Consider the following 57,671-nt stretch of genomic DNA (forward strand, 5'->3'; position numbering starts at 1 on the left):
ATCAGCACGAATGCGAACCGCTTCTCGGAGAACGTTACGGGTTATGACAAGAACGGTAACATCAAGAGTTTGCAACGTTATGGCCAGACTGGTGCCAGTGCCTACGGCCTGCTTGATAACCTGACTTACACATTGACCGGTAATCAGTTGAGCTGTGTGGAGGATGCGGTGAGTACCGCTGCATACGGTACAAACACTGCCTTTGTGAACGGTGCAAGCGCCGCAGGGGAGTATGCCTACGATGTCAATGGTAATTTAACGAAAGATTTGAATAAGGGAATTGCCGATATTCAATATAATGTATTAAATTTGCCCAGTACGGTATCGTTCAGTGATGGTAGCACGATTACCTATACTTATGGTGCTGACGGCACGAAACTGAGAACAGTCCATAAGATAGGCAGTACAACCACAACGACTGACTATTGCGGTAATGTGATCTATGAAAACGGTACTCAGAAGTTGTTACTCACAGAAGAGGGTTACATCAACCTGGCCGGTACCCAGCAGTATCATTACTATCTGAAGGACCATCAGGGTAACAACCGTGTAGTGATCAACCAGTCTGGCACTGTGGAGGAAACTAACCATTACTACCCTTTCGGTGGTGTATTTGCCACTGCAGGCAATACCCAGCCTTACAAGTATAACGGCAAGGAGTTTGATACGAAGAAGGGTTTGAATTGGTATGATTATGGGGCGAGACATTATGATACGGCGTTAGGAAGGTTTACGACTAATGACAGATTTGCCGAGAAGTATTATTCGATGTCTCCGTATCAGTACGGGGCGAATAGTCCGGTTGTTAATATTGATGTGAATGGAGATAGTATTAGAATTTGCACTGAAACTCAGTCCTTTGGTCACACATGGATTAGTGTTGGTGAAGGATCTAATATGACTGTTTATAGCTACGGACGATACAATGGAACTAATAAAGGGCCAGATAGAAGCTCTAATTCTTTAGGAAATGGTTCCGGTGTTCTTTTAAAGTTAATGGGGGATGAAGCAAAAGCTTACAATGACAAAAAAAGCAGCTGGTGGAATGTCTGTATTTGTAGTAACAGATGTGGCAGATGAAAAAGTTGCTAATATTTTAGACGAAAAGTTTAATTAATATGTCAACTACAATGCCAGATAATCCTAAAAGTGATTATTATAACAGTTCTTCTGCTCGTATTATTGATGAATATAAGCTGACAAGTAATAATTGTACAACAATGGTATCTGACGTGTTGAATAAAAGTGGGTCAAATGCTCTGAAAGGGACAAGGCTACAACAAACAAGTAATTTGGGAACATGGACTACTATTCCTATTGTCAACAGATTTGTTCTTCCAATATCAATGCAGAATCATTTAGTGAGAATATCCAAACCAGGAGGTGTAGTTTATAAAACAAGATAGATTATGAAATGGCTTAGAATTGTGTTTGTTGCCACATCAATAATTCTTTCATTATTAATTATATACGCAATTATTAATTGTGAAATTAGTTATAAATATGAGATTGAAAATCGATGTGGGGATAAGATTGATATCTTATGGGTTGAGGAGTGGCTAAAAGAAACGATTAAAGTGTGGAAGTTTTTTCTATGCTATGTAATCATTAATATCTTTTATTTAGTAGCTTCTCTTGTCAATAGCCGTAAATCTTCAAAAGAAAAATGCAGTTTATCATAAACAAACGCAGTCTCTTTTGTATTGATAATTAGGCCGTCTTGCCTTGATATGAATTGACTATTTTTATCGTTATCCTAACATCAGATATCCCATATCTTGCATGTTAGGATATTTTTTTGTCATATAACAGTCATACCATTTCTAATGTTGTAACTATCCTCCGTGCCGGGCTACACCCTTTTTTGCAGATGGCTATACCATCGCATAGAAAGGGTGTAGCCATCCGGAGTAAAAGGTGTAGCCTCGTGAAATGTGTCCTACGAATGCTTTTGGCGGGGATAATAGCGGCTTGCATAGAATCTGTGTTCCTTTGTCCGCGTCTTGTTTTTATACTGCTTCATCCGAAGAAGAAAAGGAAGCGCAAGAATCTACGGTGGCAGATAACATTACCCCGACAGTATAACATATCATATCCGACCATAAAAATCCATGCCCGAAGACCAATGCTCCGAGCGTGGTGTTTCGTATGGCATTCGCCCAATCGACCTGGTATAATTGGCTGATTTCTATGCAATAAGAAAACAGTAAGGAGATTGCGGCCACTTTGAGTATGGATGCCGAAGGGAAGAGAAAGCGTAATCCCCAATAGACCATAGCTGCCCAAAGTGTATCGCCAATATACTCTGCAATAAATTTAGGCAATGCATTGCCATATTTCCGGGAAGCAAGTCCTGCCAATATGATGACGAAAGTGACGGTTAAGTAAATCCAACGTTTGTATTTCACATCATGATGTTTTAGGTCCATTGCAAATTTATGGAAAATTGACAGATATGAGTGAGAAGGAAGAGCTTTTTCGTATTTTTTCCTATCGAACGGTCTGTGTAAGGCTATAAACAGAAAAGCAAATGAAGGGCAATACTATGACACGTATATGGCCAAAAATAACTATTGGTACAGCATGCATGAACTGAGCCGCATGGACGATGAAACAGGCGACCCCTTGCCGGGTGACCGGAGACTTGCACCTATTCCCGTCGGATTTACCGTTCGGAGCGGTGGCACCCAATGGCTGTTCGAGAACAGCGTCCGCACCACAAATCCGGAAGAACTTTGGAAATAAGACTCTCTTGTTTCAAATCTCCCCGAAATCATGTACCTTTGTGGCGATACCTAAAAAAGGGTGTGGCAAGATGATGAACAAGATAAATTCCGTATGCGTATATTGTGCTTCGAGCACAAAGATAGATTCCGTTTATTTCGATGCAGCCCGTGAGCTGGGCGCTTTGCTGGGGCAGCGGCAAATTCGCCTGATTAATGGTGCGGGAAATATGGGACTGATGTCCGCTGTGTCCGATGCGGCACTCCGGGCAGGGGGAGAGGTGACGGGCGTCATTCCCCACTTCATGGTGGAGCAGGGATGGCATCACACCGGACTTACCCAACTCGTGGAAGTGGAAAGCATGCACCAGCGGAAAAAGACAATGGCCGACCTGAGCGATGCCGTCATCGCCCTGCCCGGTGGTTGCGGCACCCTGGAAGAACTGCTGGAAATCATCACTTGGAAGCAACTCGGACTGTATCTGAACCCGATTGTGATACTGAATGTCAAGAACTATTTCGACCCTCTGCTCGATATGCTCCGGCAGGCAGTGGACGAAAACTTCATGCGCGTGCAGCACGGTGCCATCTGGCATGTGGCTCAGACGCCGCAGGAAGCCGTGGAACTGATACATACCACTCCCTTGTGGGACGCCTCCATCCGTAAATTCGCTGCAATATGATAGGACTGTTGATGGCTTGTGCAGTAGTGGGGACGGAGGGGATTCCTATCCCATATTCTCCGAGAATGGACGATGGCATCACCGTGGTTCTTTTGTGCTGTTTCTTTCTGTCGGCCTATGTTTTGTCACGCAGCCGCAAGTTCCTGCTGCAGCTGGTGAAGGATTTCCTGCTTCATCGCGAACGTACCAGCATATTTGCCACTTCCACAGCCGCCGATATGCGCTATCTGCTGTTGCTCATCCTGCAAACCTGCATCCTTGTGGGTGTCTGTATCTTCAGCTACTTCAATGATATACAGCCGGAATTGGTACACCATGTGCCGCCGGGATTTCTGCTGGGGATTTACATCGGTGTGTGTCTCCTCTATTTGTGCTTGAAGTGGATGCTCTACTCTTTTCTGGGTTGGATTTTTTTTGACGAAAGTGTTACAACACTATGGCTTGAGTCCTATTCTACGCTACTTTATTACTTGGGATTCGCCCTTTTCCCGTTTGCTCTGTTCATAGTCTATTTTGATTTGAGTTTGCAGCTGACGATAATAATAGGATTGATTTTAGCCTTTTTTGCTAAAATATTGATGTTATACAAGTGGTTAAAGCTTTTTTGTAACAATTTATATGGCGGTTTGCTTTTAATTGTGTACTTTTGTGCCCTTGAAATCATGCCTTGTTTTGTGTTATATCAAGGTGTGATGCAGCTAAACAGTTATTTGATAATAAAATTTTAGGACGTTGAAAATTAAGAAAGTACTTGTGTCGCAGCCGAAACCGGCATCAGAGAAATCTCCTTACTACGACATCGCCGAGAAGTATGGTGTGAAAATAGATTTTCGCCCATTTATCAAAGTGGAGAGCCTTTCAGCGAAAGAGTTCAGACAACAGAAAATTTCGGTATTGGATCATACTGCCGTTATTTTTACTTCGCGTCATGCTATTGATCATTTCTTCCACTTGTGTACAGAATTGCGTGTGACAATTCCCGAAACAATGAAGTATTTCTGCGTGACGGAGGCCGTTGCTCTGTATATCCAAAAGTATGTGCAGTATCGTAAGCGTAAGATTTTCTTCGGAAACACCGGGAAGATTGACGATTTGATACCTTCCATTGTTAAGCATAAGACTGAAAAGTACTTGGTACCAATGTCGGATGTACACAATGATGACGTGAAGAATCTGCTGGATAAGAATAAGATTCAGCACACGGAAGCTGTCATGTACCGTACTGTCAGCAATGACTTTGCTGCAGATGAGGCTTTTGATTATGACATGCTGGTGTTCTTCAGTCCGGCAGGCATCAGTGCCTTGAAGAAGAATTTCCCTGATTTTGACCAGAAGGAAATCAAGATCGGAACATTCGGCTCTACCACTGCCCAGGCAGTCCGTGATGCCGGGCTTCGTCTTGACCTGGAAGCTCCCAGCGTGCAGGCACCCTCAATGACGGCGGCGCTTGACATGTTTATCAAGGAAAATAATAAAGGAAAGTAAAAAGAGTTATGAGTTATAAGTTATGAGTGATTTGCTTATAGCTTGTAGGCATAACAATGGATTTATAAAATTGAGCTACAAGTGGTTGTGCTTTTATGTCGCCAGGTACTTGTAGCTCGTTTTTGTATCGCCCCATAACTTATCACTCATAACTCATCACTCATAACTTATAACTCATCACCCCATGCCAAATACCTTGCGTAAGTCCGAACGGTTGGACAAGAAGAAAGTGATAGAGAAGATGTTTGCGGGCGGCTCACGTTCGTTTTCGGTTTTCCCTTTGCGTGTGGTGTATCTGCCGGTGGAGGAGCTGGAGGCACCCGTTTCCATTCTTGTAAGTGTCTCGAAACGCCGTTTCAAGCGGGCGGTGAAGCGCAACCGCGTGAAACGCCAGATACGTGAAACCTACCGCATGAACAAACACGGACTGCTGGCAGTGTTGACGGAAAAAAAGTGCCGTCTGGCCGTGGCCTTCATCTATCTTTCGGACCAGTTGGTAGACTCTTCTGTCATCGAGGACCGTATGAAGACAGCTTTGGCACGCATTGCCGAGAAGGTAGCGGCAAATGCTGAAACCGAGCAAACTCCGCAGGTGTCATGAAGCGTCTGCTTTCATATCTGCTGCTGCTTCCCATCTATTTCTATCAGAAGTGCATATCGCCCATGATAGGGCCTTCATGCCGTTTTACCCCCACTTGTTCGCAATATGCGGTGGAGGCCATCAAGAAACACGGACCTTTCAAGGGGTTTTGTCTGGCAGTCAGGCGCATTCTGCGCTGCCATCCCTGGGGAGGTTCCGGATATGATCCCGTTCCATGAATATTCCAGTTGACATACATACACACCGGCTTCCGCAAGTACCCGGAACTGCCATTGCAAATTGCTATCCCGAAACGTTCTCTCCACAGAGCGGCGGATGGTATTCGGTGGGGATACATCCCTGGCATATAGGTCGGAGTGGAGGTGAACACTCAGGAGCCGAAGGTGCTGTGGCTAGCAGGGTGTGCGGCCTGGAGGAGTTAGTGCGCCATCCCCAAGTACTTGCCGTGGGCGAAGCCGGGCTGGACAAGCTGGCAGATGCTCCGATGGATTTGCAGGTGGAAGTGTTCAGGTGCCAGGCATGTTTGGCAGAGGAAGTGGGAAAGCCGCTGGTGATTCATCTGGTGAAGGCGGTTGATGAACTGCTGAAGGTGAAGCGGGACTTGCGCCCGTCGAATCCGTGGATAATACATGGTTTCCGTGGCAAGGCGGCGCTGGTGGAGGAATATCTGAAACATGGCTTTTACCTTTCATTCGGGGAGAAATACCAGGAAGCAGCCTTGTGCCGGGTACCTGCCGACCGGCTGTTCATCGAAACGGATGAAAGCGAAGTTTCCATCGGGGAATTGTATGCACGCGCTGCCGAAGTGCGCGGCATCTCTCCCGAGGAGCTTGGAGAAACACTCCGGAGAAATGTCTGCAAAGTCTTTTTTAAACCCTAAGAGTTGTTTCTTCGAATAAAGAGTCGTATTTTTGCGCAGATTAAAATAGGAATCAAACAATTCATAGATAATCACTTAAATAATTAATCAGATAACTTAATCATTCGATGAATTTTGTAGAAGAATTAAGATGGCGTGGCATGCTCCACGATATGATGCCGGGTACGGAAGAACTTCTGGCTAAGGAACAAGTGACTGCATACATTGGTTTCGACCCTACTGCGGACTCTTTGCACATCGGGCACCTTTGCAGTGTGATGATTTTGCGTCACTTCCAGCGTTGCGGACACAAGCCGTTGGCACTGATTGGCGGTGCTACGGGTATGATTGGTGACCCTTCCGGAAAGTCTGCCGAACGCAATCTGCTTACGGAAGAGACGTTGCAGCGCAACCTGGCCGGTATGAAGGCCCAGCTCTCCAAGTTCCTGGATTTTGATTCGGATGCCCCCAACCGTGCCGAGTTGGTGAACAACTACGATTGGATGAAGAACTTCACTTTCCTCGATTTTGCCCGTGAAGTGGGTAAGCACATCACCGTGAACTATATGATGGCGAAAGATTCTGTAAAGAAGCGTCTGAACGGTGAGGCACGTGACGGTCTTTCCTTCACGGAATTCACCTACCAGCTGTTGCAGGGGTACGACTTCCTTCATCTGTATGAAACCAAAGGCTGCAAGCTCCAGATGGGTGGCAGCGACCAGTGGGGTAACATCACCACTGGTGCCGAACTGATTCGCCGTACGAACGGTGGGGAGGTATTTGCACTGACCAGCCCGCTGATTACGAAGGCCGACGGTGGCAAGTTCGGCAAGACAGAGTCCGGAAACATCTGGCTCGACCCGCGCTACACTTCTCCATATAAGTTCTACCAGTTCTGGCTGAACGTGAGCGACGAGGATGCCAAACGCTACATAAAGATATTCACTGCACTGTCCAAGGAGGAGATTGACGCTCTGACGGCCGAGCACGAGGCTGCTCCCCATTTGCGCGTCCTTCAGAAGTGCCTGGCCAAGGAAGTGACTATCATGGTTCATTCCGAAGAGGACTATAACGCTGCTGTGGATGCATCCAACATCTTGTTTGGCAATGCAACTTCCGATGCACTGAAGAAGTTGGACGAAGATACGCTGCTGGCTGTGTTCGAGGGTGTTCCCCAGTTCGAAATATCCCGTGATGCACTGGCTGCCGGTGTGAAGGCGGTGGATTTGTTCGTGGATAATGCTGCTGTATTCGCTTCCAAGGGCGAGATGCGTAAGCTGGTGCAAGGCGGTGGCGTTTCTCTGAATAAGGAGAAACTGGCTGCTTTCGACCAGGTGATTACGACAGCCGACCTGCTGGACGAAAAATACCTGCTGGTACAGCGCGGCAAGAAGAATTACTATCTGATTATCGCCAAATAACGGTAGCCTAAAGAGAAGTAATTAAGGAAATGATGCTTCGGCAGTAAAAATAGCCCCGAAATATTTGGATATTTCGGGGCTTCCTTTTATCTTTGCACCGCTTTTTAACAGAAAGCCCTATGTTTGGACTATGGTGTAATGGTAGCACAACAGGTTTTGGTTCTGTTTGTCCAGGTTCGAATCCTGGTAGTCCAACTACGATACAGCTAATTGCAGCTAAAAACCCACTAAAATCGCAAGTTTTAGTGGGTTTTTTTGTTATTCTTTCCCCCTCTTGTTGGCACTATAGGTATAGATTTTTTCTTTTTACGAATCTTTGAACGATATTGCTATATAATTGACACAAATTTATACGGTTTCTCCATTTTCTTTTGTTACATTTGCATCGTGTACGCAAACGATGTGTATTTGATGGCTGAAGTTATAACCTATTAAATGTAGTGCAATCATGAAAACGAACTATGAAATTCGCTATGCTGAGCATCCCGATGATGTGAAAAGCTACGATACGAAAAGCATTCGCTGCGATTTCCTTATAGGGAAGGCATTCTCCCAAAATAAAGTTTCCATTGAGTATAAACTACTTGCAAATCGTACATAAATAGAATATCACTTATTTAAACTTAATAATTTAACGTTATGAATCCGTATTTGAATTTTTCTTTGGAAGGTAAAGTAGCCCTTGTTACAGGTGCTTCTTATGGTATCGGTTTTGCTATCGCTTCAGCTTTTGCAGAGCAAGGAGCAACTATCTGTTTCAACGATATCAACCAGGAGTTGGTAGACAAAGGCTTGGCTGCCTATACTGAAAAGGGTATCAAGGCACGCGGTTATGTATGTGATGTGACAGACGAACCTGCTGTTCAGGCCATGGTAGCCCAGATTGAAAAGGAAGTAGGCTCTGTTGATATCCTCGTAAACAATGCCGGCATCATCCGCCGTGTTCCTATGCACGAGATGGAGGCTGCTGACTTCCGTCGTGTAATCGATATCGACCTCAATGCTCCGTTCATCGTATCAAAGGCTGTTCTGCCTGCCATGATGAAGAAGGGCCACGGTAAAATTATCAATATCTGCTCTATGATGTCCGAACTGGGTCGTGAGACTGTGTCGGCCTATGCCGCTGCCAAGGGTGGCTTGAAGATGCTGACTCGCAACATCTGCTCTGAATATGGTGAATATAACATCCAATGTAACGGTATCGGTCCGGGTTACATCGCTACCCCGCAGACTGCTCCGCTGCGTGAAAAGCAGGCCGACGGTAGCCGTCACCCGTTCGACTCGTTCATCTGCGCCAAGACTCCGGCAGGCCGCTGGCTGGCTCCGGAAGAACTTACCGGTCCGGCAGTGTTCCTGGCATCGGAAGCCTCTAATGCGGTAAACGGTCACATCCTCTATGTAGACGGAGGTATCTTGGCTTATATCGGAAAGCAACCGAAATAAATTTAAGGATAATTGAGAAGGTGATAAAGTGGCAGGATAATGTCACTTGTCACCTTTTTCTTTTGGGCGCGGATTACGCGGATTTCGCGGAAAGGATAAGGAAAATCCGTATAATCCGCGAAATCCGCGCCTAAAAGAAAGTTATACAACTGATTAGGAAAAAGCAATGATTATATGAGAAACTTTCTTTTATTATGTATGGCGGCCCTCTGCTGTCTTGCTTGCAACGATAGCAAGATAGTGACTGTTACGGTAACCAATCCGTTAGCGATGGACCGTTCCGATGAGATGGTAGAGGTGTCCATGACCGAAATCTCAAACCTTCTGAATCTGGCAGACACCGCACAGATTGTGGTTCTGAATGTCGAAGGGGAGCAGGTGCCTTACCAAGTGACCTACGATGACAAATTAATCTTCCCTGCGACGGTAGCTGCCAATGCATCGGCTGCATATACCGTCCAGGCCGGTACTCCCGTCGATGTGGAGGTAAGGGCTTGTGGGCGGCAGTATCCCGAACGTCTGGACGACATGGCCTGGGAGAACGACTTGGTAGGCTTCCGTGCCTACGGTCCTGCATTGCAGGCAAGGGGTGAACGCGGTTTCGGCTACGACTTGTTTACGAAGCGAGGCACTGCTGCACCGGTACTGGAAGACATGTATGCCAAGGAACTGGATGCAGACTCCTGGAAGCAGGTTAATGAATTGCGCAAGACAGACCCGAAGGCAGCCGATGAGCTGGTACGCACATTCTCCTATCATATAGACCACGGTTATGGCATGGACTGCTATGCAGTAGGTCCAACATTGGGAGCCGGAGTGTCTGCATTGATGGTGAATGATACCATTATCTATCCGTGGTGCTACAAGACGCAGGAGGTGCTGGACAACGGTCCGTTGCGCTTCACCGTGAAGCTGGAGTTCAATCCGTTGGCTGTGAAAGGGGATACTGCGGTGGTGGAAACACGTCTGATTACGCTGGATGCCGGTTCTCATCTGAACCGTACTGCCGTTTCGTATAGCAATCTAAAGGAATCTTTGCCCATTGTTACCGGTATTGTGCTGCACGAACCGGACGGTGCTGTGGTGGCTGATGCCGCCGGTGGCTATATGACGTATGTAGACCCCACTACCGGACCGGATAATGGCAAGATATTTATGGGGGCCGCTTTCCCTGCCGTTGTGAAGGAAGCCAAAACCGTGCTTTTCCCCATAGAGGAGAAGAAGATACGTAACAATGCGGACGGTCATGTACTGGTTGTCAGCGACTATGAGCCGGGCGCTGACTACGTGTATTACTGGGGCTTTGCCTGGGACCGCGCGGACATCAAGACTGCTGAAGCCTGGAACCGATACATGGCTGATTTTGCACAGAAGGTGCGCAATCCGATGACGGTGAGTATCCGCTAAGTTGATTTTCTTCCTTTTCAGACGGAGAAGATTGAGAAGTTGGAGGTTTGTAACTGTCCGGACGAATGACAAATGTTCTCAGAATAAGCTCTTCCCCTTGTAGACAAGTTCTGCAACGTTTTTGGCCTCCAGTTTTTCCATCAGGCGCTTCCGGTAAGTCTGTATTGTATTGATGCTGAGAAATAGTAATTGGGATATTTCAGAAGTGCTCAGTCCTTGCGAGAGATAGGCGAGCACTTCTTTTTCACGTCTCGACAATTCGGGAAGTGCATGTGGTAGGGTGTTTTGTTTTTCCTTGTCCAGTTCGCTGAAAACATTGCTGAAGTATCTGGTTCCGTTTTTCAGTGTACTGATGGCGTCTCTCAATTCGCTGGTGCTGGCATTTTTTGAAACAGCTCCGTTGATGTTTAGGGTGGATAATTTGGCTATGATCCAAGGTTCTTCATGCATGGTATAGATTAAAATGCCGCATTCGGGTATCCGGCTGTGAAGGTGGGATATGAGTTGGAATCCATTCATATCCGGTAGTTCAAGGTCAATGATACAAAGGTCGAATCTCTCTTTGAGGGTCAGTTGTTCCACGTCTTTTGCACAAGTGGCTCCTTTGCACGTCACTTCTTCGAGTTGCGAGGCCAATGCGATGATGCCTTCAGCAACAATCGGGTGGTCATCTATTACCAGTATTCTGTATGTTTCTTTGTTTGGTTTCATTCGTTTATGTTAAGCAGTAGGGTGAAAACGTTGTTTTCTGTTGACGAGCATACATTGGCGGTAGCGTTGATGGCTCTGATACGGTCGTTTACGGTGCGCAATCCTATGCCGTCATTGTTGTTTGTTGCTGTTTGTTGCTTGTTTGCATTCTTACCGTTGTCTGTAATTTGCAGGGTATATTTATTTTCATTGTCGGCACGGAGACTGATGACTATATGACTGGCTGAGGCATGTTTCACGATGTTCATGGTGAGCTCTTGTACGATGCGGTACAGCTCATAAGCGGTTTCATTGGGAAGATGGCGTGATGCGTTGTTCTCCGTTGGATGATAGCTGACCTCTATGCCGGTGTTCTCGGTCAGTTTGGCAGCATAACGGTCGAGTATCTGGTCTAGACTGAGATGCTCGAATTCGGGAGGCATCAGTTCGTGTGAGATATTCCGCACGTTGTTTCTCAGTTTGCTGACGAGTGAGGCCAGTTCCTGCTCATTCCCTTTGCCGGCAGAAGTTTCTATCTTCATTTGCAGCCCCAGCAGGTCGTTGGCTATACCGTCATGCAGTTCCTTGGCAAAATATTTGCATTCCTCTTCCAACCCTTCAATGTAGCGGCGTGCCGAGTTCAGTTCGTTTTCTTGCTTTAGCAGTTCAATCTTCTTTTCGGCCATTCGTTTCTTGTGGCGGAGCGTCAACAAAGTAATGAGAGCAAGACCAGACAGAAGGGCTACAGCAATGGAGGCTTTTAGCAGGAAGGCTTGGTGTTCCAGTTGTTCTTGTTGCAGGTGGGCTATCTCCAATTCCTTTTCTTGTGTGTGATATTTCACGTTGAATTCTGCCATTTGTTGCGTCAGATTGTGCTGTGCCAGCGTATCAGTCCACATGCGGGCACTATCCATATAGGTGTAGGCCAGTTTGGGGTTTCCCAAGGCATCGTAGCATCGTGCCATTTGTGTAAATAATGTTTTGGGCTCGGTACCGGTTTTCCGGTTACGCAGCCAGTGGAAGTCCTTCAAGGCGCGGGCATAGTTTTTGCGGTTTGTTTCGGTGGCTGCCCTCGATTGTATGAATCCTATGGCAGCGATGGAGTTGGATGGTACCCGTTGTAGTAGTTTGTTCCCCAATTTCAAGTAGTGGTCTATGGAATCGGGTTGTTCTTTTCGTTCAAAGAGTCTCAGCATGCCGGGCAGGCAGCGTATCTTCCATAGGTCTTCGTTTCCCTCTCCGTGGCAGGCAATGTTCCAGGCTTTGCGGTTGGATTTTTCAGCATCATCCAGCTTGTTCAGTTCAGCCTTTATGGTTGCCCTGATTTGCCAGGTGGTGAAGGCTACGAATGGGTCTTCGGTTCTGGCGGCATGTTCGGCGGCCATGTCGGTATACTTTTCGGCTTCGTCCAGCTGCCTGATATTGAAGTATAGGATGGACACATTGTTGCAGATGTGGGCTATCCAGCTTTCGTCCCCATATTGCAAGGCACTGTCCAGTGCTTTATTGTAATAGTAGAGTGTAGAGTCATTCATTTGGTGCTGACGGTAGAGGAGGCCCAAATCGTTGTATACGCTGATGTGCTTTTCCAAATCATCTATCTGCGGCAGGTAGGGGAGCACATTTTTTTTCATGGCAAAGGCTTCTTCTGTCTTTCCCACATAGACCAGCAGTGTGGCTTGTTCGTTCAGCAAGATGGGATACATGAAGGAGTGCTTTACGTTCCGGGTGGCAAAGGCGCTGTCGAAGCTACGTTGCGCTTCATCGTAGTGTCCTTCTTCCATGAGATTGGCTGCCCGGTTGTAGAAGTGTGCCAACAGAGTGTCTGTTGGTATTTCTCCGGCGTGAAGCAGGATAGTGGTTAAAGAAAAGAGGAGTGATAATAGCTTAGTATGGCGTACCCTCATATCGGTATATTTTAGTGGAATTCAATCTGTGCTTAGTTGTTGCAAATATACGTCTTATTCATTTTGCTTTTTATTGGAGATGCTGAATTTTTTCTGTATGTGGCTGAAAAATCACCTTTTTCAGTGACAAGGAGTGAAAGGAAAAGTTTATTACTTTGCAAAAAATATTAAGCTTTGTCTGGGAATGATAAATGGCCAAAAGTATCTGTCCGGGTTTGAATGGCAGAGTCTTGTTGTCGTGAGATACGGACGGCATTCCTTATACTTTTGTTATTATGGATTTTCCTTAGAGGGATGGGGATAAAACAAGATTTGTAACTTATGAAAATGTTTAAAATGATGGCTGCCTCCATGTTGGGTGTGGCGTTGTGCTTGGGATTCACTGCTTGCAGTGACGATGACGAAAATGAGAATGGTGAGGGTGGCGAAAACACCGCCACTGTGGTCAATCCTTCGCAAGTGTTTACGGGAGGGCTTCCGAAGTCGGTTTCGGGCATGGCGATTTCTCACAATGAAGAAGGGCTGGTGACGAACATTACAACTGAGGATGGGGATAAAGCCGTCTTTGAGTACTTTCCCGCTACTACAAAGGCAGATGTTGCAAAGGACCGAGCAAGAATCACCGTGACGGATGAAGAGGGCGATGTTACAGAACTGAACTTGCAGCTCAACAGCGATGGTTATGTGGAATTTTGCAACTCAATAGACCACGCTGGTACTCCCGATGCCGATGAGTTTACTTGGGAGATGGAATACGACACTGAAGGCCATCTGGTTGTAATGAAACGCTCTGAAAGCGATGGTGAAATAACGAACATCACCTATAAGGATGGAGATGTGGTGAAGACTTCCACACGTTATGTAGCTAGTGGGGATCTCAATGGTGACGGAATTATCGACAGCAATGACGAGTGGGAGTATAGTGCTGCCATAGACTATACGACGGATAATATAACAGCTCCTATCGAGAATAAGGGCTGCCTGATGTTGTTTGATGAAATACTGGATGTGGATATGGACGAGATGATATATGCCTATTATGGAGGTATGCTTGGTAAGGCTACGAAACATCTGCCGCTTGTAGGGCATTATACATACAATGGCGAGGACTCTGTGTCCGATATGTATTTTACATGGACATTGAATTCCGACAGTTATCCTACGGAACTGGTTGTAAAAGACCAGTGGGATGAATACAGATGTACATTTACTTGGTAATTATAAAACATCTGTTTATTCTTGTGGAACAGGACATGAGCCTATAAAATGTAAGGGGTTGCCTTTTGCCGAGACAACCCCTTCTTATTTTATGTGGAATTTATTGTGACAGCAGATGTTGGTAACTTTCTGCTGTTTCAAGTTTATAATACTTTGAATTCATATCCCTCTTCCTTCAGGAAGTCAATGGCGCGCGGCAATGCGTACTGCAGGTTTCCGTTGCACCAGGATTTCAGGGAATCGTGGAAGGTGATGATGGAGCCGTTGCGGGCGTAGCGCATCACGTTGGCAAGCACTTGCGGACCGCGCAGCTTCTTGCTGTAGTCGCGGGTCACGAGGTCCCACATCACAATCTTGTAGGTTCGTTTCAGCGTGAGATACTGGTTGGCGAACATATGGCCGTGGGGAGGGCGGAACAAGAGAGGGTAGAGAACCTTCTCCACATTGCAATTGATGTCCCCACCCATTTCCATGAAAATCTTCGCCTGTTCGGTATTTCCCAGATAATTCTTGGCCGTGTATTCAAATCCACGGATATGGTTGAAGGTGTGGTTACCGATGCGGTGCCCACGCTCAACGACCATCCGGAATTCGTCCGGATGCTTCCGTATGTTGTCACCTACCATGAAGAAGGTGGCTTTGATGTTGTGCTTATCCAGCAGGTCGAGCACCCAGGGAGTTACTTCGGGGATAGGGCCATCGTCGAAAGTCAGATAAACGGCTTTTTCATTGGGGTCCATCCTCCAGACTGCACCGGGATATAGTTTGCGAAAAAACTCAGGAGGTTGTTCTATAAACACGTGATTAAGGATTAAGGGATTAGGGATTAAGGATTAGGGGTTAAGGATTAAGGATTAGGGGTTAAGGATTAGTTATTAATGATTAGTGATGAACTGCACAGGCTAATCCCTAATCCTTTAATCCTTAATCCCTAATCCTTATTCTCACTCCTTCATTCTGTCCACATACATATTATACAGTTCTTCCACCTTCGGCTCGTAGATTTCGGCGAGCTTGGAGTTGTACTTCTTCATGGCCTTCACCTCGGCATCGAGTACAGCCCAGTGGTATTCAAATTCACGGGTAGAAATCATGAAGCGGTTGTCGTCCAGGCTCAGATACCAGGTCAGGTACTCTACAGCCTTGTCAGCAAGGGCTTTCATCATCTCGTCCGCCTTGGCGGTTTCGCCCAGTTGGTAGTAGGCTTCCGCCATCTGTACGGCACCGTTCTGCCAGTCGTAAGGCACGTTGTAGGCGGGAATCATCTTTTCGGCATAGTCCAGGGCGGCTTTTGCCTTGTCTTTCTTGCCCTCACGCATCAGCTGCTGCACGAGTTGGGAGAAGATGCGACGGTGAGAGTGACACATGCGCATGGCGTTCTCGTCGATATAGATGCCCGGCTTGTCGATGCCACCGAACTTGAACTTGTTCATCAGGTTGTCGTACATCTTTTCGGAGTCTATTGTCACGCCCGTCTTACTGGTGTCGAACGGAGTGAAACGATAGGCAAGACCTTCCTGAACGAAGTGGTTCTCCATGTTCAGCTGGTTCTCCCTGCCTACGCTGACAGCGATATAGATGGGGCGTTCCCAGTTGGCCTCGCTCAGCATTTCGAGCATCATCAACTCGCTCTTGTAGAGGGCGCGTTTGCCTTTCAGCGAAATGTGCATGTAGTCGGGGATTGAGTCGCCCGGTATCATCATGCCGCTGCGGCGCACGGCTTCCTTGTCTACCTTGATGACAATGCTGTCGGTAGGAATCACCTTCAAGTCCTGATTCTTGTTGCGCACCCAGTTCTTGAGGATATTCTTTAGCTCATACGGGTTGTCACCGAATTCTTTCTTTACATTGACTAGTGCTTCGGGATTACCGTCCAGTGCCTGCTTCTCGGCTTCGGCATAGAGCTGGTCGATGCTTTTCTTGTACTCAGGCTGGATGGGGACGTATTCGTTGGTGCCTTCTACGTACTCCATACGGTCCCAGGTGATGGGGAGAGAAGGACTGTCGTAGGCGGGGCGCTTCATCTGGTCGATGTACCAATCGGTCTGCAGGTACGAGAGGTTGCAGGTACGGGCGTCGGTACGGAAACCTTCGGTCTCCTGGTTGTACCAGAGGGGGAAGGTATCGTTGTCACCATTGGTATAGATAATCGGGTTGCCGCTTTCTTGCAGGGACATCAGGTAGTTCTGGCCGAAGTCGCGTGCCATGTAGCGGTCGCTGCGGTCGTGGTCGTCCCAAGTCTGGCTTGCCATCTGCACGGGGACAAAGAGGCAGGCTACGGAAACGATGGCGGCAGCAGGCAGTTCCTTCATCTTGGCATAGTCTTGAAGCAGACGGACGAGTCCTGCCACACCCATACCAATCCAGATGGCGAAGGCGTAGAACGAACCGGCGTAGGCATAGTCACGTTCGCGCGGTTGGCTCGGAGTCTGGTTCAGGTAGAGCACGATGGCAATACCGGTCATGAAGAAGAGGAAGAAGACCACCCAGAATTGCTGGATGCCTTTCTGCCCACGGTAGGCTTGCCATAGCAGGCCGATGATACCCAGCAGCAGGGGTAGGCAGTAGAATACGTTGTGTCCCTTGTTGTCTTTCAGTTCCTGAGGCAAGAGGCTCTGGTCGCCCACCAGCCAGTTGTCGATGAACGGGATACCGGTAATCCAGTTGCCGTGTTCAATTTCTCCGCTGCCTTGTATGTCGTTCTGGCGTCCGGCGAAGTTCCACATGAAGTAGCGCCAGTACATCCAGTTGAGCTGGTAGGAGAAGAAGAACTTGATGTTTTCCCACTGTGTGGGCATGTTTACCATAATCATGTTGCCGCATTTGTCATAGGGCACATCGTAACCCTTGATGTCCTGCCAGGCATGGTATTGTTGTGTATGGGCACTGCTGTACATACGCGGGAACAGCATGTTCTGGGCGTATTCGTACTCAATGCGTCCGGGGATTTCGATGTACGAATCCTTTTCGTCGGGCGTAGCTTTCTCCTTGCGGATGAACTTCGTGCCGTTGTACTTGATGCGCGGTTCGCAGTAACCGTCTTTCACGTCCAGTGCCACTTGCGAGGAGAAGGCAGGGCCATAGAACAGCGGGCGTGTGCCATACTGCTCGCGTCCCAGGTATTCGCCCAGTGTGAAGATGTCTTCCGGAGAGTTCTGGTCCATCGGCGTGTTGGCGGTGGAGCGGATGACGATAAGTGCATACGAGGAATATCCGATGACAATCATCATGGTGCAGAGCAGCGAGGTGTTCAGCGTGCGTGCCGATACGCGGAATTTCTCTTTGACGGCTGCCTGCGTCTTCGGACGGAGGTAGAGCCACAATGCGGCAATGACAATGACACCGATAACTACCGAGCTGGTACCGTGTCCGTAGAACGGGATACCCAGCATGGCGATGGTGAGTATGAACGAGAGTGCCATACGTGCCTTGTTGCGTTCGGTATAGCTTTCGTAGATACCCCAGATGAGGCAGGCTGCCAACAGGATGATATATACGATGACACCCGTGTTGAAGGACATGCCCAGCGTGTTGACGAAGAGCAGTTCGAACCAGCCGCCCACTTTCACGATACCCGGCACGATGCCGTAGAGTACGGCTGCTACCAGTATGCCCGAAGCGAGCAATGCCAGCAGGGAGCCTCGGGCATTGGCGTTGGGTACTTTCTTGTAGTAGTATACCAGTACGATGGCGGGCAGGCAGAGCAGGTTCAGCAAGTGCACGCCGATACTCAGACCGGTCAGGTAGGCAATGAGAATCAGCCAGCGATCACTGTGAGGCTCGTTGGCAACGTCCTCCCATTTCAGTATGAGCCAGAATACGACGGCAGTGAACAGTGAGGAGAAGGCATACACCTCGCCTTCCACAGCGCTGAACCAGAAGGTATCGCTGAACGTGTAGGCAAGTGCGCCCACCAGACCGCTACCCATGATGGTGACCATCTGTCCGCGTGTGATATTGTTTTCGTCTGTCACCACAAGTTTGCGTACCAGGTGCGTGATGCTCCAGAAAAGGAACAGGATACATGCGCCGCTCATCAGCGCGCTCATGTAGTTCACCATCTTGGCAACGGTGGAGGCATCGGAAGCAAATTGTGAGAATAGGTTGGCTACCAGCATGAAGAACGGTGCGCCGGGCGGGTGTCCTACTTCCAGCTTATAGCCGGTGGTGATGAACTCCGGGCAGTCCCAAAAGCTTGCAGTAGGTTCGATGGTCATGCAGTAGACCGTCGCTGCAATGAGGAAGGTAATCCAGCCTACAAGGTTGTTTACGGTTTTGTACTGTTTCATTCGGATGAAATTCGTTATTATTCAGTTTTGTTTTTTACAAGCTGTTTTGCCATCGCTTAGTCAACGTATTGGCATATATGGGCGCAAATATAATGATTTCGCTTCTAAATAGGTGACAATAAGCAGCATTATTAGGATAGGTTAAGGGATTTGCTGCATCTATAGATGCAGCACGGTGGAAGTATAGATGCAATAATGATGATTCTATAGAGGGAATATCCGGCCGATAAAGGGGGATGCGGAAAGGAAGTATCCTCCTTGCTTGTCTAAATGAATCTTTCGTTTATAATCGAAATTCTTGCCTTTTTTGCAAACTTTTTAGGTTATGGACGAAAGAATTGATGGAAATGTCCGTTTATAACCGAAAATTGTTATCTTTGCAACTAAAGTTTAGGTTATGGACGAAAGAATGGATATACTTAGGAAGTACAATCTCTGGACAGAAGGAGATTTTGACTTCGGTTTCATGCGGGTAGCTTATACCGGCAGAATCATGGACTACGTAGGTAATCGTCTTGTAAAGGTGCTTATCGGTCAGCGGCGTACCGGAAAAAGTTATGTGTTGAGACAGATAGCAAGGGAACTGATAAGAAACGGTGTCCCTCCGCAGAACACCTTGTTCATCAACCGGGAACTGAGCGACTTTGCTTTCTTGAAGATTCACAAGGATTTGGAAGAGTTGGTGGCGCTTTATAAAAGCGAACTGCACCCTCAGGGAAGGATATATATTTTCATCGACGAAGTGCAGCTCATCGAAGAATGGGAAAAGTCGGTCAATTCTTATTCGCAGGACTATACCGAGGAGTACGAGCTCTTTATCAGTGGCTCCAACTCACGGATGCTGTCCGGTGAGCTTGCCACGCTGCTTTCCGGGCGATACGTCCAATTTCCGATATATCCCTTCAGCTATCAGGAGTATACAGAGATAAGGCATCTGGAACAGAACCGTGAGAGCTATATGGGCTATATGAATACGGGCGGAATCCCGGAACTTTTTGTCTTGCCCGAAAAGCAGGAGGTGCAGCGCAATTACTTGTCTGCCTTGAAGGACACCATCTTGCTGAAGGACATCATCCAACGCTACAGCATACGTGACCCCCGACTGCTTGAGGACCTTTTTGCGTTTCTTGTAGGCAATGCCTCTAATTTAGTGTCCATCGGCAACATCGTGAACTATTTCAAGAGCCAGGGCCGGAAGACGAGCTATGATGCTGTGGCTGCCTACATAGGCTATATCGAAGACTCGTTCTTGGCGTATCGTTGTGAACGCTTTGACTTGCGCGGAAAGGAAATACTGTCCGGTACGGCGAAATATTACATCAACGACCTTGCCTTTAAGAATTTCCTCTATCCCGGAACAGCCTATGGTGTGGGTTATAAACTGGAGAATCTTGTCTATCTGGAGTTACTCAGGGCAGGCTATGATGTCTATACCGGATGTGCCAAAGAGAAGGAAGTGGATTTCGTGGCACGGAAAGGCGACCGCACGGTTTATCTGCAATCCACTTATATGTTGGTTGACGAGCAGACGATGCGTCGTGAGTATGCTTCGTTGGAGTCGATACAAGATAATTATGAGAAACTGGTTGTTTCGCTTGATGATTTCTGTCTGCCATCCAATGAAGGAATACGGCATGTGTGGGCGTGGGAACTGCATGGGTTGTTATAAAAGGTGCTGAAAGGCAGTAATATCCTTATATTTTTGACAAAAAGTAATGTTTCTGTAGATTTCTCTGCCGCACATGGTTGGGCAGAAGGACGAATTTAGGATATATTGTGGATATTGGGGTCATAAAGATGCGTTCTTCTTGCATATTCTTCCGCTTTTGTAGGGCTTTTATGCAGAAATTGGCTACACCTTTAAGCTAAAAGGGTGATTGCTTTTTACTAAAAGGGGTATTGCGTTTTAGTAAAACGGTTACTCTGTTTTAGTAAAACGTTCTTTTGCTTTTGCATTTTCGGTGTATCAGGGCTTTCGGAGGTGTGATTTCGATTTATTGGAAGGACGTTCGTTTTGGTATAATGCTTATAACTTGACACTTATGGATTTTCGCTCTCGTATTTCTTTCTGTGTGGATAATCGGTCGGAAATACGGGATTCTCGTGCGATAGAAAATACAAAGTGTCAGAATGACAAAATCATATTTATCTTCTGTAGGTATCAGCCTTAAAAATACTTTCCAATCTTTTTCTTGTTTTCATTCTTTATCGTTAAATTTGCCATCGAAGCAAGGAAGTGTCCTTAGCTTCAATGTTTTGTGAAATGATATTGTAAGAAGCGTTGTGCTTCATTCTTGTCTTTGAGAACCTAGGAAATTTTCAAGATACACAAGAATGGTACAGAGGATTCCTACGCTGGTTTCGGCGTGGGTCTGCTGTTTGTTCATTTGTGTATCGGGTTTTCCTAGGACCTTCAAAGACGATGAATAGCACGCAGTTCCACGCTGTCTTTTTTTATATTCTCGGAGGAACGCGAGGACTAATACTATCTGGTTATGATTCTATTTAAAGTGAATTCTAAAAGTTCCATCTATGTGCGTTTGTTGTACTCAATGGCAGTCTTGTGCCTGTTGACCGCTTTGAGCAGTTGTTCGGATGATGATGCTCCGGCAGAGATTATCCCTAACCCTGATAGTGAGATTTACTTTACTAAAAGCTTGGATTTCACTTCGGATAGTGGCGAAGCGATTCTTTCTTTTACAACCAATAAAGATTGGTCGATAAATGTTTCACAGTCAGGCGGTGATGTCAGCTGGTGTACGGTGTTCCCCAATAAGGGAAAAGCCGGAGAAAACCAAGTCTTAGTTAAAGTAATAAGAAATGAAGGAGTCGATGACCGTAACGTGGTATTGAACTTGGCAGCCGGTGATTTGACTAAGAGTATCGTAGTAACGCAGAAACAGAAAGATGCCATCACTCTGACTACTGCAAAGTTTGAAGTAGATAAGAACGGAGGAGAAATCCAGGTGGAGGTAAAGGCAAATGTTACTTATGAAGTTGTTATTCCAGAGCAATATCAAAGCTGGATACGTGAAGGTTCTGGCTCCGGGCAAATAATTATGGGCGACAAAGGATATAATCAAATGCACGAATCTGCTACAAGAACTGACATGGATAGAACTATGCGGAAGTTTTACATCAGCAAGAGCGAGGAATATGACAAGCGCGAAGGAGAAATCATCTTCCGAAGCGGTGAATTGGAGGAAGTCTTGAAGGTGTATCAGACAGGAGGAGGCATTTTATTGTTGACTAAGAATGAATATACCGTTTCTGATAAAGGAGAACAAATTACCGTAGAACTGAACAGCAATTTTGACTTTGATGTGAAAATGCCGCAGGTAGATTGGATTACCACAACCGTAACGAGAAGTGTTTCCAGCCATACGCTTTATTATACGATTGCCTCGAATGAAACTTATGACAAGAGGGAGGCCGAAATTATCTATTATGATAGGAATGATAAATCTGTGGCAGATACGTTGAAGATTGTCCAGGTGCAGAAAGATGCGATATTGTTGTCGCAAAAGGAATACGATATTACAGCAAAAGGAGAGACTATAGAAATATCAGTAGAAACTAATGTCAATTATAATATACATATTGATGAAGAAAACTCTCAATGGATAAAGTTAGTGCAAAATGTAGTAACTAAAAGTTTTAAACAAGATAGGCTCTTTTTTCATATTGAAGAAAATTCAGAAGTAAAATCTAGAGTTGGGAACATTGTTTTTACTTCTATAGAGAGTACTTTAGCTGATACTATTCGGATTATTCAAGAAGCAAAACAAATAGAAGAAAAACATGTTAAGGTGTATGTTGAAAAAGCAGGTACACTAAAGAAATTATTAAATGTGGAGGCGAACTTAATAACTCATCTGGAGATAAGTGGTTTTATAAATGGTACTGATTTGCGTCTTATTCGCGAGATGGCTGGAATAGATTATTACGGAAATCCAACATTAGGGCAATTAAGAGAATTGGATATTGCTCAAGCTACTATCTGTTCGGGTGGAACAAATTATTCTCAATATGGTAGTAGTGTAAATATAGATAATATAATTCCTGGAGGTTGTTTTTCTCACACTAATCTCATTTCTATATATTTACCTTTTAATACAAAGAAAATAGAAGCTCAAGCATTTTTCTTTTCAGAAAAATTAGAAAATATTTCCATTCCAGATGACTGTAGAAGTATTGGTTGGGAATCTTTTAGCGCATGCGGTTTGATTTCTGTAAATATACCTAGGAACGTTTCTTTTATTGATAAATTGGCATTCAATCGCTGTTATAAATTGGTTTCAATCAATGTTGATTCAGAGAATCGTTGGTATGCTTCGATAGATGGTATGCTGTGTGATAAAAAGCAGGAAACCTTAATCTATTATCCTGCCGCAGGAAAGAAAATTATTAATATACCTAATACAGTAAAAGAAATAAATGAATATGCTTTTTATGATTGTATTTATCAAGAGAAATTAAATATTCCATCAGAAACAGTCACTATACCGTATGGGATATTTAAATTTCTATCTGGATTATCATTTATTGATGTAGATGTAAATAGTGCTTGTTTTACGTCAATAGATGGTGTGCTATATGATAAAAGTGTGTCTGAATTAATAGCATGTCCAAGATTAAAAGATGAAATAACTATACCTGATGGTATTCAGACTATAAGTCCATTTGCTTTTTATTCTTGTCAAAATTTGAGGGTTATTAATATGCCGAATTCCATTACAATGTTAGGAGAGGCAGGATTTTGGGGATGTAATAGTTTGACTGATATTAATTTTTCAGATAATATTACTTTTATAGATGATAATGCATTTTGGGAATGTACTAGTTTGACTTCTATGCTTTTGCCCAAAAGTATTGCTGGTATTGGCGACAATGCTTTTACCGGTTGTACAAATCTTACGAAAATATATATAAATAGAGAGGAGCCTCCTTTTATTGAAAAGAGAACTTTTTATAGGACAAATGGTGAACTTGTTATATATGTACCTAAAGGATGTAAAGAACGTTATAAGAATAGTGAAACATGGAGAACTTTAAATATTATAGAAATGGAATGAAGAATTAGAAAAAGAATTTGTATGGAAATAGCATCTTTAGTAATTTCTATTTTGTCTATAGTCATATCAGCAATTGTTGCTGGAATCCCATTTTATCGTAAATATATAGAAAAGAAAACAAAAATAGCATTGATTGCTTGTGATGGAATAATCAGGGATGATATGATACGTATTGTGGTTACCTATGTAAATAAGAACTGGCAAAATGCAGTAATAATCAATAGCCATATTAATCTTTACCATCCTAAGTTACTAAATGAGTTTACGAAAGTGAATCATGCATATAGTTGTAAGTCATTTAATCCGGTTGTGATAACGGAGAAAATGCATGCCTCTATTGAACTTGAATATTCTTTATCAGAGTTGAAAGAAGTGGATTTGGAGAATGCAGATGTATATGTATATGTACATACTGAATATATAGATTCTCAAGGCCAGAGGCTGTTTGATAATCATAGGATAGAAACCTGTGCATGAGTGGAATAAGTACTAAGATGGTCTTAATAGAGTCTACTATGTATGAGTTACAAGGAAGAAGCATTTTAATGTCTATGAAACTTTAGTTGTTGGCGTGAGCAGGAAGCATCACTTCCTGCTCACGCCCTTTCTCGCATTTAGCAATACTCCCTTCTGAACCAAAGCTCGAATATAGGGTCGGAGAAAGCATACTTGTTTCCTTCTTTCTCAATGAAATCACGTTCTGTCAGCATACGCTTGTTGCGTGTGATGGTCTGTGCACTGCCCAATTCATATTTCCGCACTACGGGGATGGAGTTGAAGCGGTATTCACCATCGGCTACAGCACGAAGCATGGCAGTTTGGGCAGCAGTCAGGTTCTCGGTGTCGTTCATGAACATAGGCATGTTGGTGTCTATCAGTTGGCGGGTACGGATTTCGATAATCTCATCTGTCACTTTTTCAGACGTACCGCTCCAGATGAAATAGCACAACTGTTGCAAATACCACGAATGGCATTTCACGATGTCGCACAGTTGTTCTGCTTGCTGTTCGCTGATTTCTTTGTTCGTCCGGTGGAAGGCATTGACGATGAAGGGCACCCATTCCTCTTTCTTTATCTTTTGCAGGAACAGTACTTGTCCGAAGCGGTAGAAGGGGTTAGAAGAATTGTTGAAGATGTCCATCATCATATGCCGCTTGCTTCCGTAAAAGCAATAGGAAACTTGTTGCTGCTTCTGCCAGGCAGAGCGCATTTTTCCCTCCATACTTTTGTAGCCGGGTAGTAGTGCCAGTTGTTGGAACTCGTCGATGCAGACAATCAGGTGTATGCCTTTGGCAGCTGCTATCTTTTCGGGTAGTTCCAGTATCTCCATGACACTTTTTTCTTCCAGTTCCAATTTCAGGTCAAAGGAGAGGGTATCGGTTGGGTCGCTCTTCAATGTGATACTGGGAGAAACGGCTTTAAGAAACTGTTTCACATCTTCAAGCCTCTTTTCAAGGGTGGAGGCGGCGCAAGAAATGACTTCTCGCGCAAAGATGCGGTAGAATTCAGCTTCCGTCTTGATGCTGAATGCATCAATGAAGCAGACACGGATATGCTTGTCTTCTTGTGTCAGTTCGTCCATAGCTACTTTTACAAGCGACGATTTTCCCCATCGGCGCGGTGAAATAAGCATTACGTTGATGCCCGATCCAAGCAATTCTTTCAGTTGCTTTCGTTCTTCTACCCGATTGACGAAACTTTCTTTATCAACCAGTGTGCCGTATTGAAAAGGTGATTTCATAAGCTTTCTGTTCTTGATTTAATGACAAATATACAAATTATACATCAATGTATAATACATCAATGTATAATTTTGTTTGAGCACATGTGCAAAAACACCCACTTTTTGCACATGAAACGGAGAACGTGAGCAAAAAAGCCTTATTTTTGCTCACGTTATTGATTCCGAGTATAGTATTAAACACAAATATACCATGAAAAGTAAGACTCTTGCATTGATTCTATTATGCTGCGCCGCCTCGCTGGGCGCTAAAGTAAAACTGCCTGCACTGGTAGGCGACAACATGATACTGCAGCAGCAGACTGAAGTGAAACTGTGGGGAACGGCTGCTCCGGAAGCCGAAGTACGCGTCACGCCTTCGTGGAACGGACAGACAATGACTTGCCGTGCCGATAAGGATGGCCGTTGGCTGCTTGCCGTGGAGACTCCGGCAGCAGGATACACGCCTTATGAGATAACTTTTGATGACGGAGAAAAAACTACGTTGAAGAATATCCTAATCGGTGAAGTATGGCTTGCTTCCGGCCAGAGCAATATGGAAATGCCCCTGAAAGGTTTTGCCGGCTGTTGCATCATGAACGGAGCGGATGACATCATAGCTTCTGCCGAGAACAAGGGGGTGCGTATGTTCACCGTTCCCAAGCACCAGACTTATGAACCGCAAACCGACTGCAAAGGTAGCTGGAACATATCTTCCATAGAAACCGCACCCGATTTCAGTGCGACGGCCTACTATTTTGCCACTTCGTTGAGCCGTGCCCTCCGGATTCCGGTCGGCATCATCTGTAGCGCTTACGGTGGATCCACTGTAGAAGGTTGGATAAGCCGTGAACTGCTGGAAAACTATCCAGACATATCTCTCAACCCCGATTCCATCGAACGCCTGCATCCCATGCTCCGCCCCATGCTGATGTACAATGCCATGCTGAAGCCGCTTCAGAACTATACCATAAAGGGATTCATCTGGTATCAGGGCGAGTCTAACGTAGGCCGTCATGAAACATACGCCGAGCGTCTGGCCGATATGGTGCAGCTGTGGCGCAAAGAATGGGGACTGGGCGAATTGCCTTTCTACTTTGCCGAAATAGCGCCGTACGCCTATGGAGGTACCCAGCAAGAGAAAGCTGCTTACCTACGTGAAGCGCAATTCCGTGCCCAAAGCCTGATTCCGAACAGTGGTATGATTTCGACAAACGACCTTGTAGAGCCTTATGAGATATACAATATCCATCCCCGCAACAAGACAAAGGTAGGTCAACGCTTGAGCTATCTGGCATTGAACCTTACCTATGGATTGAAGCAGATACACTGTTTCGGCCCACAATATAAGTCATGGACTGCTAAAGGCAGTGAAGCATGGGTTTCCTTCGACCATTTGGAAATGGGTATCTGTCGCAACTATGACCTTCGCGGTTTCGAAGTGGCGGGTGAGGACCGTGTGTTCCATCCTGCCGACAAAGTATGGCTGCACTGGCAGACGAATGAGGTCGTGATTTCTTCGGAAAAGGTGCCCAATCCCGTTGCCGTGCGCTATTGTTTCCGTGATTTCCAGGTCGGTACAATGATTGGCGGGAACGAACTACCCACTATTCCGTTCCGTACGGATAATTGGTGAAAGAACGAAAAGTGTATAAACACTTTCATTATACTATAATATTAGGCGCGGGTTACGCGGAATCACACGGATGCAGTAAACTAAATCCGTGAAATCCGTGTAATCCGCGCCTAAAAGAAAACATCCAGAGGGTTTTGTTCCCCCCTCTGTCTTTCTTATTGTTTCAGCAACTGTTCTGCTGCAAGTACCAGGAACATATAGTGGGATGAACCTCCTCCCAGCACATACTCAGTTTGCTGCCAGAGGAACGGGAACGTGAGGAGTTCCGGGAAGTCGGGACGGATAAGCGCCGTGCCGGAAATGACCCCACCGGGAATGTACGACCAGTCTGCGCGGTTCAGTCCGTAGCCCACAGTGGCCGATTGTGCGCCGACACCCGAGGCGAAGGAAGCCTGGTTGGAGCCCGGGTGGCATCCGAGGATGAAGTTGAGGGCATTGAATACCGGTGCTTTCGGGAATATTTCCGGATAGGCGGTTGTCAGGAAGTAGTGCTGGAAGCCGAAACGCTGTATATCCCAGCCTGCACCCCAGATGTTCGGACGGTAGGGAACGCCATAGGGAGTCTCCTGCACTTGTTTGTTCAGTTCTTGTTCATATCCGGTCAAAGCTTTGCGGAAAGCTGCTGAAAAGGCTTTGGCTTTCTTGTTCTTCATCTGTGCGAACAGTTTTTCCACACGTGCCGTGTACCAGCCGATGCGGCCTATCTGCTTGATGATGAGCTCCTGGTTGTCCAGAATGAAGTCCATATAGGGTTGTTCGCCGGTGGTGAGGTACAGCTCTACGGCTGCCTGCACTTTGGGGAACAAGGCTCTGTTGTTGCCGCTTCCGGTAGAAGCATATACTTTGCGGGCAATGTCGAGGCAATGCACACTCAATGTATCATTGAAACCTTTCAATACACGTGATACGGCAGCCAGCTGGGCAGCTGTCGACAGTTCCCGTCCGGGGTTATCCTCCGTAAATATCCAGCGGTCGTCTTCATTACCGATTTTCCCGTCGGTCATGGCGGCGGCATCACCCAGAAGTACGTACTGGCGCAGGTCGTTGCAGATGATTCCTCGGTAGAGACGTCCCAGTGCCAAGTAGCCATTGACTACCGTAAGGGCGCCGTTCTCTACTTGTTGCAGCAGGTCATTCTTGCCGTCGGGCTGGTGAATTTCCGTCACGCGGTTGATTTGGTCGATGGAAGTCACGTCGAGATTCGGACGGAAAGCTTCGTAGGCCAGTGCCAGGATATAGGATTCTCCGGCTTGGGATTCGATGCGGAGGTCAAAGTCTCCGGCATCGTGCCAGCCGCCTATGTTCACTCCGGGAACCACTTCACCCGGTTTGAACTTGGAAAGGCCCTCTTTCTGGTCGTAGCCGTCGATATGATTGTGTGCCGGTGCCATCTGGGCATCGTCCATGTGGCAGCAGTCGTGCCATACGCGATATTTCTCGTTGACGCGCATGTGGCACATCTGTACGGGAAGGAAGTATTCCAGTACGGGTTGCCATACGCCACGGGCATATACGTCATTGTCGATGCGGAAGATGGGAGACACGGAGGTATTGTATTTAATCTTATAAAGCCCCGGTTCCTTTACATCTGTGAAGTTTACTTTCAGATAGTTATACCTCAAGAATTTACCCCAGTTGGCAGGAGTGACGTTCTTGACAACCTTTTCGCCGTCGGCATCAATGCGGATGATTTGTGCCGTTTCCTTTCTGTTGTCACGTATATCCATTTCGATGACGGCTTCCTTGTCCTGAGTGGGATGATAACCTATCTGTGAAGTCTGGATAACCGGCTGATACATCCAGTCGGCCACTACGTTCGGAGTGATAATCCATTTGACGGCACCTTTGGTGACACCCGGTTTTATGTTGCTGCGCAGTACGAACCAGCCGTTGTTGTGGTTCATACGCCCGTCAAACAGTTGCAGGTCACCGCTCAATGATTCGATGGTAACTTTGTTGTAAGGGTCATCGGGCCGGGAGGTGAACTTGGTTCCTTTGGCATAAGGTTCGCTGATGATGTCGTCTGCCACAATCGGGCTGTAACCTTTTCCTATCAGTTTGTCCATGTCTGCCAGCGATTTTTTGCCGTCATGGTAGTTTCCTGTATGCAGATAGTTGGGCTGGGTTGTCATCAGGGGGGAGTTGGGCTGTTGCGGGAAGATGCCGCTCTGACCGTCCATAATCCAGGGCTTGCCGAAGAGGGAACCCGGGAAGAATTCAAGGTTGAAGCCCACTTTTCCGATGAATTCCTGGGGAATGGGGCGGTCAAGATCTACGGTCACCTCTATGTTTTTACCTTTGCTTTCCACGTTTACCGTATATATAAGGTGGAGGTCCGGGTAAATCATCGGGTTGAATCCGGTGAGATGGCGTGAGGAGTCGGGATAGCACAGCGTGGCGGTGATGCTGTTGTCACCGAGCTTCCGGTCGAGCTGTTTCGGTACGGGTTGCCATTGTCCGGGTGTGGCTTCCAGACGGATATCTCCATTCGTCGCCACACGGTGTCCGTTCATGATGATACATACCCCTCCTTGGTGTCCTTCGGGATAGATATCATCAAAAGCCATGACGTCGACTCCCTGGTTCTTGAAATAACCGGAGGATGTCAGCTTGAAGTCTTGCGCATGCAGCGTACTGCTGCCGCAAAGCAGTGCCAAGACTGATGCAAATAGGAAATGTTTCTTTCTCATAGTATCTATTTTTGAGTTACGAAATTTTCTACTAATATACGGACTAAAAAGGAAACGGATGGCTTTTGTTTGTAGCCAATAACGTTATGAAATGTGTCTTTTTCCTCTATTTTTATGATATTCATTGTTATATTTGTCATACAATGGTGTTTGAACTGCCAGATACCAACGTTTGAGCTAATAAAAGCTGATGTCTGGTAAAACAAGGACTCAGTACCCAAAAACAGCCTTTATCGGAACCAATTGTATCCATTGAAAAAGGATGGTAGTGAGTAGTGGCAACTTGTTTTTTTGTACATTTGCAATGTAACTATGATTAATTCCTTAAATCGCTATATTATGAAACGTATGTTTTCCGTTTTTTTGCTGATTACAGTATGGTTGCTGGTTACACCTTTCCTGCAAGCACAGTCACACGTAGACAAGGTTTTAAAAGATGAAATAACCTCGGACTTGAAAGAGAATATCCTCTCTTTTTGGGAAAGATACAGCGTAGATTCTTCCGGAGGCTTTTATGGTTCATTGGGACGTGACGGTGCCCCGATAGCGGATGCTCCCAAAGGTGGTGTACTGAATGCCCGCATCCTTTGGACTTTTTCAACCGCCTACCGGATGTATGGCGATACTGCCTACCGTAAATTGGCTGACAGGGCGCAACGGTATTTCATAGACCACTTCATTGATTCGCAGTATGGAGGCGTATATTGGCTGATAAAAGCGGACGGTACCCCATTGGATACGAACAAGCAGACTTACGGCTGCTCTTATGCTATCTATGGGTTGTCCGAGCATTTCAGGGCAACGGGCAACAATGAAAGCCTGCAAAGAGCCATAGAGCTTTACCGGATAATGGAGAGCAAAGTCAAAGATCCCGTAAACGACGGTTATATAGAATCCTTTACCCGCGAATGGGGAACTCCCCAAAAGCTGGGGTATGACGGAGACGGCGTTGCTGCCAAAACAATGAATACCCATATCCACGTATTGGAGGCATACACAGCGTTATATAAAGTATGGAAAGATGACGGCCTTCGCGAGCGCCTTGCAAAAGTGATAAACTTGATAACAACCAAACTGTATAACTCACAAACACATCACCTGATATTATACTGTGATTCGAACTGGAACAATCTGGATGACATCGACTCTTACGGGCATGATATCGAAACTTCTTGGCTGCTGACGGAAGCTGCAGAGGCTCTGGGTGACCCGGAGGTTATCGGGAGGTGCAGGAAGGTAGCATTGGAACTTGCAGATGCTTCCTTGAAGGAGGGCATCAACCCGATGGGAGCTATGATGTATGAACGACATAAGGACAAAATCAGGAAGGACGCTTCCTGGTGGTGCCAAGCGGAAACTGTGGTCGGCTGTATCAATGCCTGGCAACTGACTGGTGAACAATCTTATCTGGACAGTGCCGTCCGCACCTGGAATTTCATCAAGTCCCGGATGATAGACAAGGAGTATGGCGAATGGTTCAGAACCGTGCTGGAAGATGGGACTCCCCGCTACAAGGAACCTAAAGCAAGTATGTGGAACTGTCCCTATCATAACAGCCGTATGGGGTTTGAGATTGATACCAGACTGAAATGACAACCTTTTATAGATTTGATATTATGAAGAATTTACGAATTTTCCAGTTTGGAATAGTTGTATTGCTGTGTGGTATATTATCTCTGCCGCTTTCTGCCCAGACGGAAGTGATGGCATGGAGCAATATCACGGGTGTCCGTGTAGACGGTGAATTGATAGACTTTGAGTCATCCCTGCGTGTCGGAACCTTGAAAGGAGATATGGAGATTACTGGAAAGGAGAAGCAGGTCCGTCCCGTTTTCCATCGTGAAGGGGACATGCAGGAAGTGACGACTACTCTGCGAGGTATAAAGTTCCATCAGAAAGTGACGGACAAGGGAAAAGGTCTGGTGGAGATTTCTATTGATGCGCTGTCGGACACTACTCTGAACCAGTCAGCCTATTACTGTATCGCCCTGAGTCCGGAAAACTACGCTGATGTCAAAGTAAGGACAAGTGGCAGGAAGCTGACCGCTACTTCGGCCAATAGGAAGTTGGAATTCAAGTTCAATAAGTCTGTAAAGGCCACGGTTGAAAAAGAATCCACCGGTACCGTAGTTTATATCTCGCTGATGCCGACTCTGAAAAAGGCCGGGAGAACTGCATTGTCCATGGAACTGCATGCTTCCGGAGTGATAGATCATAGTGACGCGGAAATTACATTGGATATGCAGAATCCGGGCAGTCTGTTCGCAGGCTTTGGGGGGAATTTCCGCCTGCAGAATCCTGCTGCCGACCCTAAAGTAATAGATTACTGTCTGGAAAACTTGCGTGTAGCCTATGGACGTGTGGAATTTCCGTGGAGATTGTGGCAACCGGAAGAGGAAGCCGACCCTATTGCCACCGCACAGAATGGGGGACTGAACAAGCGGGTGGAGGAAAGTCTCCTCATGGCAAAGCGCTTGAAGGCGATGGGAATGCCGGTAATACTAAGCTGCTGGTTTCCGCCTGCATGGGCCATTGACGGAGGTCCTGCAAGTTATGCTCGTCAAGGTGGTGTCATTGCTTATCGTCTGGATAACCGGAAAAAGGAGAAGATTTATAAATCCATGGCAGATTATCTGTTGTATGCCAAACGGTATTATGGTATTGAGTTCTCCATGTTCTCGTTCAATGAATCGGATTTGGGTATTGATGTCCTTCACACGCCGCAGGAGCATGCCGATTTCATTAAGGAGTTTGGAGCTTATCTGGCAGAGTTGAATCTTCCTACCCGTATGCTGCTTGGCGACAATTCGGATGCTACGACTTTTGATTTTATCCTTCCTGCTTTGAACAATCCTGAGACTCATAAGTATATTGGTGCAGTTTCTTTCCATTCATGGCGTGGTTGTGATGATGTTACGTTAAAGAAGTGGGCGGATGCTGCCAAAGCGATCAATGTACCACTCTTGGTTGGTGAGGGTAGTACGGATGCCGCTGCTCATGGTTATGCCGAGATATTCAATGAGTCGACGTTTGCACTTTATGAAATCAATCTGTATACGCGTATTTGTGCCATTTGCCAGCCATTGTCCATCTTGCAGTGGCAGCTTACTTCAGACTATTCGTTGTTGTGGGGAGACGGCATTTATGGTTCCAAAGGCCCTTTGCGTCCTACGCAACGTTTCTGGAATATCAAGCAACTGGCCTCCACTCCGGCCGATGCTTTGGCCATTCCGGTCAGAAGTGGCAAGAAAAACGTAAACTGTGCGGCTTTCGGAAATATGGTGCGCGGAGAATATGCTGTCCATATGGTCAATAATGGGGCGGAGTGCGAGGCTGTCATCTCCGGTATCCCCGCAGAAGTGAAGGAACTGAAAGTCTATGTGACCAATACAAAAGACTGCATGAAGGAAACTGCAGTGAAAGTGGAGAATGGGCAGGTACGGGTACACTTGCCGGCCATCAGTTTCATTACCTTATTGTCTGATAAATAATTTTAATATATAAAGAATAGTGATATGAATATAACTGCATGTCTGTTTACGGTTCTGGGAGGGATGGTCACTTTAGGTCATCCTTCAGAAACTGTACGTTTGAATCAGTTAGGGTACTATCCCCGGCAGGAGAAAGTAGCAGTGGTGAATACCGGTGAGGTACGTGAATTTACCATAGTAGATGCAGCCACGGGCAATCGGGTATTTTCCGGCAAACCCGGATATACCGCTTCATCCGCTTGGTCGGATAAGAACAGGACGATATTGGATTTCAGTGACATCACGGCACCGGGAAACTATTTTCTGATGGTTAACGGAGATTCAGTGGCATTCGAAATAAAAGAAAGAGTACTGTCCCCTTTGGCCGATGCTGCTTTGAAATCTTTCTATTACCAACGTACGGGCATGCCCATCGAAGCGACTTATGCGGGTCGGTGGAGCCGTCCGGCAGGCCATCCCGATGACAAGGTACTGATACATCCCAATGCCGCCGGGCCGGAACGTAAGGCGGGAACGGTGATTTCTTCTCCGGGAGGATGGTATGATGCCGGAGACTATAACAAGTATATTGTGAACTCCGCCTATTCCATCGGATTGATGCAGGCGATTTATGCCCGCTTTCCTGACTATTTTATCCGTCAACGGGTCAACATCCCGGAAAGTGGAAACCACACGCCCGATTTGCTGGACGAGATGTACTATAACCTGAAATGGATGCTGACCATGCAAGACCCTGCCGACGGAGGAGTCTACCACAAGCTGACTACCCCTTCGTTCGAGGGATTCATCAAGCCTACGGAGTGCAAGCAGCCCCGTTATGTGGTTCAGAAATCAGTAACGGCTGCATTGGACTATGCTGCGGCTTTGGCGCAGGCTTCTGCCTTGTTTGCTCCTTACGAAGAGGATTATCCGGGCTTTTCGGAAGTGGCTTTGCAGGCTGCCGAACGTGCTTACGCCTGGGCAGAAGCGCATCCGCAGGCGCTCTATCATCAGGACCTCCTCAACAAGCAATATCAACCTGCCGTGGTTACGGGAGCTTACGGTGATCGTAGTGCCGATGACGAATTCTTCTGGGCGGCTTCCGAGCTCTATCTTGCTACGGGAAAGCCCGCTTATCGGGAACAAGTGAAGAAGCATCTCCCCACTGCATATAAGACTCCTTCTTGGGGCAATACCACTGCGTTGGGCGTGTTTGCCTGGCTGCAACCGGGCAGGGAATATCAGGGTGAAGACGTGGAGTTGGCAAATGCCATGAAAGACCTGTTACTGGACTATGCTGCCGAGGCTGTGCGGGGTGCTGACCGCTCTCCTTTCCATGCTCCTTACGGCAACGATGCCAAAGATTTCTTCTGGGGATGCCTTGCCGAAGGGTGTGCTAACCAAGCCACTTCACTGGTTTGCGCCTATTTGCTTACAGGCGAGAAGTCGTACTTGACGAACGCCTACCGCAATATGGACTACATTTTAGGAAAGAATGCCACGGGATATTGTTATGTCACCGGTTTCGGGATGAAGAGTCCTCTGTATCCGCACCATCGTCTCTCTGCATCGGATGATATAGAGGCACCTCTTCCCGGTTTCCTGGTTGGCGGTCCCAATCCTGGGCAGCAGGATGGCGTTGCTTATGCTTCCAACCTGCCGGATGAGTCTTATGCAGATGTGGAAGGTTCGTATGCTTCCAATGAGATAGCCATTAATTGGAGTGCCGCTTTGGTGGCATTGGTGTCTTCGTTGGATGCTTTGATGTCAAAATGATGTTCCTATTCAGCTTGCTGCCTTATAAATTCGGACGGGCTGATGTTGAATTCATCTTTAAAATGCTTGGAGAATACCTTGGGGGAGTTATACCCCAAGGTATATGCAATTTCCGAAACTTGCATTTGGCTTTCTGTCAGGAGTTGCTGTGCCCGTTTCATGCGGATGGTTCTGATGAACTCGATGGGTTTCTTTCCCGTTATCTTAATCATTTTCTTGTAGAAATAGCTGCGTGATATATTCAGGCTGCTGGCAAGCTCTTCGACGGAAAACTCGGTTTCGCTGATATTGTCCTCTACAATCTGGATGGCTTTTTCCACCAGCTGTCGGTCAAGAGGAGTGATGGTGATACGGCTTGGCTCGATTTTAATTTCCTGATTGAATATTTCCTGCCGTTTGACGTTCATCTCGATAATCTTGTTGATACGCAGTTTGAGGACTTCCATATTGAAAGGCTTGGTGATGTAGTCGTCTGCACCGACGTTGAGTCCTTCCAATTGGTGCTCCTCGCTTGCTTTGGCTGTCAGCAGGATGATGGGGATATGTGAATAGCGTATATCGTTCTTGATGGTTGAACATAGTTCCAGACCATCCATTTCGGGCATCATGATGTCACTGACCACTAAATCTATATCCTCCTTTTCCAAAACATTCAGTGCTTGTTTCCCATTAGTGGCTTTCAATACGTGATATTTTCTGGCAAGACTTTCAGAGAGAAATTTAAGAAAGTCGTAGTTGTCATCTACAAGCAGGATAGTGAACGGATGGGTTTCTTCTTTTGTTTCCGATGCTTCGACCAGCTCTCCGTTTCCGGTTTCATTACTGTTCTGGTGCAGAGGGAGTGTAATCAGGAATACGGAACCGCAAGGCTGGTTATCCTTGACGCAGACAGTGCCTTGGTGCATTTTTACATATTCGGAAACAATGTGTAGGCCGATGCCGCTGCCTCCGTTGCTCGATTGGTTTTTTCCCGACTGATAGAATCTTTGGAATATTTTTTCCTTGGATTCATCCTCTATGCCGCAACCGGTATCGGTAAAGGTCAGTTCCAGATTTTTTCCCTTTATGGCAATGTCCAGTGAGATGCTTCCTTTATTGGGAGTGAACTTGAATGCGTTCGACAGAATGTTGGTACATATCTTGCGTATCTTGTCATAGTCGAAATCCATGAATACGGAATGCTGCGGACTGGTAAAGCTGTAGCCGATGTTCCGTTTCTGTGCTATCGGGTCGAAGGAATGAAATATCTCGCTCAGGATGATGAGAATATTGTCGTGCTTGCATTTCAGTGTCTCGGCTTTGGCGTCGAGCTTTCTGAAGTCCAGCAATTGGTTGATGAGTTCCAGCAGATAGTCGGCGTTTTGCTTCACCATATCCAGAATCCCCTTTCGGTATTCGGGGTGGTCCACAAAGAATTCCTCAAGCGGGTTGATGATTAGCGATAGGGGGGTACGCAGTTCATGGCTTATGTTGGCAAAGAACTGTAGCTTCATGTTGTTGATTTTCTGTTGCTTTTCATTTTCTACTTCAATGGCCTGCATGATTTGTTTCTGTTTGTGCCGTGAACGCAGGTTGCGGATAATTAGTAGGATGATGCACAGAACAATGCCGGTATAAATGGTATAGGCCCACCAGGTACGCCACCAGGGAGGAAGTATCTTTATTTTCAGCTCTTTGATATGGGGGCTCCATACGCCTTGTGAATTGCATGCCTTTACGGACAAGGTATAGTTTCCGGCAGGCAGCATGGATAGATTTATCTTGTTGTTTTCAGCATAAATCCAGTTGGCATGGCTTTGGTCGATTTTGTAGGCATATTTTATCTTGTCTGTTTCTATCAGGTCGAGAGCTGAGAAGGATAGAGTAAATGAATTTTCCTTTTCGGTGAGCGACAGTCTTTGTGCACATTCAAGCGAGCTTCCTCCCAAGATGTCAGAGTGGGCTGTTCCGGATTTAAGCTCGATTCCGGTCAGGTAGATGCGGGCATCGTAGTTTGTTGAAAGAATTTCTTGGGGGATAATGGTCTGGTATCCTTTGGGAGTGCCTATCAGTATGTTTCCATTCTCCAGTTTCAGAATGGCATGTACGTTGGTGTCATTGCAAATCAGCCCGTCGCTTACGGAATAGTTCACGATGGAATACACTCCGTTTGTCATCTGTATGCGTGAAATACCGTTGCCGGTACCAATCCACATCTGATGGTTGTTGTCTTCCGTAATGGCTCTGACGAGGTTGGCGGCAAGTCCGTTCTTCTGGTCAATGAAATAGACGGAGTCGTTCTTCTGGTTCCAGACGCTAAGTCCATGCGGATGGCCTATCCAAAGCAGGTCACGGCTGTCCTTGTAGACGGTGAGCATGTCGGTTTCCTTGAAACGGGTGGTTTCGGAGTAGATGTTGTAGGCTTGGGTTTCGGTGTCGATGATGATAAGCCCGCCTTTGCTTGCTACATACAGATGCCGGTCATTGTCATAGTACATATCCCGTACAAAGAACTCTCCCGGACGATACAAGATGGTGTCGAATACTCCGGTTTCAGGATGCAGCCTTTGTATATATCCTCTCATCGTACCTATCCAGACGTATCCGTGTTTGTCTACTTTTATCGTATATACATTGTCTTCGAGCAGTTGGCTGTTGCTGGTTGTGTATTGTCTGATTTGCCCTTTCAAATAGCAGAGCAACCCTTTCTGGAACGTGCCGATCCACAGACGGCTCTTGGAGTCAATGGATAAATCGACTACGATATTGGCGGGAGTGGGTATCTTCTCGTATGCATCGGTTATCAGTGATTGGCGTATCAGGCCCGTGCCGTCTGTTCCGTAGTAGATAAATCCCGGGTCGGTGTCCTTGCAGAAAGTCAAGATGTCGTCATATTCCAGTGATTTGTTGCAGAGGATGATTTGGGACATCGGACTATAATAGGAGATGCCGTGTTTGAAGTTACCTATATATATGATTCCGTCCTTATCCCGGTAAATGGTATTCAGGTTGTTGCTGGCGATGGTATGTGGTTTCAGGGGGTTGTGCAGCAGGTTGGTAAGCGATTTATTCAAGGTGTTGTAGATGACCAGCCCCATGTGGCTGGTGAGAATCCATACATTCCCGTCGCCCAAATCGAGGATACGTTGTACGCGGTTGTACTGAATATCATTGCAACTGTTCAGGCAGATGTCTTCCCATTGTTGTGTAAGGTTGCTTTTGTACAGTAGCAGGCTGTTTTGGTATGTATATATCCATATGCTTTCACTTTGGTCTGTATAGACGTGCGGTTCATGGTCTTCCAGTAGTGGTTTGTAAATGGCCGGGATGGTGATTTCCCTGGTTTCGGAGGTTTGCTTGTTGATGCTGTATAGTACGCCGTTGGAGTACATGACGTAGATATATTGCACTCCTATCGATATATTGGAAATTTTCTCGATAGACAGTGGATATGCTTTGAGGGAATTGTTGTCTATGTTCAGTATATAGATTTTGGAATGATCGTAGGCCCAGAATTCATTTTTGGGTGTTTTCCCTATTCTGAGAATGTTTTTGCTGGGAATCTTTAATTTTTCGAGTGTGGTTTTGTAGTCATTGTCGAACTTTCCGGTCTTGTAGTCGTAGATACTGTAACCGTTGGATGTCCTTATCCATACATTCATTTCCGGTCCTTCGAAGATGTTGATGATGGCATCGTCGGGCAGTTCGGAGTTATCCCGGTGATACTGCCGGAACGAGTAGCCGTCATATTTGTTGAGTCCCGATTCCGTCCCTATCCACAGAAATCCCCTGCTATCTCTGAAAATGCTCCTGACGCTGTTGTTGGACAGTCCTTCTGTGGTGGAAAGCTGTTTAAACATAACAGCCGGTGGAATCTCTGCCGGATTTCCCCAAGCTGTAAAGGCAAAGGATAGCTGGCATATTAAGAATAAAAACAGATGCTTCATGTGTTTTCTGTAATATTTAGGGAGATTAACGATATTGTATCTGCAAACTTAAATATAATCATCCGGATGGGCAAGGGAAGATTTGTGTATTCATGTACGATGATATACCTCATTTGGTGAAAAAGAGTATGCATTTTGTTTCCAGGTGCTCTATATGTGCTCTATGCAACAAAAACGGGCATTAAAAGACATTTTTCACACATCTGTTTTTCCTTTATGCAAGATACCTTTGTCAGTGAGATCATTTAAATCCTAATAGTATGAAGAAAGAACTTTTAGCAGTGGCAATGCTGTTGTTTGCCGGTGGCAATCTGTTGGCACAGCCACATGTCAATGACGGTACTTCGTATCTGATGAACCAACCTTTGGATATGAGTACTGATTTTCGTGATTTGAGTAATACCTTGTTTTTTGCAGATCATCTGGAATCATTCGACGTTAAGTCGGGTGAAGGACTGGTGAACTGGAAACGGGGGCATCTGATGCCACGTCAGGCTTTCAATACCAACGGTGCGCAACCCCGTAAAATGAGAATGCTCGATTTTCCTTTTACTGCTTATGAGAATGACCCGAACTTAAAATTTAAGATTGACTTTGTAACTCCGCGTACAGTACGTATTCGTATGCTTACTACTCCAGTGGAACCTAAGGTAAGTACATCCATTATGCTGGCGAAGGAACCGGGTAAAGATGAAAGTTGGAAGGTAACCGAAACGGAAAATACCATTGTCTATGCCGGTAATTATGGAACTGTACAAATAAACAAGAATCCTTGGAGGGTTGTATTGAAAGATAAGACAGGACGTATATTAAGTCAAACCGTTACTTTGCGTGATGCTGATTCTACGCAAGTGAAGTATACCCCTTTCAGTTTCATTAAAAGGGGAAGCGACAATGCTCGTCGTATCAATCCCGTGTTTACTCTGACTGCAGATGAGATGATTTTTGGCTGTGGCGAGTCTGCTACAGGGTTGAACAAAGTGGGGCAGAAAGTAAATCTGTTTGTTACAGACCCACAAGGTCCGGAAACAGACCAGATGTACAAGCCCATTCCTTTCTTTATGAGCAATCGGGGATATGGTATGTTCATGCATACTTCCGCACCTGTCACTTGTGATTTCGGTGCTACTTATATCGGGCTGAACAAAATGTTTATGGGCGACGAAAACTTGGATTTGTTCGTATTCTTCGGTGAGCCGAAAGACATCTTGGATGAGTACACTGATTTGGTAGGAAAACCGGGTATGCCTCCATTGTGGTCTTTTGGTACATGGATGAGCCGTATCACTTATTTCAGTGAAAAAGAAGGTTATGATGTGGCTGCTAATATCCGCAAGAATAAGTATCCGTGCGATGTTATTCATTTTGATACTGGTTGGTTTGATGTAGACTGGCAATGCGATTATAAGTTTTCTGAAAACCGTTTCCAGAATCCCCAGCAGATGCTGAAGGACCTGAAGTCGCAAGGGTTCCATGTTTGCTTGTGGCAGTTGCCCTATTTTACTCCCAAGAACCGTTATTTCCCTGAACTGATAAAGAAGGACATGTATGTAAAGAATGGTAATGGGGAACTTCCTTATGAGGATGTGGTGCTCGATTTCTCCAATCCGGAGACTGTAAAGTGGTATCAGGACAAGTTAGCCGGACTGCTGAATATCGGTGTGAGTGCCATCAAGGTTGACTTTGGCGAAGCGGCTCCGCTGAACGGTATTTATGCTTCGGGCAAAAGTGGTTGGTATGAGCACAATCTCTATCCGGTGCGCTACGACATGGCAGTATCCGAGATAACCAAGAAGCTTCATAATGAAAATATTATGTGGGCCCGTGCTGCGTGGGCCGGTTCACAACGCTATCCGTTGCATTGGGGCGGTGATGCTGCTACGACGAATACGGGTATGCTGGGTACACTCCGTGCCGGTTTGTCCTTCGGTTTGTCAGGTTTCTCTTTCTGGAGCCATGATATGGGTGGATTTGTAAAGTCTACTCCCGAAGATTTGTATTGCCGTTGGTTGCCGTTCGGTTTTCTGACTTCTCATACTCGTGCACACGGTGCACCTCCGACAGAGCCGTGGTTGTACGACAGCAAGCGTGTACAGGATGTTTTCCGCAAAAGTGCAGAGATGAAATATCGGCTGATGCCTTATGTTTATGCCCAAGCCAAGGAATGTACTGAAAAAGGCTTGCCGATGTTGAGAGCTTTGTTCGTGGAATTCCCTGATGACCCTGGAGCATGGAAGGTGGACGATGAATATCTCTTCGGTTCGCAGATTCTGGTTGCCCCCTTGCTCGAATCCGGTATAACCGGCCGCACCGTTTACCTTCCCGAAGGAAAGTGGATAGACTATCAGACGGAGAAAGTGTATGAAGGCGGATGGCACAGGATTGAAGCAGGCAGCCTGCCGATAATCATGCTGGTGCGCGACGGTTCGGTGCTTCCTCATCTGAAGTTGGCGCAGTCCACCTCTGAGATGGATTGGAGCAAGATGAGCCTGAAAGTGTATAGTGCCGATAAGAAACAGGCGGAGGGCTTGATATGCCTGCCTACAGACAACCGCATTCAGGTAGTGAAAGTGGATTGCGCAAAGGCGAAACCGCAGTTGCTGAATCAGGTTGAAGGCACTTCCCTGAGTTTCTGAACTTAATCTTTGAAAATCTATATTTAATCCACTCCTGCCGGTAGGCCGGGAAAAGAGTAAACCTTTTTTGCCACTATAGTGGCAAAGTCTTGCCATCACATTGGCAAAACTTAGCCAACGGCTTGGCAAGACCGTGCCAGCAAACTGGCAAAACTCTTATTCCCGGTATATTCCAAGCAGGGTCTTTGTTAAACCTAAGTATTTAGTATTTATGAGAAATGTGATGAAGTATTTGGGCATCATGTCAGTATCGCTGGCGTGCGCCGGACCTCTCTTTGCAACAAGCGGATATCCGTTTGCAAGTGTCGCTGTAGTGCAGCAGAGTGTAGCCACCGTAAAGGGACAAGTGGTAGATGAGAAGGGCGAACCCATTATCGGTGCCAATGTCATCGTAGAGGGTACGACGAACGGTATGATTACCGATTTGGACGGAAACTTCTCTTTGCAGTGTCCCGTAGGCTCTACGCTGAAAGCCAGTTACATCGGTTATCTGACAAGGACCGTTAAAGTAACCGGAAACATGAATGCCTTGAAGATTATCTTGAAAGAAGATGCCGAAACATTGGAAGAAGTGGTGGTGGTAGGTTATGGTACGATGAAGAAATCCGACCTGACCGGTTCCGTTACTTCTGTAAATGCAGAGGAGATGATGAAACGTAATCCGGTGAACTTGGGACAAGGTCTGCAGGGAGCTGCCGCCGGTGTTTCCGTCATCCGTTCCTCCGGTTCGCCCGACGGGGGATTCAACATCCGTATTCGTGGTGTAGCCACCGTAAACGGTAGTTCCGACCCTCTTTATGTAGTGGATGGAGTGCAGGTCGGTACTTCCATTGACTTTCTTAATCCAAACGATGTGGAGAGCATTGAAATCCTGAAAGATGCCTCTGCTACTGCCATTTATGGAACACGCGGTGCCAATGGTGTTATCATGATTACCACTAAAAACGGAAGCAAGGGCAAGGCACAAGTCAACTTCTCTGCCAACTATTCCCTTCAATTCAACAACAACAAGATAGACGTGGCCGATGCAGATCTCTTTGCCAAGGCAGTACGCGAATCTTGCCGTAACGGTTCGGTCATGACCAATCTGGCTTTTGGCGAAGAGTACATTGGCAAATTGAATAGCATCGATTGGCAAGATGAAATGTCACGTACAGCGTTGCAGCAGAACTATAATCTCTCCGCTTCGGGTGGTACGGAAGCCACGCAAGCCAACCTTTCAGTGGGATATCTGAATAATGAAGGTGTTGTCATTGAATCTTATTTCAAACGTCTGACAGCCCGTGCCAACATCACTCATAAAGTGAAAGATTTCATTCATGTGGGATTGAACTTGAACTATACACATGCCCAGCATCACTTCAGTGGCAATATGCGTAGTTATGCGCAAGCCATTCCTACGATGGACTATGTAGAGAATGGAGTCTTTTATTCTATGCCTATCGTTCTGCCCGACGGTTCATGGGGACATTATAAACAAGAGTCTGATGGTGACATCAACAAGGGGGCCGACAACCTGGTGGCTGCAGCCAAGACCAGAACCGACCAGATTTCCAAATGGGACCGTTTGGTGGCCAGTGCATTCCTGCAATTGGACATTGCAAAGGGATTGACTTTTAAAACCATCGGTAGCTACAACTATTTCACAAAAGGTTATGATGGATATACCCCTTATAATCCTCGTACATTTGGTTCGAAGGACCGTAAGGACAGTTATTCTATCAATCAGAATCAGAACTCGGAGATTGCCTTAGAATCGTTTGTCAACTATGACTGGTCGAATGCCCATCATCGTGTAAGCGCTATGGCGGGTTTCTCTATCAGCGATACGGACGGTGTCTGGTTGAATACCAGTGCCAGTGATTTCCCGGCTGACAACATTCGCCAGATTTCTTTGACAAACGACCCCAGCTCCAAGAATACAAATGGGGGACGTGACTTGAAGACCCGTTATCAATCTTATTTCGGACGTCTGACCTACAGTCTGAATGACCGTTATATACTGACGGCTACAGTACGCCGCGACGGTTCTTCCAACTTCGGTTCGGGCAACCGGTACGGTACTTTCCCTTCCGCTTCTTTGGCATGGCGCTTGTCAGAGGAGAACTTCATCAAGAATCTGAATCTTTTCAGCAACCTGAAGATACGTGCAGGTTGGGGGCAGACCGGTAATGCGGGTAGCGGAACCAGTCTTTCTGTCCCTCAGCTCTCTTCTTTGGATTGTATGTATTATGTCATGGCCGGGGGCGGCATGATGAATGCAGCCGGTATCGCACAGCAAAAGGAAATTGACACCAACCTGAAGTGGGAGACCAACGAGCAGACCAACATCGGTCTGGACATGGCCTTTATGAACAACGAGCTTTCATTCTCGGTGGACTACTTTATCCGTGACTCGAAAGATTTGCTTATTTATCGTCAGATCCGTCCTTCTACCGGTTTTACGTCTGTCTATACCAATGCCGGACATATCCGTAACAAAGGTTTTGAGGTTAGTGCTGCGTGGAATAAAAGTTTCGGTGATTGGAATGTAGGAGTACGTGTAAATGGTTCTACCTTGAAAAATGAGGCGGTAGAGGTGGGTGACCCTATTTTCTATAAAAACAACAGTTATGGTACGCAGGATGGTGATGACTGGGACAATCACTCCATCACACAGAACGGTTATGCCGTAGGTTCTTATTATGGCTGGAAAGTGGCCGGTATTTTTCAGAACCAGCAGGAGATTGATGCCTTGAATGCTCAATCGCCTACAGGCAAGTACCAGGATGGTGACACCGCTCCGGGTGACTTCAAGTATATCGACCTGAATGGCGACGGCCAGATTACAGACGAAGACCGTACGGTTATCGGTAATGGTTTCCCGACTCTTTCCTACGGTTTGAACCTTACTGCCTCTTACAAGAATTTCGACTTTTCAATGAATATGTATGGGGTAGCCGGAATGGATGTCTATTCTTACAGCGCTGCCCGTCTGACTTCTATGTATGGTCCTGACGGCGGTTACCAGAACGTTCTGGCAGAATATGTGAAGAATGCCTGGACTCTTGAGAATCCCAATGGCAAATATCCGCGTATCACCAAGGGCGACCACAATAAGAATCACCGTTCCAGTGACGCTTTCATTAAGAAAGGCGATTATTTGAAGATTTCGAACATTCAGTTTGGCTATACTTTCCCGAAGAATTTGGTAAAGCACGCGAAGATGGAGAATGCCCGCATGTTTGTCAGTGCAGACAACATATTGACGCTTTCTTCGTATAACAAATGGGGTGATCCGGAAGTCGGTTCGGACAGAGTGCTGCTGACAGGTTTCGATGGCGGACGCTATCCGTTCCCGTTATCCGTCTCTTTCGGTGTGAGTGTACAATTCTAATCTAATACTTAACAGATAAACAAATCATATTATGAGAAAAAGTTTTTACCATATATTGTTGTTGGGTGCTCTCACCTTGGGTACTACCAGTTCTTGTGATGACTATTTGGAAGTCGATCATTACGATATTCTGCCCGAAGATTTCATGTACCGGAATGAGGCAAATATAAAGTCGGGGCTTTATGGTATTTATGATACTTTTTATACCTATCAAGGCAGTGATAATAGTGGCGATGATACGACATGGGGATTTAAGCCCAATGTATTTATTGCCGGACACAGTACGATGGATTGCCAGGCGTCCGGCTGGGATGCCGAATGGCAACGTCATGCGGTATTAGCCAATAAAGGTTCGCTGGATACGGCTTGGCGTATGAGCTATAAGGGTATTGACCGTGCCAACCGTTTTCTGGCCGGATTGCAGAATGTGGACGTTTCCGTGCTTTCTGCCGAAAAGAAAGTGCAGTTTGAAGCCGAGGCGCGTGCCATTCGTGCATACAATTACTTGTATTTGTCAAAAGTCTTTGGCCCTGTCCCCATGTTGCTTACGGGTGAGACTTATACAACCAGTGCAGGAAAGGCGCGTCCTGAAAATCTGGAAGGCACTTATCAGGTTATTGAGGAAGACCTTAAGTTTGCCATGGAAAAGCTGGATTGGGAACCTGCCGATGGAGAATACGGTCGTATTACGAAAGGTTTCTGCAAGGCATTTTTGGCAGAACTCTATATGTATCAGAAGAAATTTACTGAAGCCAAGAAGGAATTGAATGACATTATTACCAGTAATACCTATGCATTGGAGCCGTGCTATGCCAATCTTCATGCCTGGGACAACCATTGGACAAAAGAATCCATTTTTGAGGTGGCTTATCATATTCACGGCAATATGAATTGGGGAGGCAACAGCCACGATGACGGCAAGATATGGTATGGCTATATGTGTGCCGCTCCCGAGTATGGCGGTTGGGGGTCCTTGGCTCTGTCTTGGGAGTATTATCGCTCTTTTGAGCAGGGAGACAAGCGCAAGGAGTATACTTGTGTAGGTACGGGTGACGTACATCCTATTACCAATGAAAAACTGGGTACCAATCCCTCTTACAGCGGATATGTACAAGGCTCTGAAAATGTACCTTGTGTATATTCACTGAAGTATTGGAGAAAGCAACCGGGTAAGGACGGGTTTGTGTATTGCCCGATTTCATTGACTTTCAAACGATATGCAGGCGTATTGCTGGATTATGCTGAATGTTGTTTCGAGACGGGTGAGGAAGCGACCGGATGGGAGATGATCAGACAAGTGCGTAATCGTGCGTGGGGTAACTTGGAAATTGGTGTACAAGCCATTGATTTCCCGCAGGCAATGTTGAATACGACAGTTGTCGATGTACCCGATGCAAAGACTGTTTATGCTGAATATAAGACGCGGAAAGGGTATACAAGTGATGTATGGAAAGTGGCTTTGACACAAGAACGCCGTCATGAGCTCAATGCAGAGTTCTCTTTATATTTTGACCTTTGCCGTATGGGGTTGGCTGAAGAATGGTTCAGATGCGAATACCCGAAAACAAAAGCCAATTCTACACCGGAGGAGTGCTGGGAAACTGGCGATTCTTTCCGTTATTTTGAGCATCAGAAATATCAGGAGATTTTCCCAATACCTACTAATGAGATTCTTAATAATCCTCTCATCAATTCGGAGGACCAGAATGAGGGATATTGATGACTCTAAAATTGTGCTAAGAATAGACAATTATATTGTTCTGTTATTCTGAACGAAGTGAAGAATCTCTTCTACAGAAAAGAGATTCTTCACTATGTTTGGGGTATGTATTCCTGAATGAGCAAATCAGATGATTAAGTGTCCACAATTTAAACTTGTAGTTAAGTATGGCAAGAAAAACATTTTGTTTCCTTCTATTTATATGTATGGGCGTGTGTGCATGTACTGTTCGGCATAATTCGTTACGGTCGACATTGTGTGCGGAAATTGTTGCCAATGTCCGGGACAGTGTACTGCCATTTTGGATGGATTATGCAGTGGCGCCTGACGGCGGTTTTTATGGGACTGTATTGCGGAATGGTACTCCGGTGGTAGATGCTCCCAGAGGAGGAGTGTTGAATGCCCGGATTCTGTGGAGTTTTTCTGCTGCATACCGTACATTTGGAGATGAATCTTATCTGAAACTTGCCAACAAGTCTCAGCGCTATTTTATCGATACATTTATTGATAAGAAGAACGGTGGGGTGTATTGGTTGGTCAACCCCGATGGTGAAGTAGTGAATGCTTCTAAGTATACTTATGCCATGACTTATGCTATTTATGGATTAGCAGAGCACTATCTGGCGACGGGTAACGACGAAAGTCTGAAAACTGCTATTAGTTTGTATCATGTCTTGGAAGAAAAAGGTCGCGAACCGCAATATGACGGTTATGTGGAATCCTTTACCGAAAATTGGGAAAAATTGGAGCAATATGATAATAACGCTCCTAAGACCATGAATGCCCATCTGCATGTGTTGGAAGCTTATACCCTTCTATATCAGTGCTGGAAAGACAATGGCTTGAAGAAAAGGCTTGAGTTTTGCGTCGATTTGTTCATGAACCGCATTTACGACCCGTCAAGGAAGCATTTCAATCTGTTCTTTGATAATGAGTGGAACAGTCTGGTCGAAATGGATTCTTACGGACATGATGTTGAGACCGGATGGTTGCTTTGTGAGGCTGCCCGTACGCTGGAAAATCAGGACTTGATAGAACAGACAAATCAGCTTGCATTGGATGTGACGGAAGCTTGTCTGGCTGAAGGAATGAGTGATAAAGGCTATATGATTTACGAGAAGAAAGGTGACAGAAAAACCAAGCATGCCTCATGGTGGGGCCAGATTGAAACGGTGATAGCTTGTGTCAATGCTTGGCAAATCAGCGGGAGTGACGTTTATCTACAATCGGTTGATACGGTCTGGACTTTTGTCAAAGACCATATGGTGGACAAGGAATACGGGGAATGGTATAGCGACTGTTTCGACGGAGAGCCTAAAAAGGAGGCTCCCAAAGTAAGTATGTGGCGTTGTCCATATCATACGGTACGCTTGGGAGTGGAAATGTATAATCGTTTAAAATAATACGTATGAAGAAATTGATAATAGGTGCGGCATCACTGATGCTTTGTGCTGGTTTGCAAGCCCAGGACTTCAAGATTAACCCGTCGGGGTATTTTGAAAACCACGGGGCCAATGTGATGGTTTTCAGTGATGTCTATCCTGAAGGACACCAAGGGGGTGTCACCTTGGTTTTGAATGGAGACCGCAGGGCCGCAGGCGGTGATGTGCGTTTCGAGATTTCGCAGGGGCAGTGGCAGGGATTGCCCAAGATGAGGAAACGGGTGGTGGATGAGGCTGCCAACGAAATCCGTGTCACACTGAGCTATCCTGACTCGGCCAAGCATATGGCGGGGTTCAATCCGATGCTCTATCCGGATTTTGCTTTCGGCTATACTATCAAGGTGAAAGGGGAAAAGGACTATCTGGTATTGACTGTTGATTTGGACCGGCCGGTTCCGGAGCGCTTTGCCGGGAAGCTCGGTTTCAATCTGGAGCTGGTGCCTTCTACCTTGTTGGGCAAGCCCTGGATTATGGATAACCGGACGGGTGTTTTCCCTCATCAGGCGATGGGGCCCACCATGAAGCAGACCTCCAATATGGAGCATATCGGAGACTTCAATCCTAAGGGGAAAGCCAGCCTGGACCAGTTGCTTCTGGACCGGAAGACTTATAATCCGATGATTGCCGATGATATTGTCTCTGCCCCTCTTGCCGCGGGAAAAAAGTTTGTGCTCAATCCGCAGGATGAGTTGGCAAAGATTACGATTGAGAGTGAGAAGGGAGATTTGATGCTGTATGACGGACGGATAAACCATAATAACGGTTGGTTTGTGCTTCGTTCGGAATTTCCGGCAGGAACGAAAGGGAATGCGGTAAAATGGATTATCCGTCCCACAGTTACCAAGGAGTGGCGCTATGCACCGGTAGTACAGACTTCCCAAGTGGGTTATCATCCCGGACAGAAGAAAGTGGCTGTCATCGAATTGGACAAACGGGATACAGATTTCCGGCAACCTGCCCTCTACCGTATTGCGGCCGACGGCAGGAAACTGGTGAAACAGCAGGCTGCCAAGGATTGGGGAGATTTCCAGCGTTACCATTATTTGCAGTTCGACTTTACGGAAATTACGGAAGAGGGACTTTATCAGGTGATGTACGGTGATGCGGCTTCTCCGGTGTTCCGTATTGCAAAGGATGTTTGGGATAAAGGAATCTGGCAGGCGGAGGTGGAATATTTCCTGCCGGTACAGATGTGTCACATGCGTGTCAACGAGAAGTATCGTGTATGGCATGACTTCTGTCACCAGGACGATGCCCGAATGGCCCAAACGAATATCAATCACATTGACGGATATAGCCAGGGACCTTCTACTCTGTGTAAATATCAGCCGGGCGATCTTGTTCCGGGATTGAACGTAGGCGGTTGGCACGATGCAGGCGATTATGACCTGCGTGTGGAGTCGCAGGCAGGTGAAGCCTATATCCTCGCTATGGCTTGTGAGAATTTCGGTGCCTACTGGGACGAGACTTCCATTGATTTCGAAAAACGGATTGTAGAGATACACCAGCCTGACGGGAAAAACGACTTGTTACAGCAAGTGGAAAACGGGGCTTTGACCGTAGTAGCCGGTTGGAAGGCATTGGGACGCCTCTATAGAGGAATTTTGTGTCCTACTGTACGGCAATATGCACACTTGGGAGATGCTTCGGCCCATACTGATCATGTCAGTGGAACGGCTGATGACCGTTGGGTGTTTACGGAAGACAATCCGGGACGTGAGTTACAGGTGACCGCTTGGCTGGCAGGTATTTCACGCGTGCTGAAGGGACATAATGATACTCTGGCGGCAGATTGTCTGGAAATAGCCCGTGAGCTGTTTAAGATTACACGTTGTGATAACAATTGGATACTGACAACGAAAGTACATGCCGCCGTAGAGCTTTATCTGGCAACGAAGGAAGCCGGGTACCGCGATTTCGTTTTGCAGCAGCAGGATTTCATCTGCAAGAATATCCGTCAGACGGGCTGGTTCATCGGACGGTTCGACCAGGCTGTGGGCAATGTCCGTTTCAGCAAGGCTATTCGTAAGGCATTGCCGGAGTTACAGGCCATGTATCAGGAGTATAGCAGTAAAACCCCGTATGGAGTGCCACACGACAGAGGTAACCGTTCTTCCGGTTCATGGGAGCCTCAGCATTTGGGCTATAACTACTGTTATTTACATGCTGCTTATCCTGACTTATTTACACCGGACTACATTTTTAATGCCGTCCAGTATCTGCTGGGTATGCATCCGGGACGTAACCAGGCAGCTTTTGTAACGGGGGTTGGTGCCGAAACGATGAAGGCCGCCTATGGTGTCAATCGTGCTGATTGGTCTTATATCCCGGGTGGAGTTTCTCCGGGTACTAATCTGATTCGTCCCGATCTACCGGAACTGCTTCATTTTCCGTTCTTGTGGCAGGAAGGTGAGTATTGCCTGGGTGGACATGCTACGTGGTTTATGTATATGGTATTGGCGTCTAATAAAATATTGAATTGCAATGAATAGTAAAATAAAGGTAGATAAGTTTGTAATTGTAGTTTTTCTGCTCTGCATGGTTTGTAATATGACCATGCAGGCAAAAGCTTACGAGAGTTTCAAAGTATCCATTTATGTCCGTGCTTACGAGGTAGACAAGATGAAGGACATCCATTGGCTGGATTCTACCTGGAATGTGATTTCACAACAGTTGGAAGTGGACAAGATTTATCTGGAAACACACCGGGACTTGCTGGTTGTGGAGGATGCCACTCTGGAGCAGGCAAAGAAATTCTTTCATGACCGGGGTATAGAGACAGCTGGAGGTATTACCTATACCATCAACGAGGCAAACAGTTTCGAGACATTCTGCTATTCCAATCCCGAACACCGCAAGATGGTGCAAAAGATTGCGGAACACACGGCGAAACACTTTGATGAGTTTATTCTGGATGATTTCTTCTTCACCAGCTGCAAGTCCGACATAGAAATAAAGGCAAAAGGAATGCAGAGCTGGACGGACTACCGCTTGAAGCTGATGACCGAGGCCGGTCGTGACCTCGTGCTGAAACCTGCCAAGAAAGTGAATCCTCAGATAAAGGTGATTATCAAATATCCCAACTGGTATGATCACTTTCAAGGTTTGGGATTTAATTTGGAGGAAGGTCCCCAGCTCTTTGACGGTATCTGGACCGGTACTGAAACAAGGGACCCGGCAGGTAATCAGCATTTGCAGAACTATCTGAGTTATAATATTATCCGTTATTTCGATAACCTGCGTCCGGGTTATAACGGTGGGGGATGGGTCGATGTAGGTGGACTGAACATGGGTATGGACCGGTATGCCGAACAGCTTCATTTGACCATGCTTGCCAAGGCTCCCGAGATTATTCTATTTGCCTATCACCAGCTTCTGGATGTGAAGTTGTCTCCTAAATACCGTACTCCCTGGCAGGGAATGGGTACCAGCTTTAACTATGATGAGGTGACTGCTCCCATCCGGTTGGAAGACGGCTCTTTGGTAGAACCTACCACGATGGCCCGTATAGCCGGTGTTGTGCTGAAACAGACGGATAAGTTGATTCATAAGCTGGGGAATCCGGTGGGTATAAAATCCTACAAGCCTTTTCATGCCGCCGGTGATGATTTCCTTCAGAACTATTTGGGCATGATAGGTTTGCCGATGGATATGCGTCCTGTTTTTCCGGAAGACCAGCAAGTGGTTCTGCTGACTGCACAAGCTGCACAGGATACGGAAATTATGGCTAAAATCAAGAGACAACTGCAAAGCGGGCGTGATGTGGTGGTTACGAGCAGTTTGCTGAAAGCCATTCCTGAGAAGCTTACAGAGGTAGCCGAGTTGCGTTGTACTGATTTGAAGGCTCTTGTCAATGATTTCGGCCGTTACGGGCAGTCCGGACGTGACCTGTTGATTCCGCAGGTGCAGTATTATACGAATGATGCTTGGGAGATGGTCAGTGCCGGTCGTCCGCTGACGGGTGGAGTTTCGGGCTATCCTATTCTGTTGAGAGCCCCGTATGCTACCGGTAATCTGTATGTTCTTACCATTCCCGACGATATGGGCAATCTGTATGATTTTCCGGCCAATGCCTTGAATGAAATTCGTCGCATTATGAGTAAGGACATAGGAGTCTGTCTGGAAGCTCCCTCCAAAGTAGGCCTGTTTGTATATGACAATAAAACGCTGGTGGTAGAGAACTTCAATGACGAACCGGTAGAGGTGCGTATCGTGACCGGTGATAAGGTGATGAAGCTGGAAAGCTTGGAGGATGGGACTGTTTTGAGTCCTCTTCCTGCCGGACCGGTGATACAGACCAGACGTCCGGTTACGCCTAAGAATTCTTTCCGTTTATTACTGTTGCCCCATTCATATAAGGCATTCCGATATAAATAATGGGTAAGAAGATTGCCGGGTGACTATTTGAAAGAGCAAGGAGGCTGGTTTACTGTAAAACCAACCTCCTTTGCTTATTCATGAGCATGCTTATGCTCTCCCAGTATTCTGTGTGGCAGTGTTCCGTGTCCCAATAACTCTATCGGGCAGTTGAAGTTCCGTTCCAGCCACTCCTCCGTGACACCGGTGTCGGGGTGGTAATCCAGCGTTTCGTTGACGCAAGCGATAGACTTGACTTGCTGCAATACCGTACCGATGTCATGGCTGACGAGGATGATGGCACATTCTTCATTGATTTCTGTCAGTAGTTCGTAGAGGCGGGCTTCAAAACGCTTGTCAATGTAGGTACTGGGCTCATCAAGAATCACGACCTGTGGGTCGGAGATGATGGCACGTCCCAGCAAGGCGCGTTGCAACTGTCCGCCGCTCAAGGCACCTATGGCGCGTTGTTCCATGCCTTCCAGTCCCATGCGGGCTATCACATGGCGGGCCTTTTCCCGGTGTCGGGTATTGAAGCGCGAAGCAAGTGGCTTTTGGCTGCTGAGGCCTGAAAGGATGACTTCTTCTACTGTAATGGGAAACTTCCGGTCGATGCTGCTGTACTGGGGCAGATACCCCATGGATAATCGAGTGTTGAGGGGTAGGCATTGAGAACCGGCTACTTCGGGTGACGGGGAATCGGTATGATAAAGTATCTCTCCGGCAGTGGGCTTCAGCAGTCCCAGGATGCACTTGATAAGTGTGGTCTTTCCTCCACCGTTGGGGCCGATGATACCCAGAAAATCACGTTCGTAGATAGTCAGGTTTATATCATGCAGTACGGTCCGGTTATCGTATCCGGCGCTGAGGTTCTTTATCTCTATAATGGGGGATGCAGGCATAGCTTCTTCTTCGTTAAATGGACAGAATCATCGTTTACTCTTTTACAAGCGCTCTGGCCGTATTCATCATCTCCTCCTCCCAGTCGTATGAGAGGGGATTGATAGCCACCACCCGGGTTCCGGTCTGCTGGGCGATAAGGTCGGCATTGCGGCGGTCGAATTCCGGCTGTACAAAGATGACGCGTACCTTCTCCTTCTTGCAGGAGTTTATCAGGTTCTTCAGATGGGTGGGAGAGGGTTCCTTTCCACCGGCTTCGATAGGAATCTGGTGCAGGTTGTAGTCGCGGGCAAAGTAGGAAAGTGCCGGATGATAAATCATGAAGGCACGGTCGGCATTCGGGCTGGAAAGCATCTGGCAGATGAGGCTGTCTGTATGCTCTATCCGCCGGATGAGTGCGTTGTAACGTTCCATGTAGGCGTTTTCATTGGCTTTGTCTATGGCGCAGAGTGCATTCAGAATGTTTCCGGCAATGATTTGGGCGTTGATGGTGGAATTCCAGATGTGGGGTTCCACACCACCGGCGTGCGTATGGCCTTCGTGTACATGCCCGTCTTTATGATGATGTGCATGGGTATCGTCCAGAATAAGTTCCACATTCTCGGACATATCGAAGAATTGCAGGTGGGGAGCATTGTCCGTCAGTTTTTCCGTCCATGTCTGCTCGAAACCGATGTAGCCGATGCGGAAATAGGCCTTGCTTTGGGCAAGGTCGACAAGCTGCTGGGGCGTGGGGTCGTAGGTTTCCGGACTTGAACCTTTGGGCACCATGCTGACGACGGTGAATTCATCGCCGGCAATGGCTTCGGTGAAATACCGCAGCGGCTCGATGGTGACGGTAATCACGGGTTTATCGTCATTCTTCTTGTTCTGTTGGCCTCCTTGCTTGCACGAGAAGAGCAAGGTGGCTATGAGGAGTAAAAAACAAAACTTTTTCATTTACAATTTACTATTTACAATTTACAATTTGGCTGCGCTGTGGCAGGGGGCATCAACTATTCATTATCAACTATTCCTTATCCATTTATCACTTCCTCTTTCCTTCCCCTCAGTATCTCCCGTTTCCCTCCGGGGGGACCTGGGAGACGCTCTACCTTGAATCCTACGGCTTGCAGCATGCGGCGTACTACTCCTTTGGCGCAGTAGGTGGTCAGCACGCCATCAGTGCTCATGGCGGCATGGATATTCCGGAAGACTTTTTCCTCGCACATTCCCGGTTGCTTTTCGGGTGCAAAAGCATCGAAGTAGACAACGTCGAACGGAGATTTATTAATCATTAACAAACTGTCGATGCTTATTGTTTCGATATCTGCCCGCACTTTTCTCAGTGTGAAATAAGGAGTTATGGCAACTTCTTCTTCCCACGCAGCCCGATGCAGTTCCTCGAACAGAGGATTGTCGCTATATTTTAGCGCATCCACCTCCGGCCATGCAAGCGGATAGAGTTCGATACCGGTATAGTGCACAGGTCTCTTTTCCTTTTCGGCAGTTTCCAGTGTAAGCAGGGCATTCAGCCCGGTGCCGAAACCGATTTCAAGGATATGCGGGCGGGCAGTAGCGGATGCTTTCAGTCCCATGTCGATGAAGATGTGCTGTGATTCTGTACGTGCCCCCTTTACCGAATGATAATGTTCATTCAGTTCCGGTACAAACAGTGTCGCACTTCCGTCTTCCGTCTTCTCTATGATTCGTTGCATCACTTCTGCTTTTGTTGAATGTTTTTATTTAGTTTAATTCTCTGTGATTCAGCGTGTTGTTGCGCCTATATATCCAGCGTGCTGCATCTATACATCCAGCACGTTGCATCTATACATCCAACGCGTTGTATCTATACATCTATTGCTCAAACTCACTACATGTCAATAATTCATCATCGAAATGGCTCCTTGCAGTGCCCACAGCATAGCTATGTAGCGCACCAGTTTCCCTGCAAACATGGACGTGGTGGTCAGCATCAGATTACTGCGCATGAAGCCCAGTGCAATGGCTATGGCCTCTCCCACAAAAGGCAGAAAGGCGAAGAAAGCCATCAGTGCCCCTTTCCCTTGGAGGAAATGCTGCATCCGTTCTATCTTTTCCCTTTTTACCTTGAAATATTTCTCAATCCAGTCTATACGTCCCAGACGTCCCATGTAGTAGCACGTCATGCCTCCCAGCGTATTTCCCAAGGTGGCGGAGAGTACGCACAGTGCCGGGCTCAGACCGACCTTGACCAGTGCTACCATCACTATCTCGGAACTGAACGGAATGATGCTTCCTGCCAATAGGGCAGAGATGAACAGACCGACATATCCCCAGTCAATCAGCAGCTGTACGAGTGTATCTACAAAAGCGTCCATATGTTGAATCCTAATAGAATGAATAATCCGATAAATGCACAAATGAAGAATATATTGGAACTGCGGCTATTTGTCAGTACAAACAAGTGTCCCGCCAGGATGCTGACACCGATGAGCAGGAAGGACATCAAGTGGACACTCAATACCGGTTGCAGTCCGATATAGACAAAGATGCAGAAATTCAGCAGGATGAGGAAGTGTAGATAGCTTCGGGTGCGTATCTTGTCTTCATAGCCGGCAATGAGACAGTGTGCCGCGCTGACGATGAACAGAACAAGGAGATACCCGAGGGTGGCGAGTTCCCACGGCTGATAGTCGAACCGGGTGGGAGCGAAGGTCACCAGCTCGCGGAAGGGCTGGCAGAAGAGTTCCATTTGCCCGTAGTAGAGGGCGTGTCCCAGCAACAGCCAGTAGGGTACGCTCCATCCTACCAAGGAAGCGAAGAAACTTTTGGGTTGGAGAGACTGGAAGTTGTAGGCACCTATCCAGAAGATGGGGACAAACAGCATGAGCTGCGGAAAAAGCAGGCTGCCCAGTCCGATGAAGACAAAGGCGTGGAAGAGACTGCCTGTGGGCCGTGCCTGCTGGTAGCTCTTGAAGAGGAAAAACAGTGCCACCAGGAAGGAGGCGGCTGCCAAGTCTCCCGCATACAGCATGTGCAGGCTGGGGCAGACGGATATCAGCAGGAAGTAGACAGAAGTCTGTACCGATGCCCGCATCCGGATGATGGCGAACGTATTGTTGAGCTGTATTAGGAAGTACCCGATGACGGCATACAGAATAAAGCTGAAGAGACGGTTTGCCCAGGTGGGGATGCAGAAGTCGCAGAATGTTTCCCAAAGGGAATATCCGCTTTGCTGTGTCTCCGTTTCGGGCAACAGAACAGCGGTCAGTATCCAGCAGGATACTGAAATCAGGATAGCGGTGGGTAGTGTGAACCGCCCTGCCGTTATCCGGTTCTGGAATCTCTTCGTTCTCATTTATAAGTCAAATCCGATGTCGCGACGGAAATATTTCTTCTCGAAGTTTATCATGTCGGCCACGCAGTAGCTCTTCTGCAAGGCTTCTTCCTTTGTTTCACCATAGGAGCAGACGGCGATGACACGGCCACCGGCAGTTACGGTCTGTCCGTCTTTGGTGGCTGTTCCGGCATGGAAGAGGATGCTGTCCGTTTCGGCAGCCTTCTCGAATCCGGTCATCACCTTGCCCTTTTCGTAGGCTTCCGGATATCCTCCGCTTACCAGCATGACGCAAGCGGCTGTGCGTGGGTCGAATTCCAGTGTACGCTGGTCGAGGTCGCCCTGGGCAACGCCTTCGAGTAGGTCTACCAGGTCGCTCTTGATACGCAGCATTACACTTTCGGTTTCGGGGTCGCCCATGCGGACGTTGTATTCAATTACCATCGGTTCGCCCTTCACGTTGATAAGTCCCAGGAAGATGAAGCCTTGGTAGCCGATTTCTTCTTCCAGCAGACCGTTTACGGTAGGTTCGATGATGCGGGTGCGTACTTTTTCCATAAATGTTTCGTCGGCAAAAGGTACGGGAGTAACGCTGCCCATACCGCCGGTGTTGAGGCCTTTGTCGCCTTCGCCGATACGCTTGTAATCTTTGGCTACGGGCAATACCTTATAGTGGCGGCCGTCTGTCATCACGAATACGGAACATTCGATGCCGCTGAGGAACTCTTCAATGACTACCGTGGCGCTGGCATCGCCGAACATGCCGTCCAGCATTTCCTTCAGCTCTTTCTGAGCTTCTTCCAGTGTGGGGAGAATCAGCACGCCCTTGCCTGCACACAGTCCGTCGGCCTTCAGTACGTAAGGCGCTTCGAGGGAAGCGAGGAAGTCGAGTCCCTCCTGCAAGTTGTCGGCGGTGATGCTCT

The 57,671-nt window shown here is 46.7% G+C and carries 40 protein-coding genes, 1 tRNA gene and 1 pseudogene (1 of these 42 running past the window's edge); 28 read left to right on the plus strand and 14 right to left on the minus strand.

The features are described 5' to 3' along the window. Nucleotides 1-1,080, plus strand: a 1,080-nt coding sequence (locus tag ACESTD_RS09290; RefSeq protein WP_373158820.1) for an RHS repeat-associated core domain-containing protein, incomplete at its 5' end; no start/stop codon positions are given. 329 nt (nucleotides 1,081-1,409) lie between these two features. Further along, nucleotides 1,410-1,682: a hypothetical protein gene (locus tag ACESTD_RS09295; RefSeq protein WP_009037544.1), complete on the plus strand. Its 273-nt coding sequence runs from the start codon at nucleotides 1,410-1,412 to the stop codon at nucleotides 1,680-1,682. A gap of 327 nt (nucleotides 1,683-2,009) precedes the next feature. On the opposite strand, the gene ACESTD_RS09300 is transcribed toward ACESTD_RS09295, so the two are convergent. Continuing rightward, entirely contained in the window at nucleotides 2,010-2,408 is a 399-nt protein-coding gene (locus ACESTD_RS09300) for a DUF2809 domain-containing protein (RefSeq protein ID WP_117601091.1), read from the minus strand. A gap of 148 nt (nucleotides 2,409-2,556) precedes the next feature. On the opposite strand from ACESTD_RS09300, the gene ACESTD_RS09305 reads away from it, so the two are divergent. The 12 genes and pseudogenes from ACESTD_RS09305 (at nucleotide 2,557) to ACESTD_RS09360 (ending at nucleotide 10,622) form a co-directional block, all read left to right on the plus strand. Beyond that, the gene (locus tag ACESTD_RS09305; protein WP_009037546.1) at nucleotides 2,557-2,745 is read left to right on the plus strand and encodes a hypothetical protein; all 189 of its coding nucleotides are present in this window, start codon (nucleotides 2,557-2,559) and stop codon (nucleotides 2,743-2,745) included. A gap of 73 nt (nucleotides 2,746-2,818) precedes the next feature. After that, nucleotides 2,819-3,406 carry a TIGR00730 family Rossman fold protein gene (locus ACESTD_RS09310; protein WP_117958627.1) on the plus strand — a complete coding sequence of 196 codons (588 nt, stop codon included), beginning with the start codon at nucleotides 2,819-2,821 and terminating at the stop codon, nucleotides 3,404-3,406. Next, nucleotides 3,403-4,134: a DUF4271 domain-containing protein gene (locus ACESTD_RS09315; protein WP_005834068.1), complete on the plus strand. Its 732-nt coding sequence runs from the start codon at nucleotides 3,403-3,405 to the stop codon at nucleotides 4,132-4,134. Before ACESTD_RS09310 ends, ACESTD_RS09315 begins: the two co-directional genes overlap by 4 nt. 4 nt (nucleotides 4,135-4,138) lie before the next feature. After that, the gene (locus tag ACESTD_RS09320; protein WP_005834069.1) at nucleotides 4,139-4,891 is read left to right on the plus strand and encodes a uroporphyrinogen-III synthase; all 753 of its coding nucleotides are present in this window, start codon (nucleotides 4,139-4,141) and stop codon (nucleotides 4,889-4,891) included. 184 nt (nucleotides 4,892-5,075) lie between these two features. Further along, nucleotides 5,076-5,492 (plus strand): ribonuclease P protein component, encoded by a 417-nt coding sequence (rnpA, locus tag ACESTD_RS09325; RefSeq protein WP_005834070.1) that lies wholly within the window; start codon nucleotides 5,076-5,078, stop codon nucleotides 5,490-5,492. After that, on the plus strand, nucleotides 5,489-5,710 hold the full coding sequence (yidD, locus tag ACESTD_RS09330; RefSeq protein WP_005831056.1) for a membrane protein insertion efficiency factor YidD: 222 nt from the start codon (nucleotides 5,489-5,491) through the stop codon (nucleotides 5,708-5,710). The genes rnpA and yidD overlap by 4 nt, the downstream gene beginning before the upstream one ends. Next, nucleotides 5,707-6,372, plus strand: a complete 666-nt coding sequence (locus ACESTD_RS09335; protein ID WP_005834071.1) for a TatD family hydrolase — start codon at nucleotides 5,707-5,709, stop codon at nucleotides 6,370-6,372. The genes yidD and ACESTD_RS09335 overlap by 4 nt, the downstream gene beginning before the upstream one ends. A gap of 107 nt (nucleotides 6,373-6,479) precedes the next feature. Further along, nucleotides 6,480-7,772 (plus strand): tyrosine--tRNA ligase, encoded by a 1,293-nt coding sequence (gene tyrS / locus ACESTD_RS09340; RefSeq protein ID WP_005834072.1) that lies wholly within the window; start codon nucleotides 6,480-6,482, stop codon nucleotides 7,770-7,772. 124 nt (nucleotides 7,773-7,896) lie between these two features. Further along, nucleotides 7,897-7,967: transfer RNA gene (locus tag ACESTD_RS09345), tRNA-Gln, on the plus strand. Nucleotides 7,968-8,220: 253 nt separating this feature from the next. Then, a pseudogene (locus ACESTD_RS09350) lies at nucleotides 8,221-8,355 on the plus strand (5-keto-4-deoxyuronate isomerase); the annotation flags it as partial. Nucleotides 8,356-8,411: 56 nt separating this feature from the next. Beyond that, nucleotides 8,412-9,215, plus strand: coding sequence for a gluconate 5-dehydrogenase (locus tag ACESTD_RS09355; protein ID WP_005831048.1), 804 nt, complete (start codon nucleotides 8,412-8,414; stop codon nucleotides 9,213-9,215). A 174-nt stretch (nucleotides 9,216-9,389) separates the two neighbouring features. Continuing rightward, complete coding sequence (locus ACESTD_RS09360; RefSeq protein ID WP_373158821.1) at nucleotides 9,390-10,622, plus strand: DUF4861 domain-containing protein; 1,233 nt, start codon at nucleotides 9,390-9,392, stop codon at nucleotides 10,620-10,622. A gap of 78 nt (nucleotides 10,623-10,700) precedes the next feature. Here ACESTD_RS09360 and ACESTD_RS09365 read toward each other — a convergent pair whose 3' ends face one another. Together ACESTD_RS09365 and ACESTD_RS09370 are read right to left on the minus strand one after the other, a co-directional pair. Continuing rightward, nucleotides 10,701-11,333: a response regulator transcription factor gene (locus tag ACESTD_RS09365; protein ID WP_005834075.1), complete on the minus strand. Its 633-nt coding sequence runs from the start codon at nucleotides 11,331-11,333 to the stop codon at nucleotides 10,701-10,703. Further along, nucleotides 11,330-13,219, minus strand: coding sequence for an ATP-binding protein (locus tag ACESTD_RS09370; RefSeq protein ID WP_118274640.1), 1,890 nt, complete (start codon nucleotides 13,217-13,219; stop codon nucleotides 11,330-11,332). Before ACESTD_RS09370 ends, ACESTD_RS09365 begins: the two co-directional genes overlap by 4 nt. 321 nt (nucleotides 13,220-13,540) lie before the next feature. On the opposite strand from ACESTD_RS09370, the gene ACESTD_RS09375 reads away from it, so the two are divergent. Beyond that, entirely contained in the window at nucleotides 13,541-14,437 is an 897-nt protein-coding gene (locus ACESTD_RS09375; protein WP_005831035.1) for a DUF4595 domain-containing protein, read from the plus strand. A gap of 143 nt (nucleotides 14,438-14,580) precedes the next feature. Here the strand turns inward: ACESTD_RS09375 and ACESTD_RS09380 are convergent, their stop codons facing one another. Then, a complete protein-coding gene (locus ACESTD_RS09380; RefSeq protein WP_005831030.1) occupies nucleotides 14,581-15,237 on the minus strand; it encodes a polysaccharide deacetylase family protein in 657 nt (218 codons plus the stop codon). Nucleotides 15,238-15,381: 144 nt separating this feature from the next. Next, nucleotides 15,382-18,726 (minus strand): DUF2723 domain-containing protein, encoded by a 3,345-nt coding sequence (locus ACESTD_RS09385; RefSeq protein ID WP_005831023.1) that lies wholly within the window; start codon nucleotides 18,724-18,726, stop codon nucleotides 15,382-15,384. Nucleotides 18,727-19,123: 397 nt separating this feature from the next. Here ACESTD_RS09385 and ACESTD_RS09390 point away from each other — a divergent pair, with 397 nt between their 5' ends. The 3 genes from ACESTD_RS09390 to ACESTD_RS09400 all read left to right on the plus strand — a co-directional run bounded on the left by ACESTD_RS09390 (nucleotide 19,124) and on the right by ACESTD_RS09400 (nucleotide 24,278). Further along, nucleotides 19,124-20,395 (plus strand): ATP-binding protein, encoded by a 1,272-nt coding sequence (locus ACESTD_RS09390; protein ID WP_008662391.1) that lies wholly within the window; start codon nucleotides 19,124-19,126, stop codon nucleotides 20,393-20,395. 826 nt (nucleotides 20,396-21,221) lie between these two features. After that, nucleotides 21,222-23,801, plus strand: a complete 2,580-nt coding sequence (locus tag ACESTD_RS09395) for a leucine-rich repeat protein (RefSeq protein ID WP_373158822.1) — start codon at nucleotides 21,222-21,224, stop codon at nucleotides 23,799-23,801. Between the two features lie 21 nt (nucleotides 23,802-23,822). Beyond that, nucleotides 23,823-24,278 (plus strand): hypothetical protein, encoded by a 456-nt coding sequence (locus ACESTD_RS09400; RefSeq protein WP_227239123.1) that lies wholly within the window; start codon nucleotides 23,823-23,825, stop codon nucleotides 24,276-24,278. Nucleotides 24,279-24,415: 137 nt separating this feature from the next. On the opposite strand, the gene ACESTD_RS09405 is transcribed toward ACESTD_RS09400, so the two are convergent. Further along, nucleotides 24,416-25,543: an ATP-binding protein gene (locus ACESTD_RS09405; protein WP_008662419.1), complete on the minus strand. Its 1,128-nt coding sequence runs from the start codon at nucleotides 25,541-25,543 to the stop codon at nucleotides 24,416-24,418. A 193-nt stretch (nucleotides 25,544-25,736) separates the two neighbouring features. On the opposite strand from ACESTD_RS09405, the gene ACESTD_RS09410 reads away from it, so the two are divergent. After that, the gene (locus ACESTD_RS09410; RefSeq protein WP_373158823.1) at nucleotides 25,737-27,158 is read left to right on the plus strand and encodes a sialate O-acetylesterase; all 1,422 of its coding nucleotides are present in this window, start codon (nucleotides 25,737-25,739) and stop codon (nucleotides 27,156-27,158) included. A 155-nt stretch (nucleotides 27,159-27,313) separates the two neighbouring features. Here the strand turns inward: ACESTD_RS09410 and ACESTD_RS09415 are convergent, their stop codons facing one another. Next, a complete protein-coding gene (locus ACESTD_RS09415; RefSeq protein WP_118132256.1) occupies nucleotides 27,314-29,848 on the minus strand; it encodes a glycoside hydrolase family 9 protein in 2,535 nt (844 codons plus the stop codon). Between the two features lie 339 nt (nucleotides 29,849-30,187). Between ACESTD_RS09415 and ACESTD_RS09420 the strand changes: the two genes are divergently transcribed. The 3 genes from ACESTD_RS09420 to ACESTD_RS09430 are packed head-to-tail and all read left to right on the plus strand — an operon-like array spanning nucleotide 30,188 to nucleotide 35,094. After that, nucleotides 30,188-31,441 carry an AGE family epimerase/isomerase gene (locus tag ACESTD_RS09420; RefSeq protein ID WP_373158824.1) on the plus strand — a complete coding sequence of 418 codons (1,254 nt, stop codon included), beginning with the start codon at nucleotides 30,188-30,190 and terminating at the stop codon, nucleotides 31,439-31,441. Between the two features lie 23 nt (nucleotides 31,442-31,464). Beyond that, nucleotides 31,465-33,339 carry a hypothetical protein gene (locus tag ACESTD_RS09425; RefSeq protein WP_229076120.1) on the plus strand — a complete coding sequence of 625 codons (1,875 nt, stop codon included), beginning with the start codon at nucleotides 31,465-31,467 and terminating at the stop codon, nucleotides 33,337-33,339. 24 nt (nucleotides 33,340-33,363) lie between these two features. Beyond that, nucleotides 33,364-35,094, plus strand: coding sequence for a glycoside hydrolase family 9 protein (locus ACESTD_RS09430; protein WP_057098007.1), 1,731 nt, complete (start codon nucleotides 33,364-33,366; stop codon nucleotides 35,092-35,094). 5 nt (nucleotides 35,095-35,099) lie between these two features. On the opposite strand, the gene ACESTD_RS09435 is transcribed toward ACESTD_RS09430, so the two are convergent. Next, a complete protein-coding gene (locus tag ACESTD_RS09435; protein WP_098032025.1) occupies nucleotides 35,100-39,020 on the minus strand; it encodes a two-component regulator propeller domain-containing protein in 3,921 nt (1,306 codons plus the stop codon). A 260-nt stretch (nucleotides 39,021-39,280) separates the two neighbouring features. Here ACESTD_RS09435 and ACESTD_RS09440 point away from each other — a divergent pair, with 260 nt between their 5' ends. From ACESTD_RS09440 to ACESTD_RS09465, 6 genes are all read left to right on the plus strand, one after another. Then, entirely contained in the window at nucleotides 39,281-41,656 is a 2,376-nt protein-coding gene (locus ACESTD_RS09440; protein WP_057098009.1) for an alpha-xylosidase, read from the plus strand. A 211-nt stretch (nucleotides 41,657-41,867) separates the two neighbouring features. Beyond that, on the plus strand, nucleotides 41,868-45,032 hold the full coding sequence (locus ACESTD_RS09445; RefSeq protein WP_016272268.1) for a TonB-dependent receptor: 3,165 nt from the start codon (nucleotides 41,868-41,870) through the stop codon (nucleotides 45,030-45,032). 31 nt (nucleotides 45,033-45,063) lie between these two features. Then, nucleotides 45,064-46,752, plus strand: coding sequence for a RagB/SusD family nutrient uptake outer membrane protein (locus tag ACESTD_RS09450; protein WP_016272269.1), 1,689 nt, complete (start codon nucleotides 45,064-45,066; stop codon nucleotides 46,750-46,752). Between the two features lie 305 nt (nucleotides 46,753-47,057). Continuing rightward, complete coding sequence (locus tag ACESTD_RS09455) at nucleotides 47,058-48,155, plus strand: AGE family epimerase/isomerase (protein ID WP_227980093.1); 1,098 nt, start codon at nucleotides 47,058-47,060, stop codon at nucleotides 48,153-48,155. A gap of 5 nt (nucleotides 48,156-48,160) precedes the next feature. Continuing rightward, a complete protein-coding gene (locus ACESTD_RS09460; RefSeq protein ID WP_117881060.1) occupies nucleotides 48,161-50,686 on the plus strand; it encodes a glycoside hydrolase family 9 protein in 2,526 nt (841 codons plus the stop codon). Then, nucleotides 50,679-52,571 carry a hypothetical protein gene (locus ACESTD_RS09465; protein ID WP_373158825.1) on the plus strand — a complete coding sequence of 631 codons (1,893 nt, stop codon included), beginning with the start codon at nucleotides 50,679-50,681 and terminating at the stop codon, nucleotides 52,569-52,571. Before ACESTD_RS09460 ends, ACESTD_RS09465 begins: the two co-directional genes overlap by 8 nt. 74 nt (nucleotides 52,572-52,645) lie before the next feature. Here the strand turns inward: ACESTD_RS09465 and ACESTD_RS09470 are convergent, their stop codons facing one another. The 6 genes from ACESTD_RS09470 to purD form a co-directional block, all read right to left on the minus strand. Continuing rightward, nucleotides 52,646-53,452: a metal ABC transporter ATP-binding protein gene (locus tag ACESTD_RS09470; protein WP_098032022.1), complete on the minus strand. Its 807-nt coding sequence runs from the start codon at nucleotides 53,450-53,452 to the stop codon at nucleotides 52,646-52,648. A gap of 34 nt (nucleotides 53,453-53,486) precedes the next feature. After that, complete coding sequence (locus tag ACESTD_RS09475; protein ID WP_022400951.1) at nucleotides 53,487-54,389, minus strand: metal ABC transporter solute-binding protein, Zn/Mn family; 903 nt, start codon at nucleotides 54,387-54,389, stop codon at nucleotides 53,487-53,489. Nucleotides 54,390-54,466: 77 nt separating this feature from the next. Next, complete coding sequence (gene mnmD / locus ACESTD_RS09480; protein WP_373158826.1) at nucleotides 54,467-55,147, minus strand: tRNA (5-methylaminomethyl-2-thiouridine)(34)-methyltransferase MnmD; 681 nt, start codon at nucleotides 55,145-55,147, stop codon at nucleotides 54,467-54,469. 162 nt (nucleotides 55,148-55,309) lie between these two features. Further along, nucleotides 55,310-55,789: a YqaA family protein gene (locus ACESTD_RS09485; protein ID WP_005830979.1), complete on the minus strand. Its 480-nt coding sequence runs from the start codon at nucleotides 55,787-55,789 to the stop codon at nucleotides 55,310-55,312. Beyond that, nucleotides 55,774-56,769: a hypothetical protein gene (locus ACESTD_RS09490; protein ID WP_005834261.1), complete on the minus strand. Its 996-nt coding sequence runs from the start codon at nucleotides 56,767-56,769 to the stop codon at nucleotides 55,774-55,776. Before ACESTD_RS09490 ends, ACESTD_RS09485 begins: the two co-directional genes overlap by 16 nt. After that, a protein-coding gene (gene purD / locus ACESTD_RS09495; RefSeq protein ID WP_022400954.1) for a phosphoribosylamine--glycine ligase crosses the window boundary here: on the minus strand, nucleotides 56,770-57,671 show its 3' portion. It continues 373 nt past the right edge of the window; the window shows 902 of its 1,275 coding nt (coding positions 374-1,275); its start codon lies beyond the right edge, outside the window; the stop codon is at nucleotides 56,770-56,772. It lies immediately after the preceding gene.

Origin of the sequence: Bacteroides sp. AR20, assembly GCF_964250605.1 — a bacterium.
Lineage (GTDB): Bacteria > Bacteroidota > Bacteroidia > Bacteroidales > Bacteroidaceae > Bacteroides > Bacteroides uniformis.

Bases quoted from the DNA above. Each gene is read 5' to 3' on its own strand.
- ACESTD_RS09295 (WP_009037544.1), top strand. From the start codon at position 1,410: ATGAAATGGCTTAGAATTGTGTTTGTTGCCACATCAATAATTCTTTCA.
- ACESTD_RS09305 (WP_009037546.1), top strand. From the start codon at position 2,557: ATGGCCAAAAATAACTATTGGTACAGCATGCATGAACTGAGCCGCATG.
- ACESTD_RS09310 (WP_117958627.1), top strand. From the start codon at position 2,819: ATGAACAAGATAAATTCCGTATGCGTATATTGTGCTTCGAGCACAAAG.
- ACESTD_RS09315 (WP_005834068.1), top strand. From the start codon at position 3,403: ATGATAGGACTGTTGATGGCTTGTGCAGTAGTGGGGACGGAGGGGATT.
- rnpA (WP_005834070.1), top strand. From the start codon at position 5,076: ATGCCAAATACCTTGCGTAAGTCCGAACGGTTGGACAAGAAGAAAGTG.
- yidD (WP_005831056.1), top strand. From the start codon at position 5,489: ATGAAGCGTCTGCTTTCATATCTGCTGCTGCTTCCCATCTATTTCTAT.
- ACESTD_RS09335 (WP_005834071.1), top strand. From the start codon at position 5,707: ATGAATATTCCAGTTGACATACATACACACCGGCTTCCGCAAGTACCC.
- tyrS (WP_005834072.1), top strand. From the start codon at position 6,480: ATGAATTTTGTAGAAGAATTAAGATGGCGTGGCATGCTCCACGATATG.
- ACESTD_RS09355 (WP_005831048.1), top strand. From the start codon at position 8,412: ATGAATCCGTATTTGAATTTTTCTTTGGAAGGTAAAGTAGCCCTTGTT.
- ACESTD_RS09360 (WP_373158821.1), top strand. From the start codon at position 9,390: ATGAGAAACTTTCTTTTATTATGTATGGCGGCCCTCTGCTGTCTTGCT.
- ACESTD_RS09365 (WP_005834075.1), bottom strand. From the start codon at position 11,333: ATGAAACCAAACAAAGAAACATACAGAATACTGGTAATAGATGACCAC.
- ACESTD_RS09370 (WP_118274640.1), bottom strand. From the start codon at position 13,219: ATGAGGGTACGCCATACTAAGCTATTATCACTCCTCTTTTCTTTAACC.
- ACESTD_RS09375 (WP_005831035.1), top strand. From the start codon at position 13,541: ATGAAAATGTTTAAAATGATGGCTGCCTCCATGTTGGGTGTGGCGTTG.
- ACESTD_RS09385 (WP_005831023.1), bottom strand. From the start codon at position 18,726: ATGAAACAGTACAAAACCGTAAACAACCTTGTAGGCTGGATTACCTTC.
- ACESTD_RS09390 (WP_008662391.1), top strand. From the start codon at position 19,124: ATGGACGAAAGAATGGATATACTTAGGAAGTACAATCTCTGGACAGAA.
- ACESTD_RS09395 (WP_373158822.1), top strand. From the start codon at position 21,222: ATGATTCTATTTAAAGTGAATTCTAAAAGTTCCATCTATGTGCGTTTG.
- ACESTD_RS09400 (WP_227239123.1), top strand. From the start codon at position 23,823: ATGGAAATAGCATCTTTAGTAATTTCTATTTTGTCTATAGTCATATCA.
- ACESTD_RS09405 (WP_008662419.1), bottom strand. From the start codon at position 25,543: ATGAAATCACCTTTTCAATACGGCACACTGGTTGATAAAGAAAGTTTC.
- ACESTD_RS09410 (WP_373158823.1), top strand. From the start codon at position 25,737: ATGAAAAGTAAGACTCTTGCATTGATTCTATTATGCTGCGCCGCCTCG.
- ACESTD_RS09415 (WP_118132256.1), bottom strand. From the start codon at position 29,848: ATGAGAAAGAAACATTTCCTATTTGCATCAGTCTTGGCACTGCTTTGC.
- ACESTD_RS09420 (WP_373158824.1), top strand. From the start codon at position 30,188: ATGAAACGTATGTTTTCCGTTTTTTTGCTGATTACAGTATGGTTGCTG.
- ACESTD_RS09425 (WP_229076120.1), top strand. From the start codon at position 31,465: ATGAAGAATTTACGAATTTTCCAGTTTGGAATAGTTGTATTGCTGTGT.
- ACESTD_RS09430 (WP_057098007.1), top strand. From the start codon at position 33,364: ATGAATATAACTGCATGTCTGTTTACGGTTCTGGGAGGGATGGTCACT.
- ACESTD_RS09435 (WP_098032025.1), bottom strand. From the start codon at position 39,020: ATGAAGCATCTGTTTTTATTCTTAATATGCCAGCTATCCTTTGCCTTT.
- ACESTD_RS09440 (WP_057098009.1), top strand. From the start codon at position 39,281: ATGAAGAAAGAACTTTTAGCAGTGGCAATGCTGTTGTTTGCCGGTGGC.
- ACESTD_RS09445 (WP_016272268.1), top strand. From the start codon at position 41,868: ATGAGAAATGTGATGAAGTATTTGGGCATCATGTCAGTATCGCTGGCG.
- ACESTD_RS09450 (WP_016272269.1), top strand. From the start codon at position 45,064: ATGAGAAAAAGTTTTTACCATATATTGTTGTTGGGTGCTCTCACCTTG.
- ACESTD_RS09455 (WP_227980093.1), top strand. From the start codon at position 47,058: ATGGATTATGCAGTGGCGCCTGACGGCGGTTTTTATGGGACTGTATTG.
- ACESTD_RS09460 (WP_117881060.1), top strand. From the start codon at position 48,161: ATGAAGAAATTGATAATAGGTGCGGCATCACTGATGCTTTGTGCTGGT.
- ACESTD_RS09465 (WP_373158825.1), top strand. From the start codon at position 50,679: ATGAATAGTAAAATAAAGGTAGATAAGTTTGTAATTGTAGTTTTTCTG.
- ACESTD_RS09470 (WP_098032022.1), bottom strand. From the start codon at position 53,452: ATGCCTGCATCCCCCATTATAGAGATAAAGAACCTCAGCGCCGGATAC.
- ACESTD_RS09475 (WP_022400951.1), bottom strand. From the start codon at position 54,389: ATGAAAAAGTTTTGTTTTTTACTCCTCATAGCCACCTTGCTCTTCTCG.
- mnmD (WP_373158826.1), bottom strand. From the start codon at position 55,147: ATGCAACGAATCATAGAGAAGACGGAAGACGGAAGTGCGACACTGTTT.
- ACESTD_RS09485 (WP_005830979.1), bottom strand. From the start codon at position 55,789: ATGGACGCTTTTGTAGATACACTCGTACAGCTGCTGATTGACTGGGGA.
- ACESTD_RS09490 (WP_005834261.1), bottom strand. From the start codon at position 56,769: ATGAGAACGAAGAGATTCCAGAACCGGATAACGGCAGGGCGGTTCACA.